Below are 57,671 nucleotides of genomic sequence, written 5' to 3'. Positions count from 1 at the left end.
TGCACCGCCGCGCAGAACTCCACCATCTCTGAAACCGGCACCGGCGCAAGTAGATTCTGCTCCGGACGGTCCATACTCATCGAAGGTGATCCGGTGGCTCATCCACCCACACCACGGGCGCGTCGCTCGACTTGTCGTCGATGCGCCGCCACCGCAGCAGGCGTGGCGGATCCGAATCGGGATGCAATGTGTACCCGGCACGTTCGGCGGCGGCCACCATCTTGGCAACCCACTCGTCCAAGGTCTGATCGTCACTGGTGCCCCTCGCTTCGCCATCTGTCCCCGAGGTACCGTTGTCGTCCGCTTCCATTCAAAATGCTCCTCGAATTATGGGTACCAATGAAACTGCTGGTTTCTAGTACGGTGTGCTCGGAATGCTCGGTACGGGCCGAGGGCACGTTTCGCGAATCGCGCTCTCGGCAGCCATTGCCTTCTAGGTGCTGAGCCACTGCTCGATCTGGTCGAGCGTGGCGGCCGAATAGATGCGTTCACCGTCTGCGAGGTCGAGCAGCTGCCACTGATGCGGCAGCCGAGGGTCACGGATCAGCCGGTATCCAGCCTTTCTCGCCCGTTGGACCACCTGCCGCACACGCTCGGACTGGGGGTCGGGTGGCACCGATCGCAGATGCCCGCTCACGGTACGCACCGTCCACGCCGAACTCGTTGCCGCGGAACCAGTTCGGCCCACAGTTCGGACCGCACCGCATCCCACAACCGAGCCAGCTTCGGCCACCGTCTGCGCGCGTCCACCAGATCCGGGCACGACTCGGCATCGAACAACGCCAGCGATTTCGGATCCCCGCACCGACAGACCAGTAGCATCCGGACCCGGCCGCGGTCCCAACACCACACCGCCCGCCACCCGTCCACCTGGGTGCAGTGAGCGGGGTGAAGTTCCTTGTCGTGCATCACATTTCACCCCCGATAGGGTCTACGTAATCGGTGATGCGCCGTGAAGGTGTGCTGTAACAGGAACCGTGTCGCGTCTTCATCGCCATGGGCGGCGCGATGGCGGGCGTAGTCGATGGCCCCGCACAACCCGTCCGGCGGCTCTGGCGCCGGTGGCCCCTGGGCCCGCAGCACCGCAGCCGTGACGTGGTCACCCTCGCGTTCACAGCGGCCGAGGAGGGCGTAGTAGCGGGTTTGCGCTGTCACGACGCACCGCCACCGCCACCCGACCCGGTGCGCGGGGTGGGCGGGCGGACCCTCCCGGCCAGCAACGCGGCGCGGACCTCGTCGTAGATGTTGAGTAGCTCGTCCAGTCGTGTCCATTCGGCGGTGGCCCCCGAGACCTGGGCGGCTTGCCCGATCACCGTCAGCCAGACGATCTGGCTGATGAGTGTGCCCACCGAATGCGTCAGCACCCGCGCGCCAGGGCGCGGCCGCCACTCCATAGCGGCCACCAGTGCATCGAGGTCGCCAACGAGCCTGCTCGCCTCGGCAGCCGCCTGCGCCAATTCCTCCCCGGCCCGCGCGAGTTCGGTTGGTTGAGCGCGCTGTTCGTCGAACAACACACCCACGGCCATGAACCGCTGCACATGCACTGGAAACAGCTTGCCCACCACGACCAGAACCGGATCATCACTATCGCTGCCGGTCGTGAGCATGTCGGTCAACTCGGCTGATGTCGGCAATCGAGCCGGATTCCGTTGCTGTGCACCACGATGCACGTCCTCTGCGGCTGCGCGTGAATCGTCTGCGGCCGATTCGGGCTGCTGCGACATGTTCGGCCCCATCACGCACCCCGTACCCGGCCCAGCGCGGTTTCGGCGATCTTGTACACCACCGACAGCCGCGGCCGGTCCGCATCGACCGGCTTGTCCACCCAATGCTTGCGGCCCTTACCAGGCGCTGGGAACGTGATGTAGTTGCCGGGCGCGGAAATGGTCACCGGGCTCCCCGGCCGACGCAGTAGCCGAGTGTGCAGATCGATGTGGGCCTGAACGTCGAGATCGCCGCGGACCACGAACAACCACCGAACTACCCCAGCGCTGACCATGATCGGAGCGCGTAGGTTGCACCGTCGAAGTTCCTGCCGCGCAAGCACTCCGACGGGCTTATCCATAGCGACCACGTGCACGGCACCGGCGAGGGTGTAGATGCTGGTGCCCGACCACACCTTGGCACCGAGACCGTAGAGGCGGTTGTACTCATCGCAGCACCGAACCACCGCATCGGATGATGAACTTTCTTGTGAGGCTGCGCCTTTCATTGTCGCTCCACTGATGGAGCCGTTCTGATCAACGCGTGTGACGTAAGCATGATGACTCCGGTGCGCTGATACGGAAAAGTGTTGAACCCGAACGCCTTCATGTAGATTCGGCAGCGGTCGGCGATATCCCAATCTAGGTCGGGATGATCTTTGAGTAGAACTGAGATGTCCATAAGACTCTCCGTGATGGAAGGAACGCAGCCGAGGGGTTCGGCTGCTCGCCGAAGTCAAGGAGTGTCGTCGTGCGGCAAGTCCGTCGACACACGCCCAACCGCTGGCCCGCTGGCATCGCGGTCCGCTTTCTCGACAGTGGAGCGCCGAGCCTGAACCCAGCGGAACTTGGACGGAGAGACAAGGGCGTTCCATGGCGGTTGGACAACAGCCAGCCGCACCGCCTCGAGGCCGGTCAGCCCCACTCGATGAGCGAGGTCATCAACGGCGGCAGACACCTCGGCGATCTGGATCGCAGCCACCGCCTGCTCCATGGTCAGCGTCCGGCCCGGCAGGAAGGACACCACCCAGCCACCCTCCCCGACGCTCCGCGCCTGATGCGCGGTCTGGTCGCTGGCCATCAACGATCTGCCGACTACCTGTATCGCCATCGCGATCACTTCCAGACTGTCCACCTTGAAAGGTGGGTCGACTGTTGACTTCAGACATCGATTTAAACTTAAAGACAGCTCTCGCGCTAGGCTTTGAGCAGAAGTCGATGCGGTAGTTTGGGCGAAGCATCGACGATGTGAGGAAGGGACAGATGCACGACGAGCTTCCAGACGCGTCTGCCTTGCGCTTCCTGGTCGGCCACGACCTCAAGACCGCGCGAGAGAACGCGAGGATCACGCAGGCCGCGGCGGCCAAGAAGATCGGCTGCACGTCGGCGAAGCTGAGCTACATGGAAAGCGGCAAAACTGCGCAGGCTCCCGAAGAGGTCGGCGAGTTGATGCGGTACTACCGCGCCAAGCCGGAGCAAGTGGAGTTGACTGTCTCGCTGGCGGTGCGTGCTGACCATGGAACGCTGTCCACTCGGCACAGCGACGTGCTGCCGGACTGGTTCAAGTTGTTCGTTGGGCTCGAACGCCTGGCCGAGTCGCAGTTCGAGTACAGCGACAAGTTCATCCCAGGACAGTTGCAGACACCGGCCCACGCCGCCGCACTCCTTGCCGACAGTCTCCACATTCCGCCGATGGACATCGCGCAAACCGTGAGAGCACGGATTGACCGGCAGCGCCTGACTGGCACCGAGACGCCGCTGAAGCTTCGAGCCGTCATCGAAGAGGTCGTTTTGGATAGGCCGATCGGTGGTCCGGACGTGATGGTCGAGCAGCTGGAGCACCTGCTCGCAATGATGAAGCTTGACCACGTCGACCTCCGAGTCATTCCGACTTCGGTCGGAGCACACGAAGGACTGCCAGGCTCGTTCATCCTGCTCAGCTTCATGGAGGCACGCAGCATCGCCTACGTCGAGCACCACACAGGCGCGCTCTACCTGCAAGAGCGCAGCGACGTAGACTTGTACTCGCTGACGGCTGACCGCCTGATGGCTAAGGCGCTGTCGGCCAAAGACACGGCCCGCGCAATTTCGAGCCGCATCTCGAAGATCAAGAAACTGGAGCGGAAATGACCACCAACATCCACCCTGACGGGTGGACCAAGAGCACTTTCAGCGGCAACAACGGTGGCGCGTGCGTTGAGGTCAAATTCGCTGGTGTGATGGTGTCAATGCGTGACAGCAAGTACCTCCGGAACCCGGCGAACGACCCGGACGCCCAACCCATCATCGAGGTACCTGCCGACTGCTGGAACAGAATCCTCGACCTATCTCTGAGCAAGACTTCAGGCGAGATCATCCTGAACGAGGCCGCCTCCGGCCAACCCAAGGACGTCCTGACCGTCGAGCTACAGGCAGACGGCGGAGCCCAGGTTGGCAGCAGCGGCCAAGGTGTGGCGCTAATCTTCACGCCGGACGAGTGGGATGCCTTCGCGAAGGGCGTCGCGGACGGCCAGTTCGACATCAGGTAGCCACGGCAGTGGCGGCCTCGCTTCACCTGTGCGTCGAAGCGGGGCCGTTGTCGTGTTGAGGGTCTTTGGCCACCTCGTTCTGCTCCGGAGTCGCTGGCTATTGCTGATAGGTTCGCGCCCATGTCGTGGGTGACACCGTCGAGTTCGGTTGGGCATGTCGAATCCGGTGTGCTTCCGGTCGAACAGTACGTGGCGGGCTTGGCGCGCAAGCGAATGGCCGCCGGGGTGCTGTTTCGCGACGGCGCGAACCGGGTGCTGCTGGTGGAGCCGTCCTACAAGCCGAATTGGGAAATTCCCGGCGGAGCGGTGGAAGAGGACGAGGCACCCTGGGCAACGGCTAGACGTGAGGTGTTGGAGGAGCTAGGTCTGGATCGGCCGCTGGGACGGCTGCTGGTGGTGGACTATGTTCGCCCACAGGACTCGCGCCCCGAGGGAGTCGTATTCGTGTTCGACGGTGGCGTACTGACCGATGCGGACGTGGCCGGGATGGTGTTTCGTCGCGGCGAGATCGTCTCCGCCGGTTTTTGGCCGATGGACGAGGTTGCCGCCAAGGTGAAGCCGTTGCTTGCCGACCGCCTTGCCGCCGCGCTCGAGGCTTTTCGTGATGGTGCGACGATGTTGTGCGAGCAGGGACGACGCATCGTCTAAGGTGCGCCGCCCCTGCCTGTGGTGTTGTCATGCCGACCTCGGCAGCGATTCCAGCGCATGCAGCGAAACCGCTACCGCGGTGTCCGACGGCGCTGTGTAGTGCTTCCCGGCGGCCCTGTAGAGGCTGTCGTGAATGCCGTCGGCATACAACAACCCGCCCAGGTCCCGGCGAATCTTGGTCATCTGGCCGTCCCCGCGAAACCCTGCCGCGCCCAGCAACAGCACCAGATCGGCGGCGGCCTGGTTGGCGAGATCGACGCCGTGCGCCTTCATGACCGCGCTCCACGATTCCGCATTCCGGTGCCCGGTTTCGGCGAGCCGCGCTGCAGCCGTGGCCCCGAGCAGTGCGGTGCTCAGTTGGGCATGGGCCCGGCCGATCGTCACCAGCGCCGAATCCCGCAGCCGCGGCACGTCACCGACAGCGCGGCGGGCAGTGAGCGCATCGGTGACCGTATCGAACACTGCTGCGGCGCCACCCAAGGCAGTCGCGACAACGAGCGGCCGGTAGCCCGCGAAGTGCTTGCGCAACAACGCCATTCCGTCGCCGTGTAGGACGTCCTCGGGTCGAACCGGGGCGGCGTCGAGATCGAGGATCCCCCAGGTCCAACCAGCCAGCCCGGCCGGTGGGATCACCTGCCGGTGCAGACCGGGTTGGCTGGCATCTATTGCGGCAGCGGCCAGTTCGCCGTCCGGTGCGCGGAAGAACACCACGAACACCGCTGCCTCGGTCAACCGGCTGATCCAGCTCTTGCGGCCAGTGATCAGCCAGGTCCCGTCCGCCGCTGCGGTTGCCGAGGTGCGGGTAGCGGCTGGGTTCGACCCGCCGTGCGGCTCGGTGATCGCGATCCCGGCCAGTTCACCGGCCAGCAGGCGAGGAATCCACCGCCGACGGGCCGCCGGTTCGCCGTGGCGCGCGATGAGGATGCCGTGCCCTAGACCGATAGCGTCGCGCAGGTCGATATCCCGGTAGCCGCACAGGAACTGGGCCAGCAGCGCGAACAGCGCAGGCTGGTCGCCGGTGTCGAGCACGCCCCGCTGGGCGAGTTCGGCTCGGACCGCGCGTAACCGGTCGCTGCGCTGCGGCCCGGGTAGCAACTCCGGCTCGATCGGGTGGATCCGGAGAACGTCGTCCAGCTCGCGGGCGAGTGTCGTCAACCGGGTCCAGTCGATCCGACGATCGGGGTCCAGGACAGGTTGGAGCGGTTCCAGCCAGGTGCCGATCACCTCGAGAAGGCCAATGCTGTTCATGGCGCCTCCCCGTGCACGCGTGCGGGGTGACCGTAGGCAAGGGCACCGGCCGGGATGTCACGTGTGACCAATGAACCAGCGCCGACCAGGGCGTGCTCGCCGATCGTCACCCCAGCGAGGATGACCGAGCCGCTGCCGACCTTGGCGCAGGTCTCAAACCGGGGCGGGATCAAGGCCGGCTGGCGGTGGGGATCGCGCCACGTCAGTGTCTTGTCGTTGATCGTGCGGACTCCGGCGCCGAGGAACACTCGGTCCTCGATCACCGTGGAACTGGTGATATGCGAGCCCGGTGAACAGCGCACCTCCCGCCCGATGAAGGTGGCGCGCTCCACGGACAAGTGGTGGCCCAGCTGGGTATCCGCTCCGACCTGCACGTCGCTGCGCAGTAGCGTGTGGTGCCCGACGACGGTCGCGGCCCCGATCCGGACATCGGCGTACAAGACGGCACCGGACCGGACGACTGCACCGCCGCCGATCACAGTGCTGCCTCCGGCACCGGAGTAGATCTTCCCGACCGCGTACCCGAGTTCGGGCTTGCCGACGACGGCATACTCCTCGATGCGGGCATCCTCCAAAAGCGTTGTGCCACCGTGAACGACCGCGCACGGCCCGACCACCGCACCGCGGCGGATGACAATCGGGCGCTGTACACCGAGTTCGTCGCTCGGCACAAAGATCGCGAACCGGCTGATATGCACACCCGCATCGGTTTGCAGCAGGCCGGACCGGTCGAGTTCAGCAGCAGTCAATTCTCGCGCCGTGGCCGAAATCGGCGCGGAAGTGGACGGAATGGTCATCGTGTGCCTCCACCGCGACAGGGACGGGTAGAGCTATCGCGGTACTGTCCAGGACACGAGGTCATCGGCCCGACCACCAGCGGCTTTGCGGCACGCGACAATGGGTTGCGCGGTATGCAAATCTGCTGGCGCGGTGGGCTATCGGGTCGATACGCTCGAATTCCCGGCCTGACCAAGGAACACAGGCATGGACCAGACCCGCGCGATCTGGGACACCGCAGACGTTCGCGCCGCTGTTCGGTCCGGCGACCCCGGCGCCGTCGTCCGCGCCGTCCGCCGAGCCCACGGACTGACTCTGGCCGACCTCGCCAAGCGCACCAACTACTCGGCCTCGAACCTATCGCGACTGGAACGAGGCAAACAGCAGCTCAGCGATATCCGGGTGCTGCGCTGTCTCGCCGAAGCGCTGCACATGCCCGCAGAACTGCTCGGATTGGCCGACACTCCGCTACAGCCAGTGCACGAACGCCGACCGGCCGCTATGGTCGGCATCAGCCTGGCGTCGGACGAGGAGACCAATCCTATGCGTCGTCGCACGCTGTTGACCGGACTGACAAGCCTGGCCAGCACCGCTGTCCTCGGCACATCCGCCTCCGCCATGCCCTCCGCCGACCCATTCAACCGGCTGGAGCACGCCCTGCTGCTCCCACCCACCGACGGCATCCCCACCGACCCCGCCCGCATCGAACACGATCTGGCCGTCGCGCGCTCGATCTTCCACCAAGGCCGCTACACCGACGTCGCCGACCGGCTGCCCCGCTTACTGGCCACAACGATCGCCACGCGTGGCGAAGGACGCAACAGCGACGACATCGCCGCAGCCAGCTCGCTGCTCGCGCAGGTATACACATTGGCGTCGAAGCTCACAGTCAAGCTGGGCCGCGACCAACTCGCCTGGACCACCGCCGACCGCGCGACGCAGGCCGCCCACGGCAGCGACGACATCCTCTCCCAAGCCGCCGCGGACCGCGCCTGGGCGATCGCGCTGCGCCGAACCGGGCACGCCGACACCGGCCAGCGCCTGATCATCGACACCGCCACGGGGCTCCAGCCGGAACTGCACCGCGGACCGCACTACCTGGCGATGTACGGATCCTTGCTCGCCACCGCGGCCTACACCGCCGCCGTGGACGGTCACCGCGACACCGCCCACACTCTGATCGGCGAAGCCGTCGACGCCGCCGCCCGGCTCGACGACAACGACTCGCACACCGGCTTCGGACCGGCCGCGGTCGCGGTCTACCGGATCAGCATGGCCAGAGTCCTCGGCGACTCCGGCACAGCAATCGAAGCAGCACGGCTGATCAACCCATCAACCATCCCGCTCATCGAAAACCGGGCACGCTACTGGTCCGACGTCGCGCGATCGTTTCACCAATGGGGCAAACACGAACAGTGCTATCGCGCACTGCTGGCCGCCGAACACGCCTCACCCGACGAAGTCCGCTACCGCAAACCAATCCAGCAGATCACCATCGACCTGCTGCGCCGTCCCGCCACAAGAACACTGCCGGGCCTGCGCGCGTTCGCGAAACGCAATGGGGTGATGGAATCCGGCGCATTTACTGGAGCCAACGATCAGTCTCGATAGATCCGGAGGAACCGCGGTGCGTTGGGGCCGCCGACGAGGTTCGTACCGATCGCGAGCAGCAGCTCGTCGGCGAGGCCAGCGGACAGGAATGCTGTGTGGATGTGGCTTCCGCCGGGCTCGGTAGCCGCGAACGGTGTTGCTGCCCACACGATTCGATGGTTGCGTATCTGAATTGTGGACAGCTAGCGTCGGTTTCGCGCCAGTAGTGTGCCTACATCCCCTTCCATTACTGGCGACCAACGACAGAACCCCCGGACGCACAGGTCCGGGGGTTCTGTCGTTTCCGTGTTGCTACTCCGTTTCGGGAGGTTCGTTATGAGTTACGGTGCCAGCCTGTCTATTTGGCTTGAGATCATCCGGTTCATCGGCACGCTGCTCGGTGCGATCACCGGCTCCGCCGCGTGATCGGTCTCGGCAGCCGCAGTCGCAGGGGCACGGCAGCCGCTCGGGGTCCGACTCATCCTTGGAGCGGCTGGAGCCCGTGCATTCCTGGTGTCGGTTGAGTGCGCACGCCATGCTCAGCACTGGCGGCCTGTCGACGGCGACCACGTCGACCGCGATACACACCAGCTCCATTCCCTTGTCGAGGTAGTAGGGGATCTGCCAGCCTTCGCGGGTCATGGTTCGGACACCGAGGATCGAGTAGGTCGCCCACATCGGCTCGACGCCGTGGTCGAGGTAGGCCCGCAGGTAGTTGTCCTCGGGGAATTCCAACGGTGTCGGGCTGACCCCGAGCCCGCCGACCCAGCGCAGCTCGTGGGCCTGAACGATCTCGCGTAACGCCAGTGCCGGCCACATCGGGATCGCCGCGCCGGTCGGCGGATACCACCTGATATTGGAGATCCCGGTCTCGATCAGCGTCCGGAACTGGTCGGGTTCGGTCAGCACCCGCTGGTCGGTGAGCCAGTCCCGGTGTCCACCGGGAACCGGATCGCGCCGCCACACTCCCTCCGGCAACTGCTGTGTCTCGGTCATGCTCGGCTCCACACCGTTGTCACGTGCTCGGCCGTGTTCTGTCGGCCGGGCCGCAGATCCCACCAGTGAATGTCTCCACCGGCGGGATCGACGAAGTAGGCCCATCCGATCAGCGGGTGGACTCTGGCCTCGTCGAGGGTGCAGAGCATGCGAGGGCCGAGCGTGTAGGCGAACCCGTAGCCGGTGACGACCCGGCCGCGGTGCCGCGGCAGGCCGATGTTGGTTTCGGCGTCGCCGTCGTCAAGGTCCGGCCACAGATACGCCCATCCGTACCGGTGCCGCAGCAGGACGTCGAGTGCGGTGTTGACGCCATGCGTGGTCATGATGCGGCCAAGACGGTCGAGCATCGGTTTCGGTGTTCCGTCGACGTGAACGTAGACGCCAGTGGCGGTGTCGCCACCGAGCCTGCCCACGATGCAGGGATCACTCATCGTGTTCGTCTCCTGTAGATGTGAATCGAAACGAAAACCCCGGGCCCGGCCATGTGCTAGCTGGTCGGGGCCGGGGTGTAACCTGCTGCGGCGCAGCAGGAGTCGTGACGCTCCGACGTGCGGAGCGAATATGTCTGCCGCGGGGTGCCGACCCGTGCTAGCAGGGTCGGCACGTCGCCTCGTACCGAATTGGTCAGCGTGGGATGCGGACCCAACTCGCCTTGTCGGCGCTGACCAGGGTGGCGAGTTCGTTGGCTGTCGCGGAGACGAACAACCCGCCGCCGATTGCCTGGTGACCGGTCATCCGTTCACCCGGAACCCAGCCGTCCGTCCGGCGTTCCCACAGCGCGGTCACATCGCGTTTGTCCAGGCGAGGTCGGCCGAACGGGTTGACCGGTCTTCCCTGCACGGCGATGCGGGGATTGCCGTTGACCACGAACTGTTCGACGGAGAACTCCCACCCGGACAGAATCAGCGCCGAGACCAGTGCCCCGAACCCGAGGTGGTCGTTGTCGATCAACTCGCTGGCGATGTAGGTGAATCCGGGTCCGTGGCAGGACACGATCTCACCGCAGCCTGCGCAGCGCAGCTCGATGCTGTCACGGCAGGCGTTTTCGTCAGCCATGTGAATTTGTTCCTTTCTGGGATACCTACGGCCTTGTGCCGCAGGAGATTCGACGAACTGGCCCCGGTCGCCCTGCGGTGACCGGGGCCAGTTCGGTTATGAGCCGATGGCTCGTCGTCCGCCGTCGACGCGGGTGTGGCCGACGTCGGCGGCGTTGCCGCTGCGGATACCGGCTTCGAACCCGGCGCCGCTGAATCGGTGTGCGACACTGCGGCCTTTCCGCACGTACGGCCACTTCTTGGCGTAGGCGGCCTCGGTGCGGTCGACATCGCTGCGGATCGCCAGCGCCGCGCCCTCACCGGCGGTGCGGATCGCGTCGGCTTCGGCGGCCGCGAGTCGTTCGTAGACCTGAGCGATGAACCCGGTCATGAACGATCCGCGCTCACGCACGACCGCCGCGTGGTCGAACGGGTCCTCGGGAACGTATCGGCTTGCCGCAGAGAACATCTGAGGCAGCAGCAGCGTGTAGAGGAACTGACCGCGGCGGATGTGGCGGCGGATGCCGATGTAGCGCACGGTGGCCCCGCCGTCGAAGTGAACGCCCTTGCAGTGCAAGGGGTGCATGACCGCGGCGAGCAGCAGGCTGCGTGGTTCGCGGTATCGGACGGGCATGTCGAACCGGACGACGACCATCTCGTCGTCGCGCATCGACTGCGCGGTGTGCTGCCCGGAGGCGCGCACCGTCATCTCGTCGAGGTTGTGCTTGGCCAGCAGCTCGTAGGCTTTCGCCCGGAAGATGTTGGCCTCGTCCTCGTTGTCGGTGCCCTCGGCCTTGGCGAACAAGCCCCGCACCCGGCGCATCAGCTTGTCAACCGATACCGAATCCTGCTCGGATTCCATGGGTTTTCCCTCTCCCGGAGTGGTTGAATGAAGAGCCCGGTTGAGGCAGCGTCCTTCTGTCTCAACCGGGCTTCTGATCGGCGCGACCCTCAGGCCGCGTTTTCGTTGATCACTTCTTCCTCCACACCCGCGACCGGATCCCCTTCGGCGGGGTCGTCGCCGGGATTGGAATCGGGCTCGGAATCCGAACCGGGTTCGGTGTTTTCGGTCTTGCTGGGTGGATCGGCCCGCTGCGGTTCGGGTTCGGCCGGTGCGGCCGGGCTCGAACCTGCGGGTAGGCCCTTGGCGTCCGGGTCGATGGTCGGCTCCGTCGAGGAGTCAGGGTTCGGCTTCGGTTCCGGCTGTTGGGCTTTCGCCTTGGCTTTCGCCTTGGCCTTCGCCGATCGCTCCGGACTCTTCTGTCTCTTCTGTGCGGGGTCGGCCTCGTCGTCGAGGGGTTTGAGCACCCACTCGGCGACATTGCGGCCGACGTAGTCCACCAGTTGCTCCGCGGTCCGGGTTTGAAACCCGGTCCCGTCGGGGCGGCTGTAGCCGCACTTGTCCGCCATCTGCACCCACCCGATATCGGTGCGGTGCGCCCAGGTCGCGGTCACCATCCGGCGGTTGCGCAGTACCTGCCCGGCCGCGTCGACGGGCGTGCCGACGACGATGACCGACGGGCGGCCGTCGATGACCTTCTGCAAGGTCTGGTACTGCCACCCACACAGAAACAGTGCGCCCACCAGATTCCCGTACGCCGCATCCTCATAAGCGAGAACCGATCCGAGGAACGGATCGTTGTCCTCTGGCAGGATGCGGGAACCGCACGTATCGCAGAACGGCTTCTGCTTGTCGGCCTTCGCCGGTTCCGTGGCAGGCTGCGCGGTCTTGGTCCCCGCCGACTTGGGCGGGGTCTTCGACTGTGCGGCCTTCTTCCGGTCAGTCGCGGGGCGTGTGCGGTTGCTCTGACGAGTGGACATGAATTCTCCCAGTGAACATCTGCGCCCCCACACTCACGGGGACGCGGAAATGGAAAGACAGAATTGTTCTGCCTCTGGCTTCATTCACACTGTGGAGTTGTCAAACGGCATACGGAGGTCACGCGAGTGGGTAAAGCTCGGTGCGACTTCCCCCGCAATGTGGCACAGCTCCGCCCTAAGTCGGAAGTGCCGAATTCACCCAGATGACGATATGAGTGAGCCGTACCAATAGGCTGATTGTTGGGGCAACCCTGCCATCAGTCCCAGGCAGGTACCCAGTGGTGTGGGTTCAAATGAACCTCTGTCCACTAAACAACCATACTCACCATTTCAGGTCAAGAGGGAATTAGGAAAGTGCAGGAAATTGGGCTCAAATAGGCTTCTCTGGAGGCTTTTAGATGCTCCTGGCAATAGGTTGTACCCTGTGGGGTTTTGAGGCCCACAAGAGGCACCTAGAGCCTTGTCTAGGCTCTGTGGTGGCTGGGCTGGGATAGGTGTTGCTGCCAGGCTCTAGCCTGGGTTGATGAGCCCTTGAACCAGGGCTGAGCATTGAAGACTGCACAGTGAGGATTGCAGATGGAAAAACCACAGGACAAAGCCCTTACACCAGCAGACGGCCGGCACCACACCGCGCCCGAAAAATGGGGTGGCCGGTGATCACGCTCCCCGGATACCCGCCCTCCGGGCAGTTGCTCGACGAACTCGCTGCAGCCGGGAAACCGGTGATCCTGAATTTCTCCCGCGGTAAGGATTCGGTCGCGGTGTGGCTGGAATTGGCTGATCGCGGGATCGAGGTGATCCCGATCCACAAGTCCATCGTGCCGGGCCTGCGGTTCGTGCGGGAGGATCTGGACCGCTACGAACAGCACTTCGGCACCCGGATCATCGACCTGCCCGCCGACGCGTTCTGGCGGATGCTGGACAACCTGGTGTTCCAGCCGCCGGAGCGGTGCGCGATCATCGAGGCCGCCGACCTGTGGGTACCCACCCGTGAGGAATGGGACGAGCTGATGCGCGAGGCGTTCGCCACCGAGGACACCTGGATCGTCGACGGCGTCCGCGCCGCCGATTCGGCCACCCGGATGCTGGCAATCAAGAGATGGGGGCCGGTCAAACCCCGTACCCGCCGCCAATCTCCACTGTGGGACTGGGAAACCAAAGAGGTCTGGGCACGGATCAAAGCTTCTGGTCTCGAACTGGGGCCGGACTATCGGATGTTCAAACGATCCCTCGACGGTATCCGATACGACTACCTCGGCCCGATCCGCACCCATTATCCCGATGACTATCAGACGATCCTGTCCTGGTTTCCGCTGGCCGAGCTGGAAATCTTCCGCGCGGAGGTGATGAATGCCGCTCCCTGACGAAGTGCTCGCCATGCTCAAAGCCGGGCAGGCCAAAGTGAAAGCCTCCCGACAAGACATCACCGACGCACTACGCCGCCAACCCCACCCCGACCCCCTCGCCGAGGTCCGCGACTCATCGACCGGTGATCTGGAAGCCGACGTGAAGGCCGAACTGGACGCTCTCGGCAAAGGCTTGTCGGGTGCGAGTAAACAGTGGGCCGAGAAATTCGCGGCCATGAACGACAGCGAATACTGGATCGCGATCTGTTTCCGCAGCCGTGAACAGAAGGAGGAATTCCTCCGCAAAGCGGAGCTGACGGAACTCGGCGATAAGTATCTCGACGGAGAGAAAGCCGCCGAGATCCTCGGTATCGAACTCGACGAACAGTAGAAACGCCCAAAGCTCGGCGAGTGGAACCCCGGCAGAAATGCCGGGGTTTTCTTGTGCCGTCATCGTCCACGCGAAAGGAGGAACAACAGCCATGAATCGATTCCGTGCCGTCGGTCGTCGGCTCAGCACCGTGGTCCGCGGTGCTGGCCAACGTGCCCGCAGCCGCATCTCCGGGTCGCGCCGAGCGGCCTCGACGTCCAACTCCTAACACGCTGCGCCGGTGGCTTCGCATACGGGAGGCCACCGGTGCGCCTGCCCGTTCCTCGCCTGATCGGAGGTGTCCATCGTGACCGCACCGGATTTCCCGGTGGTCCCCCTGCGGAAACCGGCGCAACCGGTGTCGGTATCAGCCTGGGACGCCAACCCACCGACGTGGCTGACCGAGCAGGCCCGAACGATCTGGGAGCAGCTGGCCCCGCACATCGACCTATGCCCCGCCAGCCTGCTCGAATTCGCCTGCTACTGCGAGGCACTGGCCGAGTTCCAGGAGGCCACGGCGATCCTGGGCGAAACGGGGCTGCTGGTGATCGACGCGGCCTCCGGCGCCCCGGTGCCGAACCCGATCAGTGCGGTGCGTGACCGCGCCGACCGCAAGGTCGCGGCCTGGGCCGCACGGTTCCGGAGCTGACGGTGACGGATGGCGCGGCCGAAGAAGACCGACCCACCCCGTCAGCGCGGCCCGGTGCGCGGCGGCGGCAGCCGGCCCGGCAAGGTCACCGACGCCGACCGGGCACGCATCATCGAGCTGCACGCAGAAGGTAAGGGCCGCAACGAGATCGCCGACGCCCTCGGCCTCACCCCCGGCACCATCACCTATTGGGCCCGCAAACTTGAGCTGCGGTTCGACGACTCGCAGACCGCCGAGGCGACCGCCGCCCGGCTGGAACAACTCAAACGCCGCCGCCTGGACCTGGCGGAGATGATCGAGGCCCGCATCCCCGATCTGCACGAGCGGCTGTGGAGTCCGGTCACCACCTACGAGCGCGGCGCGGATGCGTTGATCCCGGTCACGTTGCCGCTGCCGCCGCTGCGGGATCTGCGCGACGGCTACACCGCGCTGTCGCTGGCGCTGCGCAGCCTGTCCGAACTGGTCACCAGCCAGGCCAACGAGACCGTCGCGGCAGATCGATCGATGTTGTCGGATCTGTTCGACCGGCTCAAGGCCGCCGTCGAGGCCGACCACCAAGGAGATGACCTGGGCGAGCCAGACCAGCTGGAGGACGAGTCGTGAATGTGCTCGACGAGCTGCCGATCTCACGCAAGCAGGCGGTATCGATCGTGGAAGCCACCGCCCGCTGCAACATTTGGGAGGGCGCAATCCGGTCGGGGAAGACGATCGCCAGCATCCTGTGCTGGCTGATCTTCCTGTCCGACCCGCCCTCGGGAGGCCAGTTCGTGATGGTCGGCCGAACCCGAGAATCGCTGGCCCGCAACGTCATCGAACCCATGCGCGACACCGCCTTGTTCGGGCCGCTCGCAGGCCGGGTGTCCTACACCCTCGGTGCACCGACAGCGACCGTGCTCGGGCGGCGGGTGTTCATGCTCGGCGCCTCGGACGCCAAGGCGGAGATGAGCCTGCGCGGGCTGACGGTGGCCGGAGCCTACGTGGACGAGATCACCGTCATCCGGCCCGACTTCTTCCGGCAGCTGCTCGGCCGGATGAGCCTCGACGATGCACGCCTGTTCGGATCCACCAACCCCGACAACCCGGTGCACTGGCTCAAACGCGAATTCCTCGACCGCATCGGCCGAACCGGCCCCGACGGCCAGTCACTGCTACCCGATTGGCGCACATGGCATTTCGAGCTCGACGACAACCCAGCCCTCTCCGAAAAACGCAAACTCCAGTACAAGCGGGAGTACTCCGGGCTGTGGTACCGCCGGTTCATCAAAGGCGAATGGGTCGCCGCCGACGGCAGCGTATTCGACATGTGGGACGACCACCTCGCGGTCGACTGGGCCGAGCTGCCGCTGATGCAGCAACTGATCGCGGTCGGCATCGACTACGGCACCACCAATCCCACCCACGCAGTCCTGATCGGCCTCGGCGTCGACGGCGTGCTGTACGCGGTCGACGAATACCGGTACGAGCCCTCCACGATGAGCCAGCGCAAGACCGACGCCGAACTCTCGGCCGACCTGCGCGCCTGGCTGACCGCCCCCCATCTGCCAGACCTCCGGCAGGCCCGCATGAACGTCGAGTACGTGATCGCGGATCCGGCGGCCGCGTCGCTGCGCGTGCAGCTCGACGCCGACGGACTCCCCACCGCGGCCGCCGACAACGACGTCCTCTACGGGCTGCGCGTTGTGGCGATGCTGTTCAGCCGGGGCCTGCTGAAGATCTCCACCCGCTGCCCGGCGCTGCTGCTGGAGATCCCCGGCTACTCCTGGTCCACCTCGGCCACCGAGGACGGCCAGGACGCGCCGATCAAAACCAACGACCACGGCATCGACGCGCTGCGGTACGCGGTCATCACCACCGAACGCCTCTGGCGTCCGCTGATCGGATTCGACGAGGTCCCCGATGCTGCCTGACACCGACATCCCTTGGCCGCCACCACCCTTCGACCGCGCCCACAAACAGATGGCAATTTGGGATGCCTGGTACGCCAACGACACCGACCGCCTGTCCGACATCTACCGCCGCTATCCCGCTTACCGGCCCGCCCAATTCGCCGGTGGACTCGTCGGCCGCATCGTCCGCTTCTTCTGGGGCCGCCCCGACCCGCAAGCGGTCACCCGCCTACACGCCCCGCTCGCCTCTGATATCGCCCGTGGCAGCGCCGACATGGTGTTCGCCCAGCCGCCCCGGTTCGTCATCGGTGACGGCGACGCGCGCGGCGACCGTGCCGCCGCCCAGGCGCGGCTGGAGCTGCTGCTCGGTGGGGCCGACACCGCCGCCACTCTCCTCGAAGCCGGGGAACTCGCTTCCGTTCTCGGCGGGGTGTACCTGCGTGCTTGGTGGGACCGCAGTGTCGGCGATCACGTGGTGCTCGGCCACATGCCTGCCGACGCGGCCGTCCCGTACTGGCATTACGGCCGCCTGGTCGCCGTGACCTTTTGGCAAGTCGTCGCCGAGGACACCCGCGCGGGCGTGGTGTGGCGACACCTGGAACACCACGCCCCCGGTCGCATCGAGCACGGCCTGTACGTCGGCGGCCGCGACCGGCTCGGCCGCCGCCGCCCGCTGGCCGAGCACCCCGCCACGGAATGGGCTGCGCCCCTGGTCGATTCCCGTTCCGCGATCCCCACCGGCATCACCGATCTGACTGCCCGCTACGTGCCGAACATGAAACCGAACCGCGCCTGGCGCCGCACCCCTGGTCTCGCGTCGCTGGGCCGATCGGACTTCGACGGGCAGGAGAAGTTCCTGGACGCACTCGACGAAACCTATTCGGCGTGGATGCGGGACGTGGAACTGGCGAAAGCGAGACTGTTCGTCGACAGGCAGGTCACCCAGTCCCGAGGCCCCGGCGCGGGAGCGGTGTTCGACCCGGATCAGGCGATCTTCACGCCGCTGCCCGGTGGTTCGCTGGGCAGTCTCAAGGACGGGCAACCGCCGATCATCCCGCAGCAGTTCGCCATCCGCTGGCAGGAGCACCGCGAAACCGCGCTGGAGCTGACGGGGGTGATCCTGCGCGGCGCGGGCCACTCGGCCAGCACCTTCGGCGACGACCGGATCGCCGGAACCCTGACCGCCACCGAGGTCAACGCCCGCGACCGGCTGTCGGAACGCACCCGCGAGAAGAAGATCAACTACTGGAAAGCCGAGCTGACCCCGTTCGCCCGCGTGATCACCGAACTCGACCGCGTCCACTTCGGCAGCGCGATCGAACTCAAGGCCCACCCCGAGGTCCGGTGGCCGGTCCGCACCCAGCAACCACCCTTGGAAACCGCCAACCGGCTCGCTGTCCTCAAAACGGCCGATCTGATCTCCACCGAACAGGCTGTGCGCGAACGCAATCCGAACTGGTCCGGCGACGACGTCAACGACGAAGTCGCCCGCATCGAGGCAGAAGTTCAGCAACGCGCCCGAGAGGAATCCGCGCGGCCGTTTCGGCCTGCCGACATCACCAGATGAAGGAAGTAGGAAACGATGTCCGATCCCACGCCACCGACTCCACCCAGCGAGCCCGAAAGTGCTCCGCCGCCACCACTTCCCTCGGAACCGTCCCCAGCAGCATCGACACCCAATCCGGCCTCCGCCGAGCACGACGATCGCGATCCGGTGCGGTTGTCGGAGATGATCGCCGACCTGCGCCGCGATCTCGAGCAGGCCCGCGCTGAGACCGACGTCCGCGCCGATCAGGCCCGGGAGGCGGTGGTGCAGGAGATCGGCCGCGCGCTCGGCTTGGTGGCCGATGAGAACACCGACCCGGAGCAGGTCATTGCCGAACTCACCGAACGTGCCACCGCCTCGGACCGCAAGCTACGCGACTACCGGGTCAAAGACGCCATCACCACGGCCGCCGACACCCACCAGGGCGATCATAAGCTTCTCGTCCCGTACCTGCGCGGCACCGGGGCGCTGGACGAACTCGACCCGGATGCACCTGATTTCAGTACCCGCGTCGATTCCCTCGTCGCCGACGCGATCGCCGCCAATCCGAAGCTTGCCGGTGCTGCGGCGGTCGCGCGGTCTGGTGGTGACTTCAGCGCGGGCACCGCCAGCCCACCGGCCACCGATGACGACGAGGACATCGAGGCCCTGCGTCGCAAGGTCCGTGACTCCATCGCCAACTCCCGCACCTAACAGGAGGCTGTTGTGCCCAACAAGTTCCTCACCCCTGATGTCCTGGCACGCCGCAGCCTGGCCAACCTGTACGAGCTGACCGTGATGCTGCCGCTGGTGTACCGCGACATCTCCAGCGACTTCGGGCCGCAGAAGGTCGGCAACACCGTCAACGTCAAAAGCCCGCCCCGCTTCGAAGCCAAAACCTTCGACCGCACCCGCGGTATCGAGATCCAGGACGCCACCGAGAAGAAGATCCCGGTCGTCCTCGACACCATCGCCGACGTCTCGGTCGAGGTCACCACCGAGGAGCTGACCCTCGACATCGACGATTTCGACGAACAAGTCCTGCGCCCGGCGATGGAGGCGATCAGCCAGAAAGTCGACCGGGATCTGTTGTCGCTGCGCGCCAAGGTTACTCAGGAGTGTGGGGCTGGGCCGATGGAAGGCGGCACCGGCCGGTTGTGGGAGAACCCGGAGAATCTCATCGAGGCCGGGCGCATCCTCGACATCAACAACGTGCCCGCAGCCGGCCGTCGCGCGGTCATCGGCCCGACCACCAAGGCCCGCTGGCTGGGCAAACCGCTGCTGCTGCACGCCGACAAGAGCGACTCGACCGCCGCGCTGCGGCAAGGCTCGATCGGTCAGCAGATCGTCGGCTTCGACGCCTTCTGGACCCAGAACGTTCGCCAGCCCGCCCCCACCCCGGCCCCCGGTGAGCCGACCACCGAAGTAGGCGTCGCGTTTCACTCCACGGCCTTCGCGTTCGCTTCGGCCCCGTTGGAGTTGCCGCCCGGCGCCGACGTGTTCGCCGTGCAGTACAAGGGCCTGTCGATGCGGGTGGCGATGGACTACGACATCCGGCACAAGACCACCGTGATCTCTGTGGACACCCTCTACGGCGTCACCTGCCTCGACCCCCAGCGCGCCGTGCTGCTCAAAGGCTCCAACGCCGCCGCCCCCGCGACACCCACCACCCCTGACACCAAGCCGTCGGGCGGCAAAGCCGCTGGCGGCAAGGACGCGACGGCACCTGCGGAGAAGGCGGCCGCGTAATGCTGATCTACGCCAGCCCCGACGATCTCGCGGCCTTCCTCACGCCGGTGCCCGACAACGCCGCCGCGCTGATCCGTTCGGCCTCGATGCTGGTCCGCGACGTCACCAGCAACGACCTGTACGACATCACCCCGGCGGGCCTGCCGAGCGACCCGGACCTGCGCCAGGCGCTGCGGGAGGCGACCTGCGTACAGGTGGCCTCGTGGGTGGACGCCGGGATCGGCCCTGCGGCCGGTCTGAAACCGGCGGTGGCCAGCCAATCCGCCGACGGCGGCTCCGTCTCCTACAGCCTGCCCGACCCCGAGCAGCTGCAGCGCGCCCGCGAGCGGCTCTGCCACGAAGCCCATCTCATGCTGCGCAACGCCGGATTGGCCAGCGGACGACCGTTGATCTGCTGATGACCAGCCCGGCCTACCCGCACGGGGTGATGCTCGAGATCTACCGCGAGGGCACCCCCGACGCCTACGGCGATCTGCGCGACGCCGACGGCCGTCTGCTCGACCGCTACGCCCGCCCCAGCCACTCCATCGGCCCGTGCGCGATTTCCTGGATCACCACGGAGATCTACGTCGATGGCGAAATCATCGAAATCACAGCTCAAGTCACCGCCCCGGCCGGATCCGATGTGCGCTTCGCCGACCGGGTGAAGGTCAATGGGCGACCGTTCCGCATCGTCGGCGACATCCTCATCCCCCGGAACTCGTTCACCGGCTGGAGCCCCGGCGTGCGGTTCCGCATCGCGCACGGATTCTGAACCAGGACACCACGATTCATGGAATACGACGCGACCGGCAACGAATTCGAACTCGCGATCGGCACCGGCGAGGACGCGCGCCGGATGCTCCAGGAGGTCGTCGACCTCGGCGCGGACTACTGGCGCACCCGGTCGCGTCGCCGCACGGGATTCAACGCCACCCACGTCGTCGGCTACGTCGATCCGGGCGAGGGCCGCCAGTACGGAGTCGTGTACGCGTACGGCCACTACGCGCGCTACCGCGAACACGGCACCCGATACAACGCCGCCGAACACGTCATGGCCGACTTCCTCCACGTGATCGAGGAGCTGTGATGCCAACCTACCCGAACGTGCATGAGGTGCTGATCGGGCTGCTGTCGCCTATTGCGCCTACCGTGAAGACCAGGCACGCCGGACAACCGTTGCCCTACAACGTGGTCCGCCGTATCGGCGGCAGCGAGGACGGCATTACGGATCGGCCCATCGTCCGCGTCGACAACTACGCGGCTACCGATGAACAGGCCGAACGACTGAAAGAAGCTTGCCGCCATCGCATCACGGAATCGGGATGCACCCTTGTCGGCACCGTTCTGATCGATGCCGCTCGCGAGATCAGTGCTGGTCAGGACACGCTGCCAGCTGATCCCAGCGAACACAGGCAAACTGCCGTCTACCAACTGTCCATTCGTCCATGACGTGTTTCGGGGGTGCCGGGACACCGCAGAGGAATCTCACCCAGTTCCTCGAGCTGGAAGCGAGTCGATGTATCGGCGCAGGCTGGAACCTACGATTAGGTTCTTGGCGCCCTCCTGCCGAACCGCGATCTGGTCAGTGCGGATCAGTTCATTGATCCGCCACTTCGACAAACCTGTCGCGGCCTGCGCTGATTCGGTGCTGTACGAATAGGGCTGCGTGTCGACAGCGCACTCGGCAAGTACCTCGCGGATTAGTTCTTTGAGTTCGTCTCGGCCAACCCCGTTGGGACCGGCCACAGTCCGCACGAAACTTTCCAAAGCGGCGACGTTGATCAGTTGTTCGGTCACGAGGCACGCTCCTCACGCTCGATGCCGTGACTACGGGATTGGGATGAAATCAGAGTGCCGCGAATGCTACTGGCTTGCGCCACTATCTCGCGCCGGTATTTCCGGCGATCAGCATTGTTCTTGAACCCGCGAGTGCGTACGGCCGATGACGGTTGACGTCTCGGAACCAGGCGTTGGCACGACCGCGCCCATCTACTCCCCACAGGAAGGGACCGCCATATGTCCATGTGGCACATCACGATCACCAACCGTGATCACCTCGAAGAGATAAGGAAATCGCTCATGACGCAGCAGGACACCATCAATGCTCTGGTCGCTCAGCTCGACAAGGCGCGCGGCGAGATCGTCGCCGAGATCAAGCGGCTCGAGGATCAAATCGGTACCGGCGAGCCGCTGGACTTCACCGCGCTGAAGGAGCGCGTCCAGGCACTCGACGATGTCGTGCCGGACAAGCCCGACCAGCCGGACACTCCGGATCAGCCGGAGACTCCCGATCAGCCGGGGCCGGACCAGCCGAGCGAGCCGGGGCCCGAGCAGCCCACGGAGCCGGGCACCGATCAGGCCAGCGCCTCCTAATCCGGGCAACAGGATTTCGTTCGCTTCGCCCGGCCCCGTGCTGCGGGGCCGGGCGAGGCGTTGCTCGACCTCGTGTGAGGAGTAACGATGGCGGCAGCCACATTCGAGCAGATCGCTTCCTGGAACAAGGATCTGCTGCTCAAACCTTTGAAGGGCGCGGTGCTGGTCGCGCCGATGTCAGTCGCGATCCCGGCGGCGTTCACCGCGGGCGCGTCGGCGGCCTTCCAGTCCCTGGAGGGGTATTCGTCGCTGGGGTTGATCGACAAGTCCAACGGCCCGCAGTTCCGGCCGGAGCAGCAACTGGCCGAAACCGAGTCCTGGGGTGCGTTGGAGCCGACGCGGTCGGACATCGTGAAACGGGACATGAGTGTCGGATTCACCGCGCAGGAGTTCAAACGTCCTGTGCTGGAGCTGGTGTCCGGTCGCAGCTTGGCCGATGTGAAGGCCGATGCGGTGACCAAGGAGTTGGGCTGGAACGAGCCGGTGTCGCCGGACACGATTCACTATCGGGTGATCTTCTTGTTCGTCGACGGTGTCGGGGCGCGGGAGAAGTGGCTGCTGCGGATCATGCCCCGTGCCAGTGTCACCGAGATCGGGCAGCAGCAGTGGAACCCGGAACAGGTCGCCTCCTGGCCGATCACGGTTAAGGCCACCGTCGACGACAAGCTCGGGTACTCGCTGCGCAATGTGTTGTGCGGTCCCGGTGTCGCCGACCTTGTGATCCCGATGGGATTCACCGTCGCCACACCACCGTCGCCATCGCCTTCGCCGCCCGCCGGTAACGGTTCGAAGACTGGAGAAGGGAAGGCTGCCTAGTGTCTGCATCGTCTCGCCGCCGCAACCAGCGGTCCGGCACCCAGAATCCGCGTCAGCAGGCCTCGCGGTGGGTGCAGATGCGTGATGACGCCCGCGCCGAGCGCAAGCGGAAACGCAAGCCGCCGTATCTGTTCGATGGCACCACCCCGCCGACTCCGATCCATGAACCGGACACGGTGTGGCAGGTACTCACGCTGGCGGCGCTGCTGGACGGGCAGCAGATGCCCGCCGGCCGAATCCGCGAGTTGTTCCAAGCACTGTGCGGGGACGGGTTCGACGCGGTGTGGGCAGTGGTGAAAGACGAACCGGCCGAGGTGTTGTGGCCACTGTTCGAGGCAATCAACACCCATTTCAACGCGCTGCCCGATCCGAACCAGGTAGGTGAGCTGCCGGGGGGTTGACCGGCCTCGTGCACCTCATCGAATCCTTCGGTGAGGAGATCGAGGCCGACCTGTTCGAGCGGAGCTGGGATCTGCTCGACTACTTCCGCGGCGTGCGGCCGTGGCCGCAGCTGGTCCGCCTGCTGCGGCGGCTGCCGATGTGGTCGCACTACCAGTCCGCTCTGTTGATGGACCCCGACATCGGCGAGCGGCGCGCCCGCGAGGAGATCGACGAGGGCGCTGCGCCGCAACCGCTTGCACCGTTGCATTACGACCTGTCGGCGCTGTTGATGCTGCGGCAGATCGACATCACCAAGGAATTGATCCGCGTGATCGCGTCAGTGTTCGGTGACCGACCGGCCGCGCCGTTGCCGCCGGAACCACGCCCGACCACTGCGGAGGCGATGGCCCGCGCCCAACGCGACCGTGACCAGGTCCGCGACGTTCTCACCCGGTTGGGGGTCACACAGTAGACGAGAGGGCGGTGAGCGGTGTGGCGCAAGCCTATTCGGCGGGCTCGTCCCGGCTGACCGTCTACCCCGAATTAGCGCGCGATTTCGTCACCCGGCTGCGCACCCAGCTCGACCGGGTCCGTGTCACGTTGCCGGTGCGGGTGCTGCCGAACCTGGATGGGTTCGCGGCTGAGCTGCGCGCTCGTCTGGCCGCGCTGCGCGATGTCGGCATCGGGGTCCGAATCACGCCGGACCTGACCGGGTTCGCCGCCCGACTCGACGCCGAACTCGCGCGGTTTCGTGGCCACCGGATCGGTGTCCGCATCGATACCGATCACTCCCAGTTACAGCAGCTGTCACAGCTGTTCGGGCAGCTCGGTGGTCGCGCGTCTCCGGCCGGGGCGTCGATCTCCGGGCTCGGGTCGACGATGACGTTCGCCTCCGTCGCGGCCAGCGCGTTGAAGGCAGCGATCCTCGGGCTGGTCGTCGGGGCGTTGTTCCCGTTGATGGCGGTTGCCGCCCAGGCGGCCGGTACCGTCGCGCTGCTCCCGGCAGCGGCGACCGCCGCCGCTGCGGGCTTCGCCGCGGTCGCGGTCGGTGTCACCGGAGTGAAGGACGCCTTCATCGCGGCCGCGCAGGCGTCAGAGTCCGCCAGCCAAGATGCTGAGGCCCGCGCCCGCTCGATCGCCGCCGCTCAGCGCGGGGAGCAGCAGGCCACCCGCGGTGTCGAGCAGGCCCGCAAGGATCTCAACCGCGCCTACGCTGATGCGTCGAAACGATTGCGGGACTTGGAGCTTCAGGCCCGCGGTGCGGCGTTGAGCGAAGGCGACGCCCTGTTGTCGATCGCCGAAGCACGCCGCGATCGGGCACAACTGCAATCGACCGACCCGCTGGACTATGCGCGCGCCAACCAGCGCGTCGCCGACGCCGAACAACGCCTGCTCGAAGTGCGCGCTCGCCGCGCCGACATCGACGAACAAGTCGCCAAGGCCCGCACCGGCGTCGAGGGCGACGATCAGGTCGTCGCAGCACGCGAGCGCCTGGCCGACAGCGAACGCCAGCTGGCCGACGCCCGCACCGCCCTCACGGACGCGACCACGCAGGTCGCTCCGGCGCAGCAGGCGTTCGAGCGGGCCATGGCCAAACTCTCGCCTGCCGCCGCCGATTTCGTCACCAAAATCCGCGGCCTATCCGCAGCGTGGACCAGCTTCCGGATGGCGGTACAGGAGCCGCTGTTCGACGGGCTCGGCGATTCGGTCGTCCGGCTCGCCGATTCCCAGCTCGGCCGCGTCCAAGACGGGCTCGCCGCGATTGCCGCCACGATCAACGCCGGGATCCGTCGCGTGCTCGATGATCTGGCCACGCCAGAGACCGGGGACAAGCTGGACAAGATCTTCCGCAACGCCGAGGTCGCGATCGGCCCGCTGATCGACGGCGTCCGGGACCTGGCCCAGGGTCTGTTGTCGCTGGCCGGGGTGGGCAGCGAATTCCTGCCCGGCCTGAGCAAGAGTTTCGCCGACACGATGGCCAGCTTCCGCGCCTGGGCCGAAAGCCCCGAGGGGCAGCAGCGGTTCCGGGACTTCCTGCAGCGCTCGCTGGATGCGCTGGCCAAGATGTGGGAGCTGGCGAAGTCGGTCGGTCAAGCCCTTGCGGTGTTGGTTACGTCGGCACGGCCGTCGGGGGAGTCGATGCTCGATTCCCTGGTCCGCAACCTGGATCGGTTCAGCGCCTGGCTGGCTTCGCCCGAGGGGCGTCAGGCAATGGCGAGTTTCTGGGATGACGTGCGGACCACGGTTACCAACCTCGCCAGCCTGGCGGTGTTCCTCGGCCGCGCTGCCGAGAAGCTGTACGAGTTTCTGGACCTGGTGCGTGATGTCACCGGGATCAACATCATGCAGGGTGCGCTGTTCACGCTGCTCGAACAGCTCCGCAAGGTGCCCGACGCGCTCAGCACGATTCGTGACTGGCTGGCCGAGCACCTGCCCGGCGCCTTGTCATCCTCCGTGCTGGATTTCGCCGGGTTCGGTGACGCGCTCGATGCGCTGCGGCGGCGGGTGACCGAGATCGTGGCAGCGATCGGTGCGGTGTGGGACGGGCTGCGGGAAACGATGGCCGCGCCGATCAACTGGGTGATCGAACATGTGGTGAATGGCGGGTTCAAATCGGCGTGGAACGCCATCCGCACCGTGGTGCCGCTGTTGCCGGAGTGGACCGCCGACGTACCGCTCATCCCGGTCGCTCGACGCGCCAGCGGCGGCCCAGCCGAGGGCCGAGTGAGCGGGCCGGGGTCGCGGACGTCGGACTCGATTCCGGCGCTGCTGTCGCGTGACGAACATGTGTGGACCGCTGCCGAGGTCGACGCCGTCGGTGGGCACGCGCAGATGTATCGGATGCGCCGGGCCGCGCTGGCCGGGCAGCTACCGGGCTTCCGCGACGGCGGTGGCGTGCTGGGCTCGATCGGCGATTGGGTCGGCGACAAGCTCGCCTCGGTCACCGCGCGCGTGCGTGAGAAAGTCGCCGAGCTGTTTGTGCGTCCGTTGCGCGAAATCGCTTCCGCGATCCCGGATTTCGGTGGCGGGATCGGTGCGGTGCCGCGTGCGGTGGTCGATCAGGTCGCCGAGTCTGCGATCGGGGTGATCGGCGGCCGCGCGGCAACCCAGCCGGTCGACCATCCTCGGTCGGGGCCGGTCCTGGCGGCCGGGGAAGGGGTACAGCGGTGGCGCGAGGTCGCGTTGGAGGCGTTGCGGCGCACCAACACTTCCGAGTCGTATGTGGATTTGCTGCTGTATCAGATGCAGACCGAATCCGGTGGTGATCAGTACGCGATCAACTTGTGGGACTCCAACGCCCAACGCGGCACACCCTCGAAGGGGTTGATGCAGGTCATCGACCCCACCTTCCATCGCTACCGCGACCCCACCCTGTCCGACGACATCTACGACCCCCTCGCGAACATCGTCGCCGCGATCAACTACTCCAAGGCGGCCTACCCCAGCCTGGAAGCCGCCTGGCGCGGAGTCGGCTACGACACCGGAGGGATCTGGCCCTCGGGCACGCTGGGCTGGAACGCCTCGGGCAAGCCGGAGGCCGTGCTCACCAACGAGCAATGGCGCTGGTTCCGCGAATTCATCGACTCCCTCGCCCAGCCGGTACCCGGGCAGCAGAAACCCGGCCTCGACGACCCGGTCCGAACGGGCCTCGACCTGGGCACGTGGGACACCTTGGGCCGCAAGGCCACCGACGCATTCCAGAGCGCCGGTGAGGCGGCGTGGTCGGGGCAACTCGATGACGCCCTAGCGGTGATCGGCGCACCGAACTTGCTCACCGGTGAGCGGGCGCGAGCACTCGACGACTACGCCCGCGCGTATCAGATGTTCGAGGCCACCAAAGCCGCCCGCGCGGCCGGGGCCACCGACTTCCAGCAGCTGATGGACCAGGTCGCGCCTGCGCCCGCCCCGACCGACATCCCGAGCCCGTCGGCAGGGCCGGTGTCGAACGTCGACAACTCCGTGCACATCACGGTGCAGACCCGCGATGTGGACGAGGGCTTCCGCCGCGCTCAGCAGATCGCCGATCTGCGGTCGCTGCAACACATCGCGAGGAGGTGAACATGCCAGTGGTGCAACCGGAGTCGGTGCTGGTGGAGATCTTCGGGGTGGACGGGTCGCGGTGGATCATCAACGGGCCCGGCGTCGACCGTGACGCGATCACACTCGCGACCAGTCCGAAAGGCATCTACGACGCCCCAGTCACCACCAGATACAAAGCCTCGGCGTTCCAGCGCGGCGCAACCTATCTCGGCAAGCGGTTCCTCAAGCGCGACATCACCTTCGCCGTCACCATCCACGGCCGCGACCCCGAGGACTGGGAAGACCGCGACGCCGCCTGGCGCGAAGCCTGGGACTACGAACCCGACTCCTGGGATCCCGACGCCACGCTGACGAAGATGCAGATCAGCACCGACCGCACCACCCGCTGGCTGTGGCTCGCGTTGGACAAGAGCATCGAGCTGGAATCCGAACGCGACCCCCACATCCTGCGCAAATCCGTTGTCCCCATGGCCGTCACCGCACCCCAGCCGATGTGGGAGGAGACCCCGAAGGTCACCGTCTGGGAAACCACAGAAGCCAGCGGGGAGGGGTTCGTCGAGGTGTCGAACCCGACCGATGTGGAGATGGCGCAGAAATGGGTGGTCACCCGCGGCCGCTGGACCCTGCCCGACGTCTCCTGGCGAGGGAAGAAACACCACCGCGCCCCCGGCGGCCCCTACGCGACCCGCACCATCACCCTGCCGCTGCTCACCGATGTCGAAGGCGGCGCACGGATCGACCTGGATCCGATCAAGCTGCACGTGCGAGATCTGCACGGCACCAACCTGATCGGCCGCATGGGCGGTCTGCACTTCATGCACCGCATCCCACCCAAGACGCCCCCGACGTTGCTGCCGGTGAAGGTCACCGACGCTCCCGCCGGTGGCGCGCGAGTCGAGCTGCATCAGCCGCGGTTGTGGCTGCGGCCGTGGGGATGGCGATGAGCGTCGACCTGAACGGGATGAGCCTGGCCGAGCAGTGCGACGCCATCTGGCAGGCCACCCTCGACGCCGACCGCGCCGACGACCGCGGCCGCCGCAGCCAACCGCTGGTGCGGCTGTGGGATGGGAACTGGCGGTTGGCCGGCATCGTCGCCTCCGAGTACCGCGCCGAGTTCACCTGGGTCGACAACGACACCGGCACCGCCCTGATCGAACTGCCCCTCGACGATCCGCTGTCGAAGTGGGTGTGGCGCACCCGAGCCCGCGTCGAGCGCGGCGAAGGCCGCAACATCCACATCACCTGCGACAAAGCCCCCGGCTCCCGCTGGTCCGGACGATTGCACGACCACTCGATCGAACGCCGCGCCGACGGCACCCTGGTACTGACCTTGCGGTTCGTCCACGACTACCAGCACCTCAAGCACTATCTGATCTGGTCCAACCCCTTTCTCCCCGAAGGTGTTCAGATCCCGCGCGTGTTCGGGCCGGTCCCCGGCCCCGCACGGTGGGCGTTGAAGCTGCCGCTGTTTCTGAACGTGATGCGCGAGCAGCAGAACTGGTGGGGGCTGCCAGACGATCCGCTCGACCCCGCCTCCTGGTTGTCCGGGCTGGACATGTCGAACTGGAGCGTGGTCGTCGCGCCGACCAGCTTCGCCGAAGACCTCGCTGCCGGAACCCTCTGGGCGGTACCGCATTCGCGGTTCAAGTACTGGCACGACATGGCCGCTGACATCCTCGAAGACGCCGAACTGTCGGTGCGCTGCCGCCGCTGGCTCGAAGGCGACCCACCGCCATGGCCCGGCGCCCCGCGCTTGCGGCACGGCGTGCTCGTCATCGACATCGTCAACACCTCCGGCTATTTCAGCGACACCTCCAACGGCGGCACACCGTTCGGTGGTCTGCTGCGCACGGTCGCGAAGTTCTCCGAGGACTTCATCGACACCATCGAAGAACCCATCGCCGATCCGGTCGTGCCCGACGACTACAAGGTGCCCGGACATCGCCGCACGCATCCGTCGATGCCGTTCGCGGTGTACTTCGACGGACCCGAAACCGGTATCGAGACAAGCACATTCACCGAGACCGCCGCCACTGCGGTCCAAGTGGTGACGGGTGGGTCGTCTATGCCCGGCGTCGATGCCACCATCAGCGCCGGGATCCAAATGGCCGGTGATCTCATCGCGGCGATGATCGGTGTCCCGCCGGTCGGCGGAGCCACCGACGCCATGCTGCGGCCCCTCTACCAAGGGACACTGCTCGCCTGGATGAAGGCCGAATCCAACGCGCGCGCACGCAATTCCGGGTGGTCAAGGTTCTTCGAATACTTCTCCGCCTCACCCGGCCGCGCCTACACGGTCGCGGCGATGATGGCCCTGCGCAAGGGATTCCAGGACACCAAAGCGTGGTTCTCCCACGAGATCACCGTCCGCGACGGCGCACCCTTCGTGATCGGCGAGGACGGGCACTGGTTCCTCGGCGACCGCATCGGCGCCACCGCGCCCGGCGATGAGACCTACACCATCCGTGTCGACCGCGTCCGCGAACTCACCCTCGCCTGGGACGTGGAAACTTTCCCGGAATGGCGGCCACTCATCGGTGATCCGACCAAGAACAAAGACCGCGGCCAACGCACGCTGGACCTGATCGCCGACCTCATCTCAGGAGTACACGACTTGGGGGTGCTGGCATGAGTTCCGATGGGCATTTCCCGACCCGCGACAACTGCGACCCCACCGACCCGGAGGAAGCGTTCCTGTGGATGCTCGTGGGGCTCCCCGGCTTGAAAGGTGCGCCACTGCTGCTGCCGATCGAGCACCTCCGGCAGGTCTCGCGCCGATTGTGGGACTGCGGAGCCCGCCCGGTCGAACAACCGACCATCAAATACCGCCCACCACGCACCGGTGACCCGCACTGGCTGATCTCGCCCGGCACCTGGGTCGACATCAACGACCCCGACCCCGAAAACGTTTTCGACGTCCGGGAATTCGTGGCCGCGCTACCGCTGACCCAGCGTCAACAGCTCGCCACCGCACTCGGGCTGACCGGCACCATCCCGGACGAACCCGCTCCCGCGCTGCCGGTCACCACGCCGGTCTCGGTTGAAGCCGACGCCGACAACAACACCCCGCCCCCGGCGTTCGATCCGACCCGCCGCAGCGTCAAAGCCGTCCTGAGGTATCTGCGCGACGCCGACCCCGACGAACGCGACCGCGTCCTGGCCATCGAACAACACCTCGGCAAGGCCCGGCCACAGATCCTGTCGCACTACCAGCGCGCATAACCACAACGCGCGTGGATGCGTTGCGTCTGCACCCCAAGTGATTTCGCGTATCTCGCACCGAAATGGAGTATCCGTGACCGAGTTCGGTATCGACGTCAGTAACAACCAGGGCGCTTTCGACTTCGCGGCCGCGGCCGCCGAAGGCTTCACCTTCGCCACCCACAAGATCTGCGAGGGCACCTGGCGAGATCCGTTCTGGCCGAGGGCGCGTGAGCAGATGGCCGAGCACTTCGAGTGCTGGGGCGGCTACATCTACTGCCGCCCCGACACCCACCCCGACATCGAAGCCGACGCCGCGCTGACCTACATCGGCGACACCACCGTGCCGATCCAGCTCGACTACGAAGACCACCACGGTAGCCCCAGCCTCGACGACTTACTCGCCCGCGCGAATGCGCTCACCGATCGCGGATTTCCGCTGTTGCCGGTGTATCTGCCGCGCTGGTACTGGCGCGACCACATGGGCTCCCCGAACCTGGCCGGGCTGCCGGTCGGGATCTGGAACAGCCACTACGTCACCGGCACCGGCTACGCGTCGGCGCTCTACCCCGGCGACGACCACCCCGGCTGGACGCCCATGGGCGGCAAGCAGATCGACATCCTCCAGTTCTCCTCCACCGCCACCGTCGCCGGTCAAGCCATCGACGTCAACGCCATCCGCGGCGACCGCACCCAGGTCGCCCGCCTGTTCGGAAAAGACAAGGACCCCGACATGCAGCTCACCGACACCCTCGTCAACAAGGACGGCAACACCGTCACCGTCGCCGAAATCCTCGCCAGCATCGACATGCACGCCTGGTGGCTGGTCGACCAGCTCGCCGGACCCGACTCCCGCCGCCAGCCCGGCCCCGACCTCACCCCCACCGGCTGGACCCAACTCGACAACAAATCCGTGGTTGACTCCATCGCCGCAGCGCACGACAAGATCGACACCGCCACCGCCCTGCTCGGCCAGGTGCAGGACAAGATCCAGACCGTCCTCGAACGGCTCGACACCGACCCCTCCGTGGGCCGCCACCGTGCGCAGTGACCGCAATGGGATGGCCCAATCCGGACTTAGTCCAGGCCGTGGGGGTGGCGATCGCGACCGTGATCGGCGCAGTCACCGCCCGCCAGGCCGGAGAGGTCCGCAAACTCCGCGCCCGCATCAGCGAGCTGGAACGCCGAAATCGCAGCGACACCGAGCGGTTTCGTGAGGCGCTGCGGCTGATCCGGCAGCTATTGCGCCACAGCGACGAACTCGCCGACCAGCTACGCCAGCACGTGCCCGGCGTGAAACCCCCTGCCGCCCCGGAGATTCCGGACTGGCTCGACAACGAACTATGACCACACCGAACAAGCCGACCCCCGACGGCTCCTGGCTCGTCGGGGCGTTCCGGCGCTTCCAAGACCAAACCGCCGAAGAAGCCAAAGCCGCCATCAAATCCGGCGTTATCGGCGCGTTCACCGGAGCGCAGAACGTGCACCGCCGCGAGGTCCGCGAACCCATCCAACGCCGACCCACCTACGACGAGGTCCCCACCGACATCCCGCTGTGGGTGAACCTCACCTCCACCGACGACACCACCTTCCCCCTCGCCCTGCTCGCACGCCAACCCGACAAGGACGGTGTCCTCAACGAGGCCCCGTTCTACCAACCCGCCACCGGCGCACTCGAACTCGGCATGATCAGGTGTACCCGCGACCGCGAATACCGCCAGGTTGGCACCATCATCGGCCCATCCGGATGGACGCTGATCCACGACGTCCATCTCTGCGTGTACACCCTCAACCAGGACACCGGGGACCTCGCCCTCTACTGGACCAGCGGAGATATCAAAAGCCAGCTCACCGCCGCCTCCACCCAATACCGGTTCGAAATCCCGCCCCTGCGCGCCCGCCAGGGCGACGTCTACGCTGTCGGCTTCCTCGCCAACTATGTTGGCGTCAGCGGCTACAAACTCGCCACCATCCCGCGCTGGATCGTCAACCAACCCCTCGGAACCGAGCCCGGCCACCCCTACTACTGGAGCCGCGGCACCAACGGAGGTGGCCCCGGCCCCGGCTGGCCCACACCCCCACCATTCCTCAGCAAAGCCCATGTCGGCACCAACCACTGGTGGCCCTGGTTCCTCCTCGGATGAAGCATGCCTTGCCGAGAACAGGAGAGGCCAGGGGCCCAAACCACCCCTGGCCTCCAGCCTTACAGGCGCCGGAAATCGCTGAGGATGACCCCAGGGCGCTTCTGACAGATCACATCCACTTCAGTGATTCTCCGAGAACCCTCTTCCACCCAGGTGAGAGGCCCCTGCACAAGGATGAGCCAGTAAGGATCAGGAGCATTGGTAATCTCCTTGGGCTCTCCAACTATCATGTACCCTATGGAAGATAGTTCTTTTCCCACCCCTTCCAATACTTCAGATGAATACCCACATATGGGGAACTCATAGAGTTCAGATGAATTCACAGAATAACCCCTTTTCTATTGCTTCCCTTCACCCTACACAAGACAGTCTCCTCTGTGTAGTGTCAAGACAAATCCAAACCAGAGCGCCAAGGGTCTTCGAAAGGACGACGAACCCTTAGTCCAGTTCGTGACCAGTCCGTGGGCTTGACATTTGCAGGCTTGGAGGCCGGATCCTCATCCCAATCAAAACTAATTTGTGGTGACCCCCATCGCCGAACAGGAGTAAAGTCGATCTTGCACGTGCCGAAGTCAGCGCCGCGAAATGTTCCATGATCGAATGAGACATAGAAGTAGGCCGTATCCTTGAAGGTGGCATCCGAGAAATCCGAGTAGCCACAGAAAAGCACTTTCGTGAATTCGGCACCTCCTTCGAATACCGACCCTTCGAAGCTAGTCCTACAGCCCCAGAAGTTGGTCTCAACAAACTTAGCTGTAGCGAAGTTTGCCAGTTCGAAATTTGCATCGCCATCGAAGTTCACTCCCCAGAACTTGGCGACGTCACTGAATGTGGCTTTCCCAAAACCAGCTTCTGCAAGCACGGCGAAGTTAAAGCTTACCGGCCCGTTGAATGTCACTTCGTCAAACTGTACACCACCTAGAAATTTAGCTCTCCTGAAATCGGTTTCTCCAACGAAAGTAGCTCCACCAAATTTTGCCTCACCCTTGAATACTGCGAATGAAAAGTCGACGCCTTCAAGGTACGCAGCGCGAAAGTCGAAATAGTTTTCAGACCAACTGAATTCATGTCCGCGAAGATGATCGGCGATCACATGGAGTATAGTACGTCGCACTTCGCGGTCATTTTGCAGATACTCAAAATGATCCTCTGTCTCCGAACTTTCCATGTCGATAGCCTTGGATTTTTGAATGTGTTTGGTCTGGTAATTGGATCCTCGATCCGGGGAGTACGGCAGTCGTAGGTACCCGCAGAGAACGTCGATGCACTGCTGGCGTTGCAAACCGGTTGACTCGTCTGCGACTCCGGTCATCGCATACACACCCGCGATCCGGACGGCGACTTGGCTTGCGCCGAGCTGTTCTGCTGCGGCACCGAATCGTTCGACGAACCTGCCCTGCTCGATGTCGCGTTGGCGACGATAGGCGACGACAAGGGCAACGATTGCGCCTACGCCACCAGCAATAGTGAGTGCGAGCTTGGTGATATCGATCGGATCTGGTGGTTTGGTGGTGGGATGCAAGGTCCTTTCCAGCCCCCACCACGACAGCCAAGCGACCGCGACCCCGCCCGCTGCGGCGATGAGGACGGCAGGCAGAAGCGTCATCCTGCGTAGAAGGCGCCGTATGGAGCGTCTGAGTCTCGGCCAGAAGAGCCAGAGCGGGACCAGCACGAAATAGACGCCGATCGTGGGGACGTTGAAGCGACGCTCGGCGTAGTACGCCAGTCCGGCCCCAATCGCCACGACCAGGGGGGCCTTGACTGCAAGCGTGACTGTTGACCTCGCGAAGAAGGGTATGTCCTGTTTGAGACGGCGGATGGTCCGTCGGCGATGTGGGGACTGCAACCACTCCAGCAGCATTCAATGATTCTGACTGCTGGTTGGCGCACATGCGGTGGATAACATGGAATCGGTCGTGCGACCTCTGAAGCGCCAGAGTGATCGGTGGACAACGGGTCTCCTCTAGCATGCGGTCGATCTGTGGCAGTCGCAGAGCGTCCCCCAGGGGCCGTCAGCGATCCCTACTGATATCCCGGCCCGGCCGATGTGTTGGCACTATTCAACGGTGTGCATGTTCGAGGCGGAACTCCGGATTTACTCCGGTTTTTCATCAGAACTCAGCCGAATACGTTGTGGTGCGGCAGAATCGGGAACTCAATAGCCTAAAGCTATTTACACTGCTAGAAATGCAGAAAAGAATAGAGGCGAGCCGGGCCGAATTGCGTTGGTACAGAAGCTGATGTTCTACCACCATCGGACACTGTAGAGCGGGACCGCTGGTTCACCGATGGCATGGATCGCAGTGGTCGGGGACAGGCTCGGCACGCCGGTCACGTGGGTACGGGGATCTTTCTGGTGGATGTTTACTGGATGTTTTGGTCCGAATACGCCCGAATGCGGGGCCACGGGAACGCATAGCTCGTCGGGGGGTTTGTGCTGGTGGAACTATGGAACCGAAGCTGTCCGAACGTGTCTGTATCGCGGTCTGTCATAACCCAGAGGTCGCAGGTTCAAATCCTGTCCCCGCTACTAGCGGCCCAGGCCAGAGAGATTTTCGAACTCTCTGGCCTGGGCCATTTTTGGATCTACTAGACCTTTTGGCCAGAGAAGACGGGCTCTGGATCGGGGAAGACGGCGTCCTGGAGGGCCAGTACTGGGCGTGCTCTGCTCGAACAGTCTGCCGCTGGGAGCTCGTCGCGGTCTGTCTCGCTTGCGGAGCCCGCACCATCCACCGCTCCGACGCCAGCGGTGAACTCGTCCGCCAAGCCGCACTCCAAATCACCGCGGACGGATGTATCTGCCAATTCTGCCGAACCACCTGAGCGCCAACCCATTACCGCCTCCTGACCGCAGCACTCGGATGCCAACTACCGGACGGAGTCCTCGAATGAGGCGTCAGCGCCGCCCAAGGCGATGCTGCGCACCAGCGCTGGGTCCGGTGACAATCACGTTCGTCACCGCGCCTCTCGTCGATCCCACCATCGCCGACGTCCTGACCGCGGCACACCGCAGCACAACAAGGCTCGACTGATCCGCGTCCGGACACCACGGCAACCGGGCAATGCCCGGGATTTTCGCACCCGGGCCTGTCGGTTCAACTAACTACTCGGTGTCGTCGGAATCGAGATGCATGATCTCCCGCAGTACGCGCGTGGCGGCGCGGCGAGCTGGGAAGCTGTTGCGGGTGGTCAGACCGTTGTTGCTGGACCCGGTCGGGGTCACGACGCCCGCCTTCACCCAGATCGAATTCTGCCAGTCGAAGACGTCTTCCCTCTTGTCGTCGACGGCGAGGGCCTTGAATGCGTCCGCCGGGTCGACGTGGTCGGTGTACATGGTGGACATCGCCCCGATGAGCCCGAAGATCACGACCGCCGTGGAGCAGATGTTTTCCTGCCGCTGCTGTTGCCGTGCCGGGGTGGACAGCTTGCCGTATTCCGGACGGATTTGGACCAGGGAATCCCAGGCGCTGATCAGCCAACTCGACTGCGCCTCAACGTCGGCCGCGGTCACCGGACCGCCCTTCCATGAGGTCTCGATCGCCTTGCTGATGGTGTTGAAAGCGGTCAGCTTATGCGAGCTCGCCGACACCGAGTTGGCCAAGACTTCGATGTTGTCCTGACCCAGGTGCTCACTTCCGTTCACCAGTCGGCGGGCGACCTCCTGCTCCTTGGTCTCGGAGTAGGCGTACTTCGCGGTGCTGTCGTTGACCTTGTCACCGCGCGTGTTGTAGATGGTTGCCACCTTTCTGGCGGTTGCGTCGTCGAGCAGCCAGATCCGCACCTGGAAACGAGTGGTCAGATCGAAGCTGCCGAGGGGATTATCGGCTGCGGCCAGGATCGCCCTGATCCGAGACAGCGAATCGACCGCGCAGTCCAGCTCGCCTTCGTCGACCGTGAGAACGGTCTGCCCGGTTTCCTCGTCGGTCCAGATCTCGTACTCGGACTTCGTGGGGTCCAGGCGCATCGAAATATTGCCGATGATCGCCTCGTTGTTGAGAAGCTCCGACGTCCACTTGTTGACCTTGGTCCGAGTCTTGCCCAGCAACCGGTCCCGGTTATGTGCCGGTCGGATGTTGCCGGTGAGCTTGAGCAGACCGCTCTTGTACAGGTGGACGATGAATGCGCCGGTCATCTGACACTCGATGTGCTCTCCGCCGGCATCGTCGACCTGGGCGATGTTGCGGATATCCAACGGGAGCTCCAGGGCTTCCGGTGCCTCGGCGGCCGCCTTCGAATCCGCTTTCCGAACCAGTGGCACTTCCAACTCCTTATCGGTTGTAGCGGTGCCACAGCGGCACCGGGACCAGATACTACGTGTCCTACGTGTCTTTGCCTAGTGTCACGTGCGAATATCCTAGGTCTCGTGCAGTAGCGCGAAGCTACGTGCGATCGGGACCGGTTGGAAGGGTGGCCGAGTCAGCTGTCGTGTCTGCGGATGGTTGACGATGAGGTCGAGCTCTGGCAGATAGCAGCCTCTCAGCTGGTAATCGACAAAGGGTTGCTCCCGCTTGACGCTATCGACGGGAGGAGAATCGCCGAATTTGTCCTGGTTACGGTCGCCGACTCTACGGTGAGCCCGCGCTCAAGAAGCCGACAGACGACTCCGTACCCGTAGGGGAGGACATCGGTGGACTTCTGATCCAGTTGGCTCTCAATCCATTTGCTGGCGATTTGGCTCGCGGTAAAGTAGGCGGCGCTGGCGAATCGGGCAGCAGCGTCCTTGTCGCTGACGACGACAGCGACAACGCTCACCGCAGTGCGACGGCTCGGATCTTTCTCGTCTGGTGGTGTGAATGCCGGTGCTGTGACGCCTGCCGCGCCGGTACCGGCGAGTTCGCGATGTAGGGGGTCAATGCGGCGGCGATGCCCTGGACGGCTCGTGGTCGACTTGGCCAACCGAGCGACTGCGGCCGCCGTCGAGGTTCAGCAATGCAGGCGCGTGGCCGCCCAGGCATTGCTCCAGCCCGGATGCCTTTTCACCGGCGCGTGTGGAAGTCGCTGTGTCGGGAGACTTCGCGTCGGCTTCGATCCAGGAGAAGAGGGTGCCGACAGCCGCGCCGCCGTCGAGCCAGTGGCGGTGCAGCAGGTTATCGAACACCCGATCGGTGGTCGCCCCATCGCGGAGTCCTCTCCCAGTGAGCAGGTTATGAACTGCTGCTTTGTCGGCGGCGCCTGTCGTGGTGACATGTTTGACCATCTCATCGGCTACCGACCGCGGCGGATAGGCCTAGCGACATCGCCGAGTACCGGAACGTACTTGACGCCCGTGGTGAGTACAGCCTAGATGGAGTCGTAGGCGGCGCCTTTGTCAGTGAATCCATGGTTGCGCCATGAATGGCGTCCTTGGTGCGGTCATCGGACTCAAGCGTGAGTCCATAATCAACCAGTCCTTGGATCTTGCCGGAGGTGATTGCCAGATCGTTCAGCGGGTTGTCGGGGTCGTCCAGAGCTGAACTCACCCAACGGGCTTGCATTTCCGATGCAGCGACGAGCGCTTTGGCGTTGAACTGCATGGCAGCGTCCTTGTCGGTATCCATCAGTTCTAAGATCCGCTGTGCCCCGTGGCGGGCGTTGTCGGTCACTGGATCCGGCGGAGTGAACCCGTTGTGTCCCATGCCAGGTGGCAGTGGACCCACCATTTCGGGAAGGTACGGGGCCAATGCTGACGAGAGAGCTTGCACGGCATGGGGATTGATCTCCCGAGTGATTCAGTGTGCGGGCAGTGCAGGTTCAGCAGAGTGTCGTAGTTCTTGGCGACGTAGCTCGACAGCCCGCTCGTGGTATCTCCAGCTCGAGTGCTCGCCGCCTGATCGGCAGACTGTGAGTCGTCTTCGATCCACCGGTACATGTTGCCTAGTGTTCCGCCGCTGTCTTCCCACTTGTGCTTCATCAGGCCGGTCAGGAACTTGTTGGGGTCGTAGAGATGGTAGTCCTGGCCAGGTGTGTTCTTGGGAACAGTTCTTCTAGCCGTGGCCGGTGTTGAGGGCCTGGTCGGCTTCCTTGCTGCGAGCGCCGGCATCGAGTAGGTGCTGGGTTGTTTCGTCGCTGGGGCGGTTGATGATCTCGGCTCGGCCGCCCGCGCCGATGCAGTCGGACAGGAATGCTTCGTGCGCGGCTTGGCGCGACAGCTCGACGCCGAATTTCTCCCCTGGGCTGTAGCCCTTGTCGGCACTGCTGACCAAGTCGGCGAACCGTGATATGTCGCGGTTGTAGGTGAGCTTGCCGTCCTTGCAGCGATAGTCGTCGGGCAGGTCGTGGGTGTTGGCGTCGGTTCCGGCGATGAGGCTCCCGGGACTGGTGCCGACGAGTTCCCGGATCTCGGGATGCAGCTTGTTACATCCGCCGCGGTCTTGGATCTGTCCGGAGGAGTTGCGGGTGACGGCGTGGTCGTTGGACAGCACCATCGACCCGTCACTCAGATTGCGTTGCATCGCGAGCGCTTCGGGAGAGCCATTGGCACTAAGCTGATCCGACAGGGTGAGCAGTCCATCCCGGCCTGCGCTGTTGTAGAACGACTTGAGCGCCGAAACCGCAGCGACACTGAGCGATTCCGTGAGGCGCTGCGGCTGATCCGGCAGCTACTACGGCACAGCGACGAATTCGCCACACAGTTGCGTCAGCATGTTCCCGGCGTCAAAACCCGTGCTGCAAACCCGCCATCAAATCCGGCGTCATCGGCGCATTCACCGGCGCCCAAAACGTGCACCGCCGCGAGGGCCGCGAACCATCCAACGCCGACCCACCTACGACGAGGTCCCGACCGACATCCCGCTGTGGGTGAACCTCACCTCCACCTTCCCCCTCGCGCTGCTCGCCCGCGAACCCGACGCGAACGGTGACCTCAGAGAGGCCCCGTTCTACCAACCCGCCACCGGTGCACTCGAACTCGGCATGGTCAGGTGCACCCGGGACCACGAATACCGGCAAGTCAGCACCATCATTGGCCCCGCTGGACAGGCACACATCCACGATGTCCACCTCTCGGTGTACACCCTCGACCAGGACACCGGTGACCTCACCCTCCACTGGAACAGCGGCGACATCAAAGGCCAGCTCAATGCCGCCTCCACATAATATCGTTTCGAGATCCCACTCCTGCGTGCCCGCCAGGGCGACGTTACGCCGTCGGATTCCTCGCCAACTATGTCGGCCTCACCGGCTACAAACTCGTCACCATCCCTCGCTGGATCTTCAATCAGCCCGAAGGCACCGAACCACGCCAACCGTATTACTGGACCCGCGGCGCCCACGGCGGCGAAGGTCCCGGCTGGCCAGTACCCCCACCATTCCTCAGCAAAGCCCACGTCGGCACCAACAACTGGTGGCCCTGGTTCCTCCTGCGATAGGAACACCCCGTGCCACCCGGTTGCCAGATCTGACGGCTACGCTCCCGCAGAGAGGTTCGGTACGCTCGCGTCAACGTGCCGAAATGTCCTCAGCCCCTCCAGTCGTGGGCCAACATGCGCACAGCAACTCGGATGGTGCGGCACACTGTTCATCCAGGCAAACGAAGCGGGCGCAGTCCCTGCCTTAGATACGGTTACATTGGATCGGCCAACACGTCGACACGAACGGAGCTGTCATCAGTGACTGAGGATGAGGTGGCGGAGCAACTTGAGCTCCTGCCCAAGGTGACCAGGAAGATCACTCTTGGCGAGCTCGAGTCACACCTCTTGGAGGCAGCCAACATTCTCCGTGGCCCCATCGACCAAGCTGACTTCAAGAGCTACATCTTTCCACTTCTGTTCTTCAAGCGGATCAGCGACGTCTACTGGGAAGAGTACCGGCAAGCACTCGACGAGTCCGGCGGGGACGTCGAGTACGCGCGGTTCGCGGAGAATCATCGCTTCCAGATTCCAGGGCACTGCCACTGGAAAGTAGTACAATATGCACCAAAGAATATTGGCGCCAAGCTTGTAGCAGCGTTTCGCGATATCGAGAAAGCCAATTCGGATACATTATACGGAATTTTCGGCGATGCTCCGTGGGCGAACAAGGAGCGCATCTCTGACGAGGTGTTGCGGACTTTGCTAGAACACTTCTCGTCGCAACCTTTGACGAATGAGGCAGTAGAACCGGATGTGCTCGGTCAAGCGTATGAATATCTAATTAAGAAATTCGCCGACCTATCAAACAAGAAAGCAGGCGAATTCTACACTCCGCGCTCGGTAGTCAAACTGCTGGTCGAGATCCTGAATCCAAAAGAGGGCGAGACAGTCTATGATCCAGCTTGCGGTACCGGTGGAATGTTGATCGAGGTCGTCCAACATATTCTCCGCGGCGGCGGCCGTCCTCAAATGCTATACGGAAAACTATTTGGCCAGGAGAAAAATCTCACTACTGCCGGAATTGCTCGGATGAATCTATTCATTCATAGTGTCGAAGACTTTCAGATTGTTCGCGGAGACACGCTCCGGCAGCCGGTGTTCTTCGACGGTGACTCGCTTGCGACATTCGACTGCGTTATAGCAAATCCTCCCTTTTCTCTCAAGGCGTGGGGCGAGGACTTGTGGAAAAATGATCCCTTTGGCCGGAAGTTCGCCGGTATTCCGCCTCGATCGTCGGCAGACTACGCATGGGTACAGCACATGATGACTTCGATGGCGCCGAGATCCGGACGAGTCGGTGTCGTGTTGCCGCAGGGAGCACTGTTCCGAACCAAGTCAGAGTCTGGAATCCGTCGATCCGTATTGGAGACCGACAAAGTTGAGGCTGTGATCGGTCTCGCACCCAACCTCTTCTACGGTACGGGACTCGCCGCATGTATCGTGATCATCCGCGACCAGAAACCAGCAGATCGGAAGGGTCGCGTTCTGTTCATCGACGCATCCGATCAGTTCCGCAGGGGGCGAACCCAAAATACGCTAGAAGCCGAGCATGTCGATCGAATTCTGGAATGGTATAGAGCTTACGCTGATATATCAGGTCGATCACACGTTGCAGACATGACTGAGATTGCCCGCAACGACTACAACCTGAACATTCAACTGTACGTAAGTCCCACAGATAGCGATAACGTTCTCGATGTTGAGGAAGCGACAGCAAGACTCGACGCAGCGCTCGCCGATGCAGAGCAGGCCGAGGACCGCTTTCGCACCCAATTGAAGGAATGGGGGCTTCTGTCGTGAACGGTAGAAAGCCAGGGTTGACCCAAGCTGAATTGGAAGCGTATCTATGGGGTGCTGCAACGCTGTTACGAGGTCTCATCGACGCAGGCGATTATAAGCAATACATCTTCCCGTTGCTGTTTTTCAAACGAATCAGCGATGTATACGACGAGGAGCGTGAGGCCGCCCTCGCGGTATACGGCGATGAAGACCTGGCTGCCAAGCCTGAAAATCACCGGTTTCAGATTCCATTAGGGGCACATTGGCGCGACGTTCGTCGATCACCAAATAATCTTGGCGCCGCTCTAGTAAAAGCAATTCACCGTATCGAATCAGCTAACGCGGAACAGTTGACAGGAGTATTTGGCGACGCCCAATGGACCAACAAAGACCGACTCTCCGATGAAACTCTACGGAACCTGATCGAGCATTTTTCGACCAAGGTACTCTCGATTGCCAACGTCCCCGAGGATGAACTGGGGCAGGCATACGAGTACCTGGTGAAGAAGTTTGCGGACGACTCCGGCCACACAGCTCAGGAGTTTTATACCAACAGGACGTTGGTGCATCTCATGGTGCGAATGCTGGCACCCCAGCCGGGCGAAAGCATTTACGATCCCACTTGCGGGACGGGGGGTATGTTGGTCTCAACAGTTGCCGAGCTAAAGAGACAGGGGGAGGAGCATCGAAACGTCAGGCTGTATGGACAGGAACGTAATGTTATGACCTCGTCGATCGCGCGAATGAATCTTTTCCTTCACGGAATCGAGGAATTCACGATCGAACGCGGCGATACTCTGTCCGATCCGAAGTTTCTACTCCAGGACCGTTTACGAACGTTCGATGTAGTGCTTGCCAATCCGCCCTATTCGATTAAGCAATGGGATCGCACCGCTTTTAGTAGTGATAAATGGGGAAGGAAGATCTGGGGCTTACCTCCGCAAGGCCGGGCTGACTACGCATTCTTTCAACACATTGTCTGCTCGTTGAAACCTGAAACCGGGCGCTGTGCAATCCTATTTCCACACGGTGTACTTTTCCGGAGAGAGGAGCGGGAGCTTCGAGAGAGGCTCATACAATCCGATATTCTCGAATGTGTTCTGGGGCTAGGGCCAGGGCTTTTCTACAACTCCCCGATGGAGGCGTGCATTATCATTTGTCGCGTTCGCAAGCATGCCGACCGTAAGCGCAAGGTCCTTCTCATAAACGCAGTCGACCTAGTGGCCAGGGAAAGGGCCCAATCTTACCTGAACGCACGACATATAGATGCGATCCTCGATGCCTACGAGAAGTTTTCCAATGTTGATGACTTTTGCAAAGTTGTAACAATCGAAGAGATGCTCGCGAATGAGGCATCCCTTTCAATTCCGCTGTACATCTCGCGGCCACAGTCGGCTGTCGTTCACAGTGTGGAGGATCTCGAGGAACTTGTTGCTGACTGGGACACAGAGGCACGTCGTGTCCATCGAGAGGCGGAGAGGCTCATCGCAGCATTGCGGGGGGAACGTTCATAATGTTGGAACGCTCGGATTGGCAGAGAGTCCGCTTCGGCGATGTCGTACGCCAAGTAAAGGCAACGATTGAGCCGGACAAGACCGAACTCCGGCGGTACGTAGCTGGCGAGCATATGGATACCGATCGTCTTCATCTTAAACGATGGGGATCGGTTGACGATGGCTACCTTGGCCCCGCTTTCCACCGACATTTCAGACCCGGTCAGGTTCTCTATGGCTCACGTCGAACGTATCTCCGGAAGGTAGCCTTCGCCGATTTCGAAGGTGTCTGCGCAAATACAACGTTTGTAGCAGAGCCGCAGGACCCAGAGCTGCTGATCCCACGTTTCTTGCCGTTGATAATGTCAGCTGAGCCATTTCATCGGCATTCCGTTTCCCAGTCAAAAGGTTCGGTTAACCCATATGTAAATTGGTCGGATCTTGCATGGTACGAGTTCGACTTACCCCCGGTTCATGTACAGGAGAGAATCGCCGATCTCGTCTGGGATGCTGAAACTGTCATCGAAGCGAATCGACATGTCACAAAACAGGCACGCCAGACCGAGATCGCAACCTTGAGGGATACGTACGACACCAGTTCCTGGCCGCGTCGGAAAGTATCAGAAGTCGGCGATGTACAGCTTGGACTAAAACGCGAACCGAAAGTTCATTCAGGCGCTCATCCCCGCCCCTATCTTCGGGTTGCAAACGTTGGTGACGACGAGCTCTTCCTGAATGATGTCCTCAGCATGAACTTCAAAGAAAAGGATTTCGAACGATATCGGCTGCGTTCAGGCGACATTCTCTTGAATGAGGGGCAGAGTCTTGAGCTTGTCGGGCGATGCACGATGTATCGAGATGAGATTCCTGGCTGCTGCTTTCAGATGACTCTGCTCAGATTCCGTTGCGGTCCAGAAGTGCTTCCGGAGTTTGCGTACGGGTGGTTTCGACGATGCTTCTATCTGGGCATGTTCTCGCGAGTTGCGGCAAGGACAACGTCGATGGCACACCTGACAGCACGAATCTTCTCTGGCCTGGACATTCCGGTTCCTACTCTGGACGTTCAACGGGAGGTAGTCGAACGGATCGAGGCTGCGCGTATCTTGCGTCGGCGACTTGAAGGACATGAGAACGTTACCCGACAACTGCGGCCTCAGCTTCTGAATTACTTGCTTGCGGAGCGGCCATGACCTTTAACGAAGCCAATAGTGTGCAAAGTTTCGTACTGCAGCTTCTTTCCAAGAACGACGGACCTTGGCCGGCGGTACGTGGCCCGGAACTGGAGCGATCAGAACTGGATGTGCTGGTAGACAGCGACGTTCGGAATGCGCTGATTCGGCTGAACCCGGAGATCGCCGAGGAACCAAGTCGCGCTGACGAAGTGCTGTACCGGCTTCGAGGTATCACGCTCTCGGCCCGCAGCTCCGGTCTAGTTCGCGCCAACGAAGAATTCCGAGAGTGGTTGCTGGGTGAGAAGTCTCTACCTTATGGCAGCGACCACCAGCACGTCCCTATACGCCTCATCGACTTCCAGAATCTCTCGCGCAACACCTACACTTCCTCAACTGAGGTGACCTTCCGGCACGGTCGAGTCGAGCGACGGTTCGATTTAGTGCTGTGGGTTAACGGTATCCCTCTGGTGGTCGGCGAGACCAAGACTCCGACGCGTCCAGCAGTGACGTGGGCCGACGGCGCGTTCCAGGTCCAAGGGTATGAAGACGATGCGCCGACATTCTTCGTTCCGAACGTGTTTTCGTTCGCCACAGACGGCCGTGAGCTGCGCTTCGGTTCAGTGCGGATGCCTCTGAACCAATGGGGGTTGTGGCGAGATAGCGATCATCCAGAGCGCGAGGGGTTGCGGATGGTCGAGCAAGGTGTGCGTGGCTTGCTCACACCAAGGGTCGTTCTTGACGTCCTTCAGGATTTCACGGTCTATGCCACCGACCGGAGCCACCGCAAGATAAAGATCATTTGCCGTCATCAGCAGTACGAGGCCGTGAACCGGGTCGTCGACCGGGTACTCGGCGGTGTGACGCGAAAGGGCTTGATCTGGCATTTCCAGGGCTCGGGTAAGTCGCTGCTAATGGTCTTCGCTGCGCAGAAGTTGCGCACCCACCCGCGGCTTGGTTCACCGACCGTGCTCATTGTGGTCGACCGAATTGACCTCGATACGCAGATCACCGGCACGTTCAACGCGGCAGATGTGCCGAACCTAGTCTCCACTGATTCGGGTGTTCAGCTGGCAGAACTGCTCCGGACTGAGCAGCGCAAGATCATCATCACCACGATCCAGAAGTTTCGAGAAGCGCGAGAGGTTCTATCGGCGCGGCAGGACATCATCTGCCTCGTGGACGAGGCACACCGGTCTCAAGAGGGCGATCTAGGTCAGCGTATGCGCGATGCCCTGCCGGGGGCATTCTTGTTTGGTCTCACTGGAACTCCGATCAACGCCAGGGAGCGCAACACGTTCAGGACTTTCGGCGCTGATGAGGACCCTGGCCGTTATCTGTCTCGCTATACCCAAGCCGACTCCCTCAGAGATGGCACTACGTTGCCACTGCACTTCGAACCGCGACCGACCGAGTTCCACATCGACAGCGATGTGATCTCGGCAGAGTTCGACCGACTGACCGACGGTCTGTCCGAGGAAGATCGCGAGTCTCTCACTCGGCGGGCGGGGCGGATGGAGACGCTGATCAAAGCGTCCGAGCGAGTCGCGAAGGTGTGTGCCGACATTGCTTCACACTTCAAGGCAAAGGTTGAGCCCAATGGTTTCAAGGCTCAGGTGGTCACATTCGACAAAGCGGCTTGTGCGCTTTACAAGGACGAGTTGGATAAACTGCTCGGGTCGGACGCGTCTGCTGTGGTCATCTCGACCGGCTCAGGAACACCGAAGTCGCTCAACGACCGGTTCGCGCGCAGCAAGGATGAAGAAGAGCAACTACTCGACCGATTCCGTGACCCGGCAGACCCTTTGAAGATTCTTATCGTCACTGGCCGCCTGCTAACCGGCTTCGATGCGCCCATATTGCAAACAATGTACCTGGACAAGGTGATCAAGGACCACAATCTGCTACAGGCGGTATGTCGCACCAATCGGCCCTATGAACACGCCGGGCAGACCAAGACCCACGGGCTGGTCGTCGACTACCTCGGTGTCTTCGACCATCTTGCCAAGGCGCTGGAGTTCGACGAGAGAGCGATGCAGGAAGTTGTCACAAACATCAGCCAGCTCGCCCGCGACTTGCCGGCTGCGATGGCTGCTTGTCTCAGGTTCTTTCCACCCGAGTTGGACCGGACTGTCGAAGGTCACGAAGGATTGTTCGCGGCTCAGGAGCACCTACCTGACGACGCGACACGGGATGCCTTCGCGGCAGCCTATAATCACCTCGCCAAACTATGGGAGGCGTTGTCTCCAGATCCCGTCCTGACCGAGTACAGGGACGACTACGTATGGCTTACGCAGGTGTATCGCTCTGTTCAACCGAGTACCGACACAGGCAGGTTGCTGTGGCGCATGCTGGGTCCAAAGACGATGGAGATCATCAATGCCAACGTTCATGTAGATGTTCTTCGGGACGATCTCGAAACGCTTGTGCTAGACGCAGAGATGGTGGAAGCCCTTGAGCAAACGCCCGAGCGTAGCGCGCGGCGGGTGGACTTCCAGCTGACCGAGCGGCTACGGCGGCACGCCGATGATCCGACGTTTACCTCGTTGACCGACCGCCTCGAACAGCTTCGCCAACAGCACGAGTTCGGTCAGCTGACTAGCCTGATGTATCTGAAGCGGCTCCTGGTACTTGCGCGGCAGCTGGTCACCCTGGAGCGCGAGCTTGCGCCGGAGACTAGGGAAGCCGGTGGCCGCGCCGCATTGACCAGGCTGTTCGAGCAAACTCGTAATGGCGGGACCGCCGCTGCGGTCGCACGAATAGTGTCGGACATCGACGATATCGTGCAGAAGATCCGGTTTCCCGGATGGCAACACACGATCAGCGGCGAGAGGGAGGTCAAGAAGGCCCTTCGGCGCACGCTGTTGAAGTACAAGCTGCATCGTGATGAGGAGCTGTTCAACAAGGCGTACGACTACCTCCGCCAGTACTACTGAGCGGTGACCGGCGAGATGAAGGGAACCGCAATGGCATCACCGAGGTCGCTGCGTGGCGCGGCTCAGCCCCGCGTACAGACCATCGGCGAGCTGCTGGCGGAACTCGCCGATGGCAGACTCCGCATCGAGCCGGACAGGACAGGTGCTCCTGAGTGGCCCGAGCACCGGAAGCACCTCTTGTTGGACTCTGTGTTGCGCGGTTGGCCTACGGCTCCCTTATACGCCCTGGTGTCATCGGAGGATATACGCACCGTGGTCGACGGTGGTCACCGGCTTAATGTGTTGCAGGAGTTTGTGACTGGTGATCTCGACGTGGACGGACGGCTAACCCCTCACGATGACATACTCAGAGACATCGACGGCAGGACATACTTGGAGCTTCCTACTGGTTTGAGGAGCGCCTTCGAGGACTATCCAATTGTCGTCATCGAGTTTCAGGGCCTGGCTCCAGAGGAACTTCGTCCCGCGCTGTTCCGACTCAACGACGCTGACCAGCTGTCGTCCTTGCAGCGCACCGTATTGGAGTCCGGAGCCTTCGGCGAACAGGTCCGCGAGTTGTCCGTCAAGGCAGCGGACTGGGGCCTCACCCACGAAAGGATCGGGTTCTCCAACGCCACCCTGGCGTATGAGGACGTGTTGAGCAGAGCGATCATCGCTGTGGAAGAACGCAGCGTGAAGGCGGCGGGAAACGACTCAATAGCACTGACCGAGCGGATCCAGGAAGGCCGTCCTACATCGCCAGAAGTACACGAAGAGGTAGCCACAGCCCTCCGAAACCTCGTCACTCGACCGGAAATCGACGAACCCTCCATCAGGTTCAGCAAGGCGACCCTGGTTTCTTGGCTGTTGCTGATGGTGTACGCACAGCGACAGTTCGGCCCCGGTGCGGAGCACTATGTCGGCTACCTCATGGAATGGCTAGAACCGCAACGGCGACGGCTTGCTGTTGGCCTCAATCTCGATAGCCATGTCCCCGCACGCGGAACACTCATCACCGACCTCCCCGCGCGAGACCTGATCACGCTCTTCAACGAGCGCGCGGCAGTGGAAGCGTTATCCGGTGACTCTCTGTGCGTTCGAGACGCGATCCTATGGCTATTTCTCGTGACAATCGGCGGTGCCCCGTCACCCGACCGTTCACCCGTGCCACAGGTACTGAAAATGTACAACCACATAAATGCAAGCACGAATCCAGAGACATCGTTGGCTATGGTCGTGCGGGCTAAGGAATGGGGGCGTTGGGCGTGAGATGGGCCCACATACGGCACAGCTACGACAAACTTCATAATGGGAGCCAGCCCTACCCTCTCCACGCCGTTACTGTCAACGGACACACTCATCTCGGCTCGGTAACCGCCCAAATGGCACCGGGCGTCACGGTTTTCTGCGGTGTGAGCGGAGTTGGCAAGACTCAGTTTCTCAACGTCCTGGCGACACACCTACTCGGTCGCAGCACTGGTGATGTTTCTGTCAGCGCTACCGATAAGGACGGAGAAATCATTCAACGCACCAACGCAACCGTGCGCTGCTTTCACGTTGATACCGCGCGCGAATGCTTCGACACAATCAGCCAAATAGCGCGCACACGCGGACTCGACGAAAAGCGTGAGGCATCAGATAGGGCACCGCTGAGCGAAGCATGGACGAGCCGACTCGGCTATATTCTGAACCGTGATTACGATGAAGCATCCTTTCAAGAACTCGATCGGGAAGCCACCGCCTCTACCGGCTCCTCGACCTGGCATTATTACGAGCTAACCTATCGAGGAATCACCTACGGTCCCCATCAGATGAGTCTAGGCGAACTCGCCGCCTCCATCGTACTTCGGGCTTTCCGCAGCACTCAGAAGAGTGATATCGTCCTACTTGACGAGCCAGAAAACTTTCTTTCGCCGCAAGCGCGGAAACGTCTGCTCGACATCATCGTTGAGCAGACGGTCGAGAAGAAATTATCAGTGGTAATCGCCTCGCATTCCGCTGAGATCATACGCAATCTACCGCTGGCCTCGCTGCGAACTATCGAACGTGGACCACAAGGGGCTAGAATAGCGATCGCCACGGCAACGTCCCAAGCGATTCGGTCTGTCGGACTTGAGCTGCGCCCTGATGCAGTCCTGCTTGTCGAGGACAACTTTGCCCATCGGCTTCTCAAAGCAATACTCGCCCGACAGCTTCCCACTCGCCACCTCGACCTTACAATCGTGGAATCAGGACAGGATCGGGGTAGTAAAGGAGGCGGCGAAGGCGCAGTAGTCAAGATGGCGCAATTGCTGACGGAGAACGATATCGGTGTTCACGTTCTCGGTGTGCTAGATGGCGACTACCGAGGGGCTAAAATTAAGGGCAACCGAAATTGTTTGGCCTTTCTTCCTGGCACGACCTGCCCGGAGGATTTTGTCATTGGCACCCTCGAATCTCCGATCGAAAGCGCTGCAGCCACGCTCGGAATTCCCGAAGAAACACTTGCAAAGGCGCTTCAAACGGCCGAAGGCGCTGACATCCATGACCGGCCGGATATAATCAGCAATGCGACAGGTGTCGAGGTGTCTGAGCTGATTAGCTACGCTGCGCGATGGCTTTCCCGATCCCCCGAATACGCAGAAGACCTGAAAGCTTTGATCGACTCAATACTCGCCATTCTTAATGATGGCGATACTGCTCCCGCGTAGGAGTCCTACCATGGGGCAAACGCCGACGGTTGAGAGCCTTGTATCGGTGGTCGATTAATCCAAGCCGGTTCGCGACCCGCCGACCAGTCGATGGTATGAGCAGATGCCGCCCTCAACCCAAGGCCATCTCGTCGACCAGCCAGTGGTAGGCGTTTAGCATCTGGCCGGTCAGATGCGACGGGTTGACGATCTCGTCCATAGCCGCGGGTCCGAGTGGGTAGGTTATGGGTTCTTCGCCGATACCTGCGGACCACATTGAGGCGAACAGGTCTGCCTCGCCGACTACCTTGATCAGGTCAGTGACCAAGTCCTGGGCCGATTCGGTCACCAGGTGTTGCAGTTCCCACCGGATTTCTTCACCCAGTTCGTCGTCCTCCGGCGGCGCACCACACTCCGCGATGTGTCCAGAGAAGTCCCAACGGGAACGAACCCGGTCGATGAGCCAGGAGCGAGAGATCAACGGCCTCTCGCCGATGACATCGCCCAGGTGGTGCCGCCAGTCATCGGCATAACCTGCATCGAATGCCTTGGCAAAGAACGACGTAGTCACCGCCCACAGCGCGACCAATTGAATGACGATGCCGTGGCGGGATTCCTCGTCTCCCGCAGTGGTTTTGCCCCGCCTGCTCCAACAACTTCCAGGCGTGGCGGAACCACTCGCGCTCGGACTCACCAACCCAAGTCTGGGGAAAGGCGTTCAAGTACCGGCTCGACGTCGGCGAAGGAAATAATCGTGTTGACCATCGCCCCCCTCCTCACTCGGTTGGCCACATCCTCGCATAGGTGTCTGATATTCGTTGTGCCTCAAGGGACCTGACTCAGACTCCATAACGAGGATCTCACCGAAAATGGATGGTATATCAAGTTTTCATTGCTTCCACTGCTCGACCGCGAGGATGCGCACCCGCTCAGAGGAGGCACGGTCCCGCAACCGAAAGATCCACTCGCTCATCGCCTGGTCCTCGCTGCCGATAAAGCGAGTGCGCCGGGCGCCGAACACCGCTGCTCTCGATTCGTCAAATCCTGAGACACGTCGGTGCGCGGACGCGCACCATGGCTCCATGGTGCGGCGGAGTGATCCCATCAACGATCGGCAAGCCGATCTGCTGGAATCGCGGACGGTGACACTCTGAGCAAACCGGACGACGCGTCGCAGCGGACGACCGCCTACGCCCTGCAGGCCCGGGGCCTGGTCGTGATCTTCAAACGCGCGGGTGTGTTCACCGCCAGCATCACCGACGCCGGCAAGTACTACCTCGCACACGGCCGTCACCTGAAGCGACGACGGTGCCAGCCCCCAGTGGTCACGCCGGAGCCGCGACAGCCCGAGCAAGGGGCCTGATCGAACGTCTCTGTCAGGCATCCGATGAGACCGTGCGGATCTCGGAGCCGGACGAGAAGACGCGAGCGACCTATCGTCGCGCGGTGCATGCCGCGAAACAAGGCGGTCTCATTCCGGAGAGGCAGGTGCTCCGATATACGGGACGGTCCAGCGGCGACACCAAGGTGCGGCTGCTCGATGCCGACAAGCCCGACGAAACCGATTGGAACCGGGACCGGTTGAAGGCAGGTAAGCCGAAGTTCCCCGCGCAGGTTCTGCGCCAGTTGTTGACAGAGAACCCGGCGGCGATTCAGGTCAGTGACGGCCAGCGGGAGCGCGCGGTGAAGTTCTTGATCGACCTCAATGCCGCAGCCGCAAAGCATGATCAGGAAGTGCGGACGACACATCGCGGACAACACGTCAAGCTGGGGTACCGCATCGGTACGGCACAGCGGAATTTGAGTCTGACAGAGGAGTACGTCAACGCCTATGGCCGGCTCGCATATCGGTGGGAAATCAGATCTTCCTACAGCCGAGCTATCCCGACGGGGAAGCTGCAACTGACGATCGGCTCATCGGGGAGCGCCGACTCCGACCCCAACACCTGGACCGACGAGAAACGCTCGCCCCTGGAACGGCGTATTCGCCAGATCATCACCGACGTCAAAGCCAGCTTCGCCGAAGCCCCAACGCCGAAGCGAAGAAGGCCATCGAAAGTGGCTGGCACAGCAAACGGAATGGGAGCGCAAGGAAGCCGAAGAACGACGGGAGCGGGAATCGACGGTGGCTGGCTGCCGCACGGCCGAAGGCAGTTGCGATGCTGCGCCGACGAACACTGGTCGGTGCCCTTCGCGCGTGACGGGACACGCAGGACTCCGACACATCTGCACCGTCCTCGGCGACACAGCTGCAGCCGCCGACGAAAGAAGGAGATTCGGGCTTGGCCGAGAACCTGCCAACTGGAGTGCCGGCGGACGAGAGCTGGCCAAGCACCTGGATCCAACTACCGGTACCGCCTCGCTCGGAAACATCGACTTCGACATCGAGCCCGGCCCCGACGACCTGCGCCCGTACCTCAACGGATGGAGCCCCGACGATCCCCACAAGGACTACCACCGCAAATCCCTCGACGAACTATCCCTGTCCCGACCGTGGGCGCCGGAGTGGGAACTCGGAAGACTTCGACAGTAGCCAGCCTCCATGCTCCACAGCGGGTAAACGATCGACTCGATGCGAGAACTCATCAACCCGAGCGATCCGACAACGGCGGGCCGAAGGGACGACCGTTGCGACACCAACAACCCAGCCCCGCGGCAACCGTCCTTGTGATCGGCCACCCTGCTCGGCCGTACTCGAGTCCTGCCACCAACGCCGACGCGACCGTGAAAGTCCGGATTTACTCCGAATCTCAGCAGAATCCGGCCGAAGGAGTGCAGCACAACAGAATCGGAAGTTTCGTCAGCCCAAAGCTATTACGTTGCTCGATATACGGAATCAGTCAGGAGCGAACTCAACCGAATTATGTTGGGGCAGAATCTGATGTTCCACCATCGTTGGCGGGACTGTGCGTTGTACGTACCGTCCTGCGCGGCTGTAACATAGCGAGGTATCGCGAGCATGATGACCGCGCGTCCACCACTTCCCTGACGCCATCAGGTAAATCTGTCTGCTAGACTTTTACTTGACCTTTTGGCCCGAATAGCGCCGAATCCGCCCTGATATGAACGAATGTCCCGAACTGACATTTGTGCAGGTAGAGTCGAGAAACCGAAGCCAACCGAACACGTCTGTATCGGGGTCTGTCATAACCCAGAGGTCGCAGGTTCAAGTCCTGTCCCCGCTACTAGCGGCCCAGGACGGAGAGATTTTCGATCTCTCTGGCCTGGGTTATTTTGGACCTACTAGACCGTTACCGGAGTCTCCGATGTCCTCAATGCCCAGTAATTACTACGGCGTATCGAACATCCATTCCTGCGTGACCTCGTGCTGCATCCGCGTATCGACAACGATCTTGGTGCCGGGCGTCGATACATCGCCGTCCTCGCCCCAGAGACACACCTTCGGGTCGTACGGCATCGGGGACTGGTAGTTATAGGCCCAGAGCTGATTGAGGCTGTCCGGCTGCTCTCGCCTTGCGGCTTGAACCAACGATGTTCCGGGCTTGATACCACCGCCGCCTTCGTATCCCGGGACCTCCAGGCACAGCCCGCTCTTCTTGTTGACAATGAATCCCTCGTCGTATCGCCATAGCTGGTTGTCGTAATCGCTGGATTTCCGGTCCCAGACAATTATCGCGGCTCCCGGTGCGGTGCTTCCACCTTCGACGTCTAATACCTTGCCGCTGGCCACGTTTCGGATGAAGAAATCTCCTACAGGAAAACTATCAGTCATTGCGAATCCCCTGTGCAAATCAGTCTTGCTGCGCTGATCGAACCGATCTCAGAGTGTTCACCGATGAACTCGGCCGCCTCCGGCTACGTCGACATCTTCGACGGCCGACCGTCGCTGACCGTGGAGGTGGACTCCTCACGCGCCACGCTCGTCGGGTCGCGCTTCCAATGCTAGTGACTGTCGGTCAAATCTGCTTGGGAATCATCGTCTTTCACCACACCATCGCTGTCGGTCCGGAGCCAACCTCGCATCCTTAGTACTGAAAGCTCCTGCAAGCCAATGTCTTTGGTGCAGCTACTGTACGTCTTGTTGCTGTCTTTGGACATCCTCCCGTGCGGACTCCCACGGCCACACACACCGTCCTTCGTATGGGGCACCGCGAGATCCTCTTCGAAGACCAGAGGCGGGTTGGAGGGTGCACATTCCTTCTCGTAGGCGACGCCGTCTACGCAATGCCAGAACTTGTGCGGGTCTTCATGAGAGAAGGTTCCATTTTCCGGCCTGGTGGATGTTTACGGGATGTTTCGCCCCGGGAAGATCGAATTCCGGATAGCGCCGGGTATACGGTTCAGTCGGAATCGACGCCCAGGACCTCTTTGCCGATGGAGGTTGCGATCACCTCGGTGGAGTAGGCCATCAGTTGGCCTGCCTCGGCGTCGCGCAGATGTCGTTGGATGGGTGATTGTTTGAGATATCCGGAGCCGCCGCCGACGCGAACCCCTAGTTGTGCGACATTCACGGCGACCTTGTTGGCGAGATACTTCGCGCGGATGAAAGTGCCGAAGAAGCTCGGCACCGCGTTGTCGGCTTCCCAGAGCCCCCGCTCGTACAGTGCGTGTGCTGCCGCGAGCCGGATCTGGGCATCGGCGACCTCATGCTGCACCCATTGCTGGTGCGACAGCGGCTTACCCAGGATCTCTCGCGTCGACGCATGCTCGATGAGTGCGGCGAGCGCGGCGTCGGCGATGCCCAGCGAGAGCGCCGGGAGCCCGGCCGGGATGATCTCGAACTCACCCTGCCCCGATGCACGCCCACGATACTCGGCGCGCAACAGAGTGTTGTCGAAGGACAGCAGTTGGCTACGGGTCGCGCGAAGACCCAGGGTGTCCCAGATCGGCACGATCGAGACGGTGTCGTCCGGCACGACGGCGAAGAAGGCCGGCTGCTGGTCGACCAACGCATTCACGATCAGATAGTCGGCGATCTCGGCACCGGAGACGAACCGCTTCGCACCGCTGAGCACCCAGCCGCGGTCGACTGCGACAGCCTCGTGGAGAGGCTGGAGGAACCGATTACCGCTGGCGGGCTCGGACAGCGCAACCGCGAACCGCTTACCCGCCAGGAATTCATCGGCGAAAAACGAGCCCGCCGATTCACGGGTGAGTTCCGCGAGCCCGACACCCGCACCCGCGTGCATCGTCCAGAGGGTGGCAACGGACGGATCGGCCTGCGCGAGGGTCCGCACGACGGCACCGAAAGTCAGGTAACTCATCCCCGTGCCGCCGACATGGTGCGGCAGGACCGCCGCGTCGAGCCCGGCATCGTGCAGCGCCTCCAGCGCGGCCACCGGAATCTCCGCACGCTCGTCGTAGAATGCCGCCTCGGCCTGAAAATCTTTGGCCAGCACGACTATTCGGTCGAGTAGCTCTTGCTCGGCCGCGGGCAAAGAGAACGACAACTGCACAAGATCCAGACTATGCCAGCAGGTTGACCAGGAAGCCTCGGGGGATCTCTGGGCCCTCGGTTTGGCCTGTGCCGAAGGGGAGTTCGTCGCGGAGGGTGCGGAGGATGGCCAGGACGCCGGGGCCTGCGTCGAGGAGGGGTCTGGTCCAGCCCAGTTCGGCGCAGCGGACCACGGCCGGGGTGAGGGTGGCGATGGCTTCGCCGGTCCAGCCTGCCGCGGAGAGGCATTCGGCGAGTAGGAGGGCGGCGTCCAGTTCGGCTCGGGGGCGGTGTTGTTCGAGCATGCGGCCGTGCAGGGCGCGGGCGCGCTTCACGGCCGAGTCGTCGGTGCCCAGGGGTGCGAATTCGTCACCGGCGAGGGCGTCGAAGCCGCGGTAGTGGCGGGCCAGCAGGCTGCGGACCGCCGCGATCTCCTCGGCCTCGGCGGCCAGGACGGTGGTGCCGGTCGCGTGGCGCACCGTGCGCGGCACCGGGTCGCTCGCCGCGGCGAAGGCGTCGCCGGGCAGGCCGAGCCGCAGGCGTTCGGCGCGGATGTGGGCCGCCAGCCGAGTCAGCTTGCGGTCGGAGGCGATTCGGGCGCCCTCGTCCAATCGGGCACCGGCGGTCTCCAGATCGCCGCGCACCGCCTTCACCCGCGCACCCACCACGAAGGTGGTGATCATGAAGTCGACGGGACCGACCCGCGCCACGAGTTGATGGCTCTGATCCAGCAGCCGCTCGGCGGCGTCCAGGTCCCCGCGCCGGTAGGTCACCTCGCCCAGTAGCGCGGCCGCCACCCGCACCGCATGCGAGCGCGGCCCGGAACGATCCCGCGCAATCTGCCACGCTTGCTCGAAACACTCTGTGGCAGTGGCGATATCGAGCTGCTCATAGGCCGCCGCGCCCTTCCCCAGCAACCCGAACACCATCCCGAGCGGATCCTTGGACCGGGCGTGGTACTGCGTGGCCCACTCCTGCATGCCGCGGGCACCCTCGAAGTCGAAATCGCAGAGCCGCACGAACGACACCAGATTGGCGGCCGTCGACACCGTCCACGGCGGCAGATCGTCGGCCAGCTGCAGGCAGTCCGAAACCTTCTCCAGCACACCGTCGGTGCGGTCGCGGGCCACCTGATCCACGGCCGCCAGCACCGCGGCCTGACACCGCTGCCGCACCACATCGGCGTCGCTGGGTTCGCTGCGCGCCAACATGTTCGACAGCCGCCCCAGCGCGGTCCGCGCCGCCCCCGACTGCTGCAGATTGATATTGGCCCGCGCCAGCGCCATCAGCAGCTTGGACCGCGAAGCCACCTGCTGCACCGGCAGTTTCGACACCGTACCCAGCAGCGTCGCCAGCCGCGAGGCGTCGATGAGGTCCATCCCGCCGTTCTCGACCAGATCCAGCGCCAGCTTCAGATCGGTGGCCAGCAGCGCGTGATCCACCGACTTGCGCAGCAGCTGATGTTCGGCATACCAGCGAGATGCCTTGCGGTGCTGCGACTTCAGCTTGCCCGGATGCACCCGCTCCAGCCGGGCGCGCAGCTGCTCGGCGAACAGCGGCTGCATGCGGAACCACTCCGGATCGTGGGCCACCCGGCTGACGAACAGTTCCTGCTGCTGCGCCAGCTCCAACAGCTGCTCCGACTCGGCCTCACCGCTGAGCGCGGTGGCCAGCGCCGGATTCACCTTCTCGGTCACCGAGATCGACATCAGGAACTCGAGCAGGCGCGGCTCCAGCGTGTCGAGCACATTCTCCGACAGGTAGTCCCGAATCGCCTGGTTGCCGCCGGACAGATGGGCGATGAGCTGTTCGGGGTCGACGGGCCGCTCCGTCGATCCGCGCAACGACAGGCTCACCAGCTGGATGGCGGCGGGCCATCCGTCGGTGGCGGTGTGGATCTGCTCCACCTGCTCATCGGTGAGCCGGAAACCGTTGTGCTCCACCAGGATTTCGTGCGTCTCCGGTAATGTCAGCCGCAGCGCGTTGCAATCGATCTCGACCAGCTCGTCGCGCACCCGCAACCGGCTCAGCGGCAATCCGGCCTGGTCCCGGGTGGTGACGACGAAACGAAGATGGTGACAGGCGTTGTCCAGCAACGCATCCATGGCCCGGTGC

At 63.3% G+C, this 57,671-nt stretch carries 61 protein-coding genes (2 of these 61 cut by a window edge); 37 read left to right on the top strand and 24 right to left on the bottom strand.

What is annotated here, in order from left to right:
* A protein-coding gene (locus tag IU452_RS33170; protein WP_195113183.1) for a hypothetical protein crosses the window boundary here: on the top strand, positions 1–32 show its 3' portion. 733 nt of this gene lie to the left of the window's left edge; 32 of the gene's 765 nt are visible here — the last part of the coding sequence; the start codon falls outside the window, past its left edge; it ends in the stop codon at positions 30–32.
* Between the two features lie 44 nt (positions 33–76).
* On the opposite strand, the gene IU452_RS33165 is transcribed toward IU452_RS33170, so the two are convergent.
* The 6 genes from IU452_RS33165 to IU452_RS38705 all read right to left on the bottom strand — a co-directional run bounded on the left by IU452_RS33165 (position 77) and on the right by IU452_RS38705 (position 2,838).
* Entirely contained in the window at positions 77–241 is a 165-nt protein-coding gene (locus IU452_RS33165; protein WP_195113182.1) for a hypothetical protein, read from the bottom strand.
* Positions 242–433: 192 nt separating this feature from the next.
* Positions 434–637, bottom strand: a complete 204-nt coding sequence (locus IU452_RS33160) for a hypothetical protein (protein WP_324192976.1) — start codon at positions 635–637, stop codon at positions 434–436.
* Between the two features lie 278 nt (positions 638–915).
* The gene (locus IU452_RS33155) at positions 916–1,155 is read right to left on the bottom strand and encodes a hypothetical protein (protein WP_195113181.1); all 240 of its coding nucleotides are present in this window, start codon (positions 1,153–1,155) and stop codon (positions 916–918) included.
* Positions 1,152–1,634 (bottom strand): hypothetical protein, encoded by a 483-nt coding sequence (locus IU452_RS33150; protein WP_195113180.1) that lies wholly within the window; start codon positions 1,632–1,634, stop codon positions 1,152–1,154. The genes IU452_RS33155 and IU452_RS33150 overlap by 4 nt, the downstream gene beginning before the upstream one ends.
* A gap of 101 nt (positions 1,635–1,735) precedes the next feature.
* Entirely contained in the window at positions 1,736–2,170 is a 435-nt protein-coding gene (locus IU452_RS33145) for a hypothetical protein (protein WP_195113179.1), read from the bottom strand.
* 269 nt (positions 2,171–2,439) lie between these two features.
* On the bottom strand, positions 2,440–2,838 hold the full coding sequence (locus tag IU452_RS38705) for a hypothetical protein (RefSeq protein ID WP_228819193.1): 399 nt from the start codon (positions 2,836–2,838) through the stop codon (positions 2,440–2,442).
* A 128-nt stretch (positions 2,839–2,966) separates the two neighbouring features.
* Here IU452_RS38705 and IU452_RS33135 point away from each other — a divergent pair, with 128 nt between their 5' ends.
* The 3 genes from IU452_RS33135 to IU452_RS33125 all read left to right on the top strand — a co-directional run bounded on the left by IU452_RS33135 (position 2,967) and on the right by IU452_RS33125 (position 4,879).
* Positions 2,967–3,833 carry a helix-turn-helix domain-containing protein gene (locus tag IU452_RS33135; protein WP_195113178.1) on the top strand — a complete coding sequence of 289 codons (867 nt, stop codon included), beginning with the start codon at positions 2,967–2,969 and terminating at the stop codon, positions 3,831–3,833.
* Positions 3,830–4,231: a DUF397 domain-containing protein gene (locus IU452_RS33130; protein ID WP_195113177.1), complete on the top strand. Its 402-nt coding sequence runs from the start codon at positions 3,830–3,832 to the stop codon at positions 4,229–4,231. The genes IU452_RS33135 and IU452_RS33130 overlap by 4 nt, the downstream gene beginning before the upstream one ends.
* 120 nt (positions 4,232–4,351) lie before the next feature.
* Complete coding sequence (locus IU452_RS33125) at positions 4,352–4,879, top strand: NUDIX domain-containing protein (protein WP_228819191.1); 528 nt, start codon at positions 4,352–4,354, stop codon at positions 4,877–4,879.
* A gap of 27 nt (positions 4,880–4,906) precedes the next feature.
* On the opposite strand, the gene IU452_RS33120 is transcribed toward IU452_RS33125, so the two are convergent.
* Both IU452_RS33120 and IU452_RS39355 read right to left on the bottom strand, forming a co-directional pair.
* Complete coding sequence (locus tag IU452_RS33120) at positions 4,907–6,127, bottom strand: acyl-CoA dehydrogenase family protein (protein WP_195113176.1); 1,221 nt, start codon at positions 6,125–6,127, stop codon at positions 4,907–4,909.
* Positions 6,124–6,924 (bottom strand): hypothetical protein, encoded by an 801-nt coding sequence (locus IU452_RS39355; RefSeq protein ID WP_195113175.1) that lies wholly within the window; start codon positions 6,922–6,924, stop codon positions 6,124–6,126. Before IU452_RS39355 ends, IU452_RS33120 begins: the two co-directional genes overlap by 4 nt.
* A gap of 187 nt (positions 6,925–7,111) precedes the next feature.
* On the opposite strand from IU452_RS39355, the gene IU452_RS33110 reads away from it, so the two are divergent.
* Complete coding sequence (locus IU452_RS33110; RefSeq protein ID WP_195113174.1) at positions 7,112–8,515, top strand: helix-turn-helix domain-containing protein; 1,404 nt, start codon at positions 7,112–7,114, stop codon at positions 8,513–8,515.
* On the opposite strand, the gene IU452_RS33105 is transcribed toward IU452_RS33110, so the two are convergent.
* From IU452_RS33105 to IU452_RS33080, 6 genes are all read right to left on the bottom strand, one after another.
* Entirely contained in the window at positions 8,503–8,664 is a 162-nt protein-coding gene (locus IU452_RS33105) for a hypothetical protein (RefSeq protein WP_228819189.1), read from the bottom strand. The genes IU452_RS33110 and IU452_RS33105 overlap by 13 nt on opposite strands.
* Before the next feature lie 142 nt (positions 8,665–8,806).
* The gene (locus IU452_RS33100; protein WP_195113173.1) at positions 8,807–9,490 is read right to left on the bottom strand and encodes a hypothetical protein; all 684 of its coding nucleotides are present in this window, start codon (positions 9,488–9,490) and stop codon (positions 8,807–8,809) included.
* A complete protein-coding gene (locus IU452_RS33095) occupies positions 9,487–9,921 on the bottom strand; it encodes a hypothetical protein (RefSeq protein ID WP_195113172.1) in 435 nt (144 codons plus the stop codon). The genes IU452_RS33100 and IU452_RS33095 overlap by 4 nt, the downstream gene beginning before the upstream one ends.
* Positions 9,922–10,114: 193 nt before the next feature.
* Positions 10,115–10,546 carry a hypothetical protein gene (locus IU452_RS33090; RefSeq protein ID WP_195113171.1) on the bottom strand — a complete coding sequence of 144 codons (432 nt, stop codon included), beginning with the start codon at positions 10,544–10,546 and terminating at the stop codon, positions 10,115–10,117.
* Positions 10,547–10,642: 96 nt separating this feature from the next.
* Complete coding sequence (locus IU452_RS33085) at positions 10,643–11,386, bottom strand: DUF2786 domain-containing protein (RefSeq protein ID WP_195113170.1); 744 nt, start codon at positions 11,384–11,386, stop codon at positions 10,643–10,645.
* Positions 11,387–11,475: 89 nt separating this feature from the next.
* Positions 11,476–12,345: a hypothetical protein gene (locus IU452_RS33080; RefSeq protein ID WP_195113169.1), complete on the bottom strand. Its 870-nt coding sequence runs from the start codon at positions 12,343–12,345 to the stop codon at positions 11,476–11,478.
* 653 nt (positions 12,346–12,998) lie between these two features.
* On the opposite strand from IU452_RS33080, the gene IU452_RS33075 reads away from it, so the two are divergent.
* The 12 genes from IU452_RS33075 to IU452_RS33020 all read left to right on the top strand — a co-directional run bounded on the left by IU452_RS33075 (position 12,999) and on the right by IU452_RS33020 (position 21,301).
* Positions 12,999–13,709 (top strand): phosphoadenosine phosphosulfate reductase, encoded by a 711-nt coding sequence (locus tag IU452_RS33075; RefSeq protein ID WP_195113168.1) that lies wholly within the window; start codon positions 12,999–13,001, stop codon positions 13,707–13,709.
* A complete protein-coding gene (locus IU452_RS33070) occupies positions 13,696–14,082 on the top strand; it encodes a hypothetical protein (RefSeq protein WP_195113167.1) in 387 nt (128 codons plus the stop codon). Before IU452_RS33075 ends, IU452_RS33070 begins: the two co-directional genes overlap by 14 nt.
* Before the next feature lie 286 nt (positions 14,083–14,368).
* Positions 14,369–14,710: a P27 family phage terminase small subunit gene (locus IU452_RS38690; protein WP_195113166.1), complete on the top strand. Its 342-nt coding sequence runs from the start codon at positions 14,369–14,371 to the stop codon at positions 14,708–14,710.
* A gap of 9 nt (positions 14,711–14,719) precedes the next feature.
* The gene (locus IU452_RS33060) at positions 14,720–15,313 is read left to right on the top strand and encodes a helix-turn-helix domain-containing protein (protein ID WP_195113165.1); all 594 of its coding nucleotides are present in this window, start codon (positions 14,720–14,722) and stop codon (positions 15,311–15,313) included.
* Complete coding sequence (locus IU452_RS33055) at positions 15,310–16,617, top strand: PBSX family phage terminase large subunit (protein ID WP_324192974.1); 1,308 nt, start codon at positions 15,310–15,312, stop codon at positions 16,615–16,617. The genes IU452_RS33060 and IU452_RS33055 overlap by 4 nt, the downstream gene beginning before the upstream one ends.
* Positions 16,607–18,163 carry a phage portal protein gene (locus IU452_RS33050; protein WP_195113164.1) on the top strand — a complete coding sequence of 519 codons (1,557 nt, stop codon included), beginning with the start codon at positions 16,607–16,609 and terminating at the stop codon, positions 18,161–18,163. The genes IU452_RS33055 and IU452_RS33050 overlap by 11 nt, the downstream gene beginning before the upstream one ends.
* 162 nt (positions 18,164–18,325) lie before the next feature.
* Positions 18,326–18,835: a hypothetical protein gene (locus IU452_RS33045; RefSeq protein ID WP_195113163.1), complete on the top strand. Its 510-nt coding sequence runs from the start codon at positions 18,326–18,328 to the stop codon at positions 18,833–18,835.
* Positions 18,836–18,847: 12 nt separating this feature from the next.
* Entirely contained in the window at positions 18,848–19,870 is a 1,023-nt protein-coding gene (locus tag IU452_RS33040; protein ID WP_195113162.1) for a P22 phage major capsid protein family protein, read from the top strand.
* Positions 19,870–20,268 carry a hypothetical protein gene (locus tag IU452_RS33035; RefSeq protein WP_195113161.1) on the top strand — a complete coding sequence of 133 codons (399 nt, stop codon included), beginning with the start codon at positions 19,870–19,872 and terminating at the stop codon, positions 20,266–20,268. Before IU452_RS33040 ends, IU452_RS33035 begins: the two co-directional genes overlap by 1 nt.
* On the top strand, positions 20,268–20,624 hold the full coding sequence (locus tag IU452_RS33030) for a hypothetical protein (RefSeq protein ID WP_195113160.1): 357 nt from the start codon (positions 20,268–20,270) through the stop codon (positions 20,622–20,624). Before IU452_RS33035 ends, IU452_RS33030 begins: the two co-directional genes overlap by 1 nt.
* An 18-nt stretch (positions 20,625–20,642) precedes the next feature.
* The gene (locus tag IU452_RS33025; protein WP_195113159.1) at positions 20,643–20,939 is read left to right on the top strand and encodes a hypothetical protein; all 297 of its coding nucleotides are present in this window, start codon (positions 20,643–20,645) and stop codon (positions 20,937–20,939) included.
* Positions 20,939–21,301, top strand: coding sequence for a hypothetical protein (locus IU452_RS33020; RefSeq protein ID WP_195113158.1), 363 nt, complete (start codon positions 20,939–20,941; stop codon positions 21,299–21,301). Before IU452_RS33025 ends, IU452_RS33020 begins: the two co-directional genes overlap by 1 nt.
* Positions 21,302–21,337: 36 nt before the next feature.
* Here IU452_RS33020 and IU452_RS33015 read toward each other — a convergent pair whose 3' ends face one another.
* Positions 21,338–21,649, bottom strand: coding sequence for a hypothetical protein (locus tag IU452_RS33015; RefSeq protein ID WP_195113157.1), 312 nt, complete (start codon positions 21,647–21,649; stop codon positions 21,338–21,340).
* 282 nt (positions 21,650–21,931) lie between these two features.
* Here IU452_RS33015 and IU452_RS33010 point away from each other — a divergent pair, with 282 nt between their 5' ends.
* From IU452_RS33010 to IU452_RS32960, 11 genes are all read left to right on the top strand, one after another.
* Positions 21,932–22,225, top strand: a complete 294-nt coding sequence (locus IU452_RS33010) for a hypothetical protein (RefSeq protein ID WP_195113156.1) — start codon at positions 21,932–21,934, stop codon at positions 22,223–22,225.
* An 87-nt stretch (positions 22,226–22,312) separates the two neighbouring features.
* Positions 22,313–23,041, top strand: a complete 729-nt coding sequence (locus IU452_RS33005; RefSeq protein WP_195113155.1) for a hypothetical protein — start codon at positions 22,313–22,315, stop codon at positions 23,039–23,041.
* A complete protein-coding gene (locus IU452_RS33000; protein WP_195113154.1) occupies positions 23,041–23,442 on the top strand; it encodes a hypothetical protein in 402 nt (133 codons plus the stop codon). The genes IU452_RS33005 and IU452_RS33000 overlap by 1 nt, the downstream gene beginning before the upstream one ends.
* Entirely contained in the window at positions 23,439–23,894 is a 456-nt protein-coding gene (locus IU452_RS32995) for a hypothetical protein (RefSeq protein ID WP_195113153.1), read from the top strand. The genes IU452_RS33000 and IU452_RS32995 overlap by 4 nt, the downstream gene beginning before the upstream one ends.
* 11 nt (positions 23,895–23,905) lie before the next feature.
* The gene (locus IU452_RS39350; protein WP_195113152.1) at positions 23,906–27,481 is read left to right on the top strand and encodes a transglycosylase SLT domain-containing protein; all 3,576 of its coding nucleotides are present in this window, start codon (positions 23,906–23,908) and stop codon (positions 27,479–27,481) included.
* A 2-nt stretch (positions 27,482–27,483) separates the two neighbouring features.
* On the top strand, positions 27,484–28,407 hold the full coding sequence (locus IU452_RS32985; RefSeq protein ID WP_195113151.1) for a hypothetical protein: 924 nt from the start codon (positions 27,484–27,486) through the stop codon (positions 28,405–28,407).
* A complete protein-coding gene (locus IU452_RS32980) occupies positions 28,404–30,095 on the top strand; it encodes a hypothetical protein (RefSeq protein ID WP_195113150.1) in 1,692 nt (563 codons plus the stop codon). The genes IU452_RS32985 and IU452_RS32980 overlap by 4 nt, the downstream gene beginning before the upstream one ends.
* Entirely contained in the window at positions 30,092–30,685 is a 594-nt protein-coding gene (locus IU452_RS32975; RefSeq protein WP_195113149.1) for a phage gene 29 protein family protein, read from the top strand. Before IU452_RS32980 ends, IU452_RS32975 begins: the two co-directional genes overlap by 4 nt.
* A 73-nt stretch (positions 30,686–30,758) precedes the next feature.
* The gene (locus IU452_RS32970; RefSeq protein ID WP_324192973.1) at positions 30,759–31,715 is read left to right on the top strand and encodes a GH25 family lysozyme; all 957 of its coding nucleotides are present in this window, start codon (positions 30,759–30,761) and stop codon (positions 31,713–31,715) included.
* Between the two features lie 44 nt (positions 31,716–31,759).
* Positions 31,760–32,011, top strand: coding sequence for a hypothetical protein (locus IU452_RS32965; protein ID WP_195113148.1), 252 nt, complete (start codon positions 31,760–31,762; stop codon positions 32,009–32,011).
* Complete coding sequence (locus tag IU452_RS32960) at positions 32,008–32,808, top strand: hypothetical protein (RefSeq protein ID WP_195113147.1); 801 nt, start codon at positions 32,008–32,010, stop codon at positions 32,806–32,808. Before IU452_RS32965 ends, IU452_RS32960 begins: the two co-directional genes overlap by 4 nt.
* 385 nt (positions 32,809–33,193) lie before the next feature.
* Here IU452_RS32960 and IU452_RS32955 read toward each other — a convergent pair whose 3' ends face one another.
* The 5 genes from IU452_RS32955 to IU452_RS32935 all read right to left on the bottom strand — a co-directional run bounded on the left by IU452_RS32955 (position 33,194) and on the right by IU452_RS32935 (position 39,239).
* The gene (locus tag IU452_RS32955) at positions 33,194–34,669 is read right to left on the bottom strand and encodes a pentapeptide repeat-containing protein (protein ID WP_195113146.1); all 1,476 of its coding nucleotides are present in this window, start codon (positions 34,667–34,669) and stop codon (positions 33,194–33,196) included.
* A 1,242-nt stretch (positions 34,670–35,911) separates the two neighbouring features.
* Positions 35,912–37,066, bottom strand: a complete 1,155-nt coding sequence (locus IU452_RS32950; protein ID WP_195113145.1) for a DNA sulfur modification protein DndB — start codon at positions 37,064–37,066, stop codon at positions 35,912–35,914.
* A gap of 591 nt (positions 37,067–37,657) precedes the next feature.
* On the bottom strand, positions 37,658–38,005 hold the full coding sequence (locus IU452_RS32945) for a hypothetical protein (protein ID WP_195113144.1): 348 nt from the start codon (positions 38,003–38,005) through the stop codon (positions 37,658–37,660).
* 1 nt (position 38,006) lies between these two features.
* Positions 38,007–38,390, bottom strand: a complete 384-nt coding sequence (locus tag IU452_RS32940) for a hypothetical protein (RefSeq protein WP_195113143.1) — start codon at positions 38,388–38,390, stop codon at positions 38,007–38,009.
* Positions 38,391–38,771: 381 nt separating this feature from the next.
* Complete coding sequence (locus IU452_RS32935; protein ID WP_195113142.1) at positions 38,772–39,239, bottom strand: hypothetical protein; 468 nt, start codon at positions 39,237–39,239, stop codon at positions 38,772–38,774.
* A gap of 346 nt (positions 39,240–39,585) precedes the next feature.
* Here IU452_RS32935 and IU452_RS32930 point away from each other — a divergent pair, with 346 nt between their 5' ends.
* From IU452_RS32930 to IU452_RS32900, 7 genes are all read left to right on the top strand, one after another.
* Complete coding sequence (locus tag IU452_RS32930; protein WP_195113141.1) at positions 39,586–39,882, top strand: hypothetical protein; 297 nt, start codon at positions 39,586–39,588, stop codon at positions 39,880–39,882.
* Positions 39,883–40,394: 512 nt separating this feature from the next.
* Complete coding sequence (locus IU452_RS32925; RefSeq protein ID WP_324192972.1) at positions 40,395–41,936, top strand: class I SAM-dependent DNA methyltransferase; 1,542 nt, start codon at positions 40,395–40,397, stop codon at positions 41,934–41,936.
* A 17-nt stretch (positions 41,937–41,953) separates the two neighbouring features.
* Entirely contained in the window at positions 41,954–43,429 is a 1,476-nt protein-coding gene (locus IU452_RS32920; RefSeq protein WP_228819188.1) for a type I restriction-modification system subunit M, read from the top strand.
* Positions 43,429–44,598 (top strand): hypothetical protein, encoded by a 1,170-nt coding sequence (locus tag IU452_RS32915; RefSeq protein ID WP_195113138.1) that lies wholly within the window; start codon positions 43,429–43,431, stop codon positions 44,596–44,598. Before IU452_RS32920 ends, IU452_RS32915 begins: the two co-directional genes overlap by 1 nt.
* Positions 44,595–47,513, top strand: a complete 2,919-nt coding sequence (locus IU452_RS32910; RefSeq protein ID WP_195113137.1) for a type I restriction endonuclease subunit R — start codon at positions 44,595–44,597, stop codon at positions 47,511–47,513. The genes IU452_RS32915 and IU452_RS32910 overlap by 4 nt, the downstream gene beginning before the upstream one ends.
* Before the next feature lie 3 nt (positions 47,514–47,516).
* Complete coding sequence (locus IU452_RS32905) at positions 47,517–48,761, top strand: hypothetical protein (protein WP_195113136.1); 1,245 nt, start codon at positions 47,517–47,519, stop codon at positions 48,759–48,761.
* A 113-nt stretch (positions 48,762–48,874) separates the two neighbouring features.
* Positions 48,875–50,182, top strand: a complete 1,308-nt coding sequence (locus IU452_RS32900) for an ATP-dependent nuclease (RefSeq protein ID WP_195113135.1) — start codon at positions 48,875–48,877, stop codon at positions 50,180–50,182.
* A 112-nt stretch (positions 50,183–50,294) separates the two neighbouring features.
* Here the strand turns inward: IU452_RS32900 and IU452_RS32895 are convergent, their stop codons facing one another.
* The gene (locus IU452_RS32895) at positions 50,295–50,750 is read right to left on the bottom strand and encodes a hypothetical protein (protein WP_195113134.1); all 456 of its coding nucleotides are present in this window, start codon (positions 50,748–50,750) and stop codon (positions 50,295–50,297) included.
* A gap of 1,608 nt (positions 50,751–52,358) precedes the next feature.
* Here IU452_RS32895 and IU452_RS32890 point away from each other — a divergent pair.
* The gene (locus IU452_RS32890) at positions 52,359–52,694 is read left to right on the top strand and encodes a hypothetical protein (protein ID WP_195113133.1); all 336 of its coding nucleotides are present in this window, start codon (positions 52,359–52,361) and stop codon (positions 52,692–52,694) included.
* A gap of 756 nt (positions 52,695–53,450) precedes the next feature.
* On the opposite strand, the gene IU452_RS32885 is transcribed toward IU452_RS32890, so the two are convergent.
* Positions 53,451–53,894: an RICIN domain-containing protein gene (locus IU452_RS32885; RefSeq protein WP_195113132.1), complete on the bottom strand. Its 444-nt coding sequence runs from the start codon at positions 53,892–53,894 to the stop codon at positions 53,451–53,453.
* A gap of 63 nt (positions 53,895–53,957) precedes the next feature.
* On the opposite strand from IU452_RS32885, the gene IU452_RS38680 reads away from it, so the two are divergent.
* Positions 53,958–54,068 carry an arginine N-succinyltransferase gene (locus IU452_RS38680; protein WP_228819186.1) on the top strand — a complete coding sequence of 37 codons (111 nt, stop codon included), beginning with the start codon at positions 53,958–53,960 and terminating at the stop codon, positions 54,066–54,068.
* A gap of 394 nt (positions 54,069–54,462) precedes the next feature.
* On the opposite strand, the gene IU452_RS32880 is transcribed toward IU452_RS38680, so the two are convergent.
* Complete coding sequence (locus IU452_RS32880) at positions 54,463–55,578, bottom strand: acyl-CoA dehydrogenase family protein (protein ID WP_324192970.1); 1,116 nt, start codon at positions 55,576–55,578, stop codon at positions 54,463–54,465.
* Between the two features lie 10 nt (positions 55,579–55,588).
* Positions 55,589–57,671: the 3' portion of a serine/threonine-protein kinase gene (locus IU452_RS32875; protein ID WP_195113131.1), read on the bottom strand. Its footprint extends 1,526 nt past the window's final position; the window shows 2,083 of its 3,609 coding nt (coding positions 1,527–3,609); its start codon lies beyond the right edge, outside the window; the stop codon is at positions 55,589–55,591.

Origin of the sequence: Nocardia transvalensis, from assembly GCF_015477765.1 — a bacterium.
Classification (GTDB): Bacteria; Actinomycetota; Actinomycetes; order Mycobacteriales; family Mycobacteriaceae; genus Nocardia; species Nocardia transvalensis_A.
This window is presented reverse-complemented; position numbering and strand designations above follow the sequence as displayed.

Coding starts and splice junctions, on each gene's coding strand:
- IU452_RS33030 (WP_195113160.1), top strand. CDS start 20,268: ATGACCAGCCCGGCCTACCCGCACGGGGTGATGCTCGAGATCTACCGC.
- IU452_RS32985 (WP_195113151.1), top strand. CDS start 27,484: ATGCCAGTGGTGCAACCGGAGTCGGTGCTGGTGGAGATCTTCGGGGTG.
- IU452_RS39355 (WP_195113175.1), bottom strand. CDS start 6,924: ATGACCATTCCGTCCACTTCCGCGCCGATTTCGGCCACGGCGCGAGAA.
- IU452_RS33100 (WP_195113173.1), bottom strand. CDS start 9,490: ATGACCGAGACACAGCAGTTGCCGGAGGGAGTGTGGCGGCGCGATCCG.
- IU452_RS33125 (WP_228819191.1), top strand. CDS start 4,352: ATGTCGTGGGTGACACCGTCGAGTTCGGTTGGGCATGTCGAATCCGGT.
- IU452_RS32885 (WP_195113132.1), bottom strand. CDS start 53,894: ATGACTGATAGTTTTCCTGTAGGAGATTTCTTCATCCGAAACGTGGCC.
- IU452_RS33095 (WP_195113172.1), bottom strand. CDS start 9,921: ATGAGTGATCCCTGCATCGTGGGCAGGCTCGGTGGCGACACCGCCACT.
- IU452_RS33080 (WP_195113169.1), bottom strand. CDS start 12,345: ATGTCCACTCGTCAGAGCAACCGCACACGCCCCGCGACTGACCGGAAG.
- IU452_RS33120 (WP_195113176.1), bottom strand. CDS start 6,127: ATGAACAGCATTGGCCTTCTCGAGGTGATCGGCACCTGGCTGGAACCG.
- IU452_RS32935 (WP_195113142.1), bottom strand. CDS start 39,239: ATGCAACGCAATCTGAGTGACGGGTCGATGGTGCTGTCCAACGACCAC.
- IU452_RS33070 (WP_195113167.1), top strand. CDS start 13,696: ATGCCGCTCCCTGACGAAGTGCTCGCCATGCTCAAAGCCGGGCAGGCC.
- IU452_RS33005 (WP_195113155.1), top strand. CDS start 22,313: ATGGCGGCAGCCACATTCGAGCAGATCGCTTCCTGGAACAAGGATCTG.
- IU452_RS33110 (WP_195113174.1), top strand. CDS start 7,112: ATGGACCAGACCCGCGCGATCTGGGACACCGCAGACGTTCGCGCCGCT.
- IU452_RS38680 (WP_228819186.1), top strand. CDS start 53,958: ATGAACTCGGCCGCCTCCGGCTACGTCGACATCTTCGACGGCCGACCG.
- IU452_RS32980 (WP_195113150.1), top strand. CDS start 28,404: ATGAGCGTCGACCTGAACGGGATGAGCCTGGCCGAGCAGTGCGACGCC.
- IU452_RS33010 (WP_195113156.1), top strand. CDS start 21,932: ATGACGCAGCAGGACACCATCAATGCTCTGGTCGCTCAGCTCGACAAG.
- IU452_RS33085 (WP_195113170.1), bottom strand. CDS start 11,386: ATGGAATCCGAGCAGGATTCGGTATCGGTTGACAAGCTGATGCGCCGG.
- IU452_RS33060 (WP_195113165.1), top strand. CDS start 14,720: ATGGCGCGGCCGAAGAAGACCGACCCACCCCGTCAGCGCGGCCCGGTG.
- IU452_RS32900 (WP_195113135.1), top strand. CDS start 48,875: ATGGCACCGGGCGTCACGGTTTTCTGCGGTGTGAGCGGAGTTGGCAAG.
- IU452_RS33090 (WP_195113171.1), bottom strand. CDS start 10,546: ATGGCTGACGAAAACGCCTGCCGTGACAGCATCGAGCTGCGCTGCGCA.
- IU452_RS32915 (WP_195113138.1), top strand. CDS start 43,429: ATGTTGGAACGCTCGGATTGGCAGAGAGTCCGCTTCGGCGATGTCGTA.
- IU452_RS33135 (WP_195113178.1), top strand. CDS start 2,967: ATGCACGACGAGCTTCCAGACGCGTCTGCCTTGCGCTTCCTGGTCGGC.
- IU452_RS33130 (WP_195113177.1), top strand. CDS start 3,830: ATGACCACCAACATCCACCCTGACGGGTGGACCAAGAGCACTTTCAGC.
- IU452_RS33045 (WP_195113163.1), top strand. CDS start 18,326: ATGATCGCCGACCTGCGCCGCGATCTCGAGCAGGCCCGCGCTGAGACC.
- IU452_RS33035 (WP_195113161.1), top strand. CDS start 19,870: ATGCTGATCTACGCCAGCCCCGACGATCTCGCGGCCTTCCTCACGCCG.
- IU452_RS32960 (WP_195113147.1), top strand. CDS start 32,008: ATGACCACACCGAACAAGCCGACCCCCGACGGCTCCTGGCTCGTCGGG.
- IU452_RS33050 (WP_195113164.1), top strand. CDS start 16,607: ATGCTGCCTGACACCGACATCCCTTGGCCGCCACCACCCTTCGACCGC.
- IU452_RS32955 (WP_195113146.1), bottom strand. CDS start 34,669: ATGCTGCTGGAGTGGTTGCAGTCCCCACATCGCCGACGGACCATCCGC.
- IU452_RS33020 (WP_195113158.1), top strand. CDS start 20,939: ATGCCAACCTACCCGAACGTGCATGAGGTGCTGATCGGGCTGCTGTCG.
- IU452_RS32945 (WP_195113144.1), bottom strand. CDS start 38,005: ATGGTCAAACATGTCACCACGACAGGCGCCGCCGACAAAGCAGCAGTT.
- IU452_RS33025 (WP_195113159.1), top strand. CDS start 20,643: ATGGAATACGACGCGACCGGCAACGAATTCGAACTCGCGATCGGCACC.
- IU452_RS32975 (WP_195113149.1), top strand. CDS start 30,092: ATGAGTTCCGATGGGCATTTCCCGACCCGCGACAACTGCGACCCCACC.
- IU452_RS32910 (WP_195113137.1), top strand. CDS start 44,595: ATGACCTTTAACGAAGCCAATAGTGTGCAAAGTTTCGTACTGCAGCTT.